The 57,671-nt window shown below is 60.9% G+C and carries 47 protein-coding genes and 1 tRNA gene (1 of these 48 running past the window's edge); 18 read left to right on the top strand and 30 right to left on the bottom strand.

The window, feature by feature from the left end; translation table 11 throughout:
• The 7 genes in view from ACZYSM_RS06915 to ACZYSM_RS06885 are tightly spaced (at most 47 nt apart) and all read right to left on the bottom strand, a layout consistent with a single transcriptional unit that may run on beyond the window.
• Positions 1 to 625 carry the 5' portion of an SDR family NAD(P)-dependent oxidoreductase gene (locus ACZYSM_RS06915; protein ID WP_489070141.1) on the bottom strand. The gene continues 116 nt to the left of window position 1, outside the view, so only the first 625 of its 741 coding nucleotides appear in the window; it begins with the start codon at positions 623 to 625; its stop codon lies off the left edge, out of view.
• A gap of 10 nt (positions 626 to 635) precedes the next feature.
• Entirely contained in the window at positions 636 to 1,112 is a 477-nt protein-coding gene (locus ACZYSM_RS06910; RefSeq protein WP_489070451.1) for an aromatic-ring-hydroxylating dioxygenase subunit beta, read from the bottom strand.
• A gap of 19 nt (positions 1,113 to 1,131) precedes the next feature.
• Positions 1,132 to 2,406, bottom strand: a complete 1,275-nt coding sequence (locus tag ACZYSM_RS06905; RefSeq protein ID WP_489070139.1) for an aromatic ring-hydroxylating oxygenase subunit alpha — start codon at positions 2,404 to 2,406, stop codon at positions 1,132 to 1,134.
• 47 nt (positions 2,407 to 2,453) lie between these two features.
• Positions 2,454 to 2,984: a nuclear transport factor 2 family protein gene (locus ACZYSM_RS06900; protein WP_489070137.1), complete on the bottom strand. Its 531-nt coding sequence runs from the start codon at positions 2,982 to 2,984 to the stop codon at positions 2,454 to 2,456.
• Positions 2,985 to 3,000: 16 nt separating this feature from the next.
• Positions 3,001 to 3,360 carry a hypothetical protein gene (locus tag ACZYSM_RS06895; protein WP_428271987.1) on the bottom strand — a complete coding sequence of 120 codons (360 nt, stop codon included), beginning with the start codon at positions 3,358 to 3,360 and terminating at the stop codon, positions 3,001 to 3,003.
• 30 nt (positions 3,361 to 3,390) lie between these two features.
• Positions 3,391 to 4,563, bottom strand: a complete 1,173-nt coding sequence (locus ACZYSM_RS06890) for an acyl-CoA dehydrogenase family protein (RefSeq protein ID WP_489070135.1) — start codon at positions 4,561 to 4,563, stop codon at positions 3,391 to 3,393.
• Positions 4,564 to 4,589: 26 nt separating this feature from the next.
• Entirely contained in the window at positions 4,590 to 5,702 is a 1,113-nt protein-coding gene (locus tag ACZYSM_RS06885) for an amidase (protein ID WP_489070133.1), read from the bottom strand.
• A gap of 789 nt (positions 5,703 to 6,491) precedes the next feature.
• Here ACZYSM_RS06885 and ACZYSM_RS06880 point away from each other — a divergent pair.
• The 7 genes from ACZYSM_RS06880 (at position 6,492) to ACZYSM_RS06850 (ending at position 14,815) form a co-directional block, all read left to right on the top strand.
• The gene (locus ACZYSM_RS06880; RefSeq protein WP_489070131.1) at positions 6,492 to 7,640 is read left to right on the top strand and encodes an ABC transporter substrate-binding protein; all 1,149 of its coding nucleotides are present in this window, start codon (positions 6,492 to 6,494) and stop codon (positions 7,638 to 7,640) included.
• Positions 7,641 to 7,744: 104 nt separating this feature from the next.
• On the top strand, positions 7,745 to 8,782 hold the full coding sequence (locus ACZYSM_RS06875; RefSeq protein WP_489070129.1) for a branched-chain amino acid ABC transporter permease: 1,038 nt from the start codon (positions 7,745 to 7,747) through the stop codon (positions 8,780 to 8,782).
• On the top strand, positions 8,779 to 10,581 hold the full coding sequence (locus tag ACZYSM_RS06870) for a branched-chain amino acid ABC transporter ATP-binding protein/permease (protein WP_489070127.1): 1,803 nt from the start codon (positions 8,779 to 8,781) through the stop codon (positions 10,579 to 10,581). Before ACZYSM_RS06875 ends, ACZYSM_RS06870 begins: the two co-directional genes overlap by 4 nt.
• A complete protein-coding gene (locus ACZYSM_RS06865) occupies positions 10,578 to 11,372 on the top strand; it encodes an ABC transporter ATP-binding protein (RefSeq protein ID WP_489070125.1) in 795 nt (264 codons plus the stop codon). Before ACZYSM_RS06870 ends, ACZYSM_RS06865 begins: the two co-directional genes overlap by 4 nt.
• Positions 11,373 to 11,453: 81 nt before the next feature.
• The gene (locus ACZYSM_RS06860) at positions 11,454 to 12,440 is read left to right on the top strand and encodes a ketopantoate reductase family protein (protein ID WP_489070123.1); all 987 of its coding nucleotides are present in this window, start codon (positions 11,454 to 11,456) and stop codon (positions 12,438 to 12,440) included.
• A gap of 23 nt (positions 12,441 to 12,463) precedes the next feature.
• On the top strand, positions 12,464 to 13,228 hold the full coding sequence (locus ACZYSM_RS06855; RefSeq protein WP_489070121.1) for a class II aldolase/adducin family protein: 765 nt from the start codon (positions 12,464 to 12,466) through the stop codon (positions 13,226 to 13,228).
• A gap of 15 nt (positions 13,229 to 13,243) precedes the next feature.
• Positions 13,244 to 14,815 carry a methyl-accepting chemotaxis protein gene (locus ACZYSM_RS06850; RefSeq protein ID WP_489070119.1) on the top strand — a complete coding sequence of 524 codons (1,572 nt, stop codon included), beginning with the start codon at positions 13,244 to 13,246 and terminating at the stop codon, positions 14,813 to 14,815.
• Positions 14,816 to 14,848: 33 nt separating this feature from the next.
• On the opposite strand, the gene ACZYSM_RS06845 is transcribed toward ACZYSM_RS06850, so the two are convergent.
• Positions 14,849 to 15,829: a cupin domain-containing protein gene (locus ACZYSM_RS06845; RefSeq protein WP_489070117.1), complete on the bottom strand. Its 981-nt coding sequence runs from the start codon at positions 15,827 to 15,829 to the stop codon at positions 14,849 to 14,851.
• A gap of 325 nt (positions 15,830 to 16,154) precedes the next feature.
• On the opposite strand from ACZYSM_RS06845, the gene ACZYSM_RS06840 reads away from it, so the two are divergent.
• The gene (locus ACZYSM_RS06840) at positions 16,155 to 17,498 is read left to right on the top strand and encodes a spinster family MFS transporter (protein WP_489070115.1); all 1,344 of its coding nucleotides are present in this window, start codon (positions 16,155 to 16,157) and stop codon (positions 17,496 to 17,498) included.
• A gap of 177 nt (positions 17,499 to 17,675) precedes the next feature.
• Entirely contained in the window at positions 17,676 to 18,152 is a 477-nt protein-coding gene (locus ACZYSM_RS06835; protein ID WP_489070113.1) for a MarR family winged helix-turn-helix transcriptional regulator, read from the top strand.
• A 164-nt stretch (positions 18,153 to 18,316) separates the two neighbouring features.
• Here ACZYSM_RS06835 and ACZYSM_RS06830 read toward each other — a convergent pair whose 3' ends face one another.
• The gene (locus ACZYSM_RS06830) at positions 18,317 to 19,204 is read right to left on the bottom strand and encodes a sterol desaturase family protein (protein ID WP_489070111.1); all 888 of its coding nucleotides are present in this window, start codon (positions 19,202 to 19,204) and stop codon (positions 18,317 to 18,319) included.
• 98 nt (positions 19,205 to 19,302) lie between these two features.
• On the opposite strand from ACZYSM_RS06830, the gene ACZYSM_RS06825 reads away from it, so the two are divergent.
• Positions 19,303 to 20,337 (top strand): AraC family transcriptional regulator, encoded by a 1,035-nt coding sequence (locus ACZYSM_RS06825; RefSeq protein ID WP_489070109.1) that lies wholly within the window; start codon positions 19,303 to 19,305, stop codon positions 20,335 to 20,337.
• Between the two features lie 216 nt (positions 20,338 to 20,553).
• Positions 20,554 to 21,915, top strand: a complete 1,362-nt coding sequence (locus tag ACZYSM_RS06820) for a purine-cytosine permease family protein (protein ID WP_489070107.1) — start codon at positions 20,554 to 20,556, stop codon at positions 21,913 to 21,915.
• A 27-nt stretch (positions 21,916 to 21,942) separates the two neighbouring features.
• On the opposite strand, the gene ACZYSM_RS06815 is transcribed toward ACZYSM_RS06820, so the two are convergent.
• The 8 genes from ACZYSM_RS06815 to csiR form a co-directional block, all read right to left on the bottom strand.
• Positions 21,943 to 22,038: transfer RNA gene (locus ACZYSM_RS06815), tRNA-Sec, on the bottom strand.
• Between the two features lie 6 nt (positions 22,039 to 22,044).
• Positions 22,045 to 23,964: a selenocysteine-specific translation elongation factor gene (gene selB, locus ACZYSM_RS06810; protein ID WP_489070105.1), complete on the bottom strand. Its 1,920-nt coding sequence runs from the start codon at positions 23,962 to 23,964 to the stop codon at positions 22,045 to 22,047.
• Positions 23,961 to 25,385, bottom strand: a complete 1,425-nt coding sequence (gene selA / locus ACZYSM_RS06805; RefSeq protein WP_489070103.1) for an L-seryl-tRNA(Sec) selenium transferase — start codon at positions 25,383 to 25,385, stop codon at positions 23,961 to 23,963. Before selA ends, selB begins: the two co-directional genes overlap by 4 nt.
• A gap of 220 nt (positions 25,386 to 25,605) precedes the next feature.
• Positions 25,606 to 26,532, bottom strand: a complete 927-nt coding sequence (gene fdhE, locus ACZYSM_RS06800) for a formate dehydrogenase accessory protein FdhE (RefSeq protein ID WP_489070101.1) — start codon at positions 26,530 to 26,532, stop codon at positions 25,606 to 25,608.
• Positions 26,533 to 26,536: 4 nt separating this feature from the next.
• Positions 26,537 to 27,190 (bottom strand): formate dehydrogenase subunit gamma, encoded by a 654-nt coding sequence (locus tag ACZYSM_RS06795; protein ID WP_489070099.1) that lies wholly within the window; start codon positions 27,188 to 27,190, stop codon positions 26,537 to 26,539.
• Positions 27,187 to 28,137, bottom strand: a complete 951-nt coding sequence (fdxH, locus tag ACZYSM_RS06790; protein ID WP_489070097.1) for a formate dehydrogenase subunit beta — start codon at positions 28,135 to 28,137, stop codon at positions 27,187 to 27,189. The genes ACZYSM_RS06795 and fdxH overlap by 4 nt, the downstream gene beginning before the upstream one ends.
• Entirely contained in the window at positions 28,137 to 31,202 is a 3,066-nt protein-coding gene (gene fdnG, locus ACZYSM_RS06785) for a formate dehydrogenase-N subunit alpha (RefSeq protein ID WP_489070095.1), read from the bottom strand. The genes fdxH and fdnG overlap by 1 nt, the downstream gene beginning before the upstream one ends.
• 308 nt (positions 31,203 to 31,510) lie before the next feature.
• Positions 31,511 to 32,209: a DNA-binding transcriptional regulator CsiR gene (gene csiR, locus ACZYSM_RS06780; RefSeq protein ID WP_489070093.1), complete on the bottom strand. Its 699-nt coding sequence runs from the start codon at positions 32,207 to 32,209 to the stop codon at positions 31,511 to 31,513.
• A 195-nt stretch (positions 32,210 to 32,404) separates the two neighbouring features.
• On the opposite strand from csiR, the gene glaH reads away from it, so the two are divergent.
• The 3 genes from glaH (at position 32,405) to gabD (ending at position 36,208) form a co-directional block, all read left to right on the top strand.
• Positions 32,405 to 33,382, top strand: coding sequence for a glutarate dioxygenase GlaH (gene glaH, locus ACZYSM_RS06775; RefSeq protein WP_489070091.1), 978 nt, complete (start codon positions 32,405 to 32,407; stop codon positions 33,380 to 33,382).
• Between the two features lie 95 nt (positions 33,383 to 33,477).
• Positions 33,478 to 34,746, top strand: coding sequence for an L-2-hydroxyglutarate oxidase (gene lhgO / locus ACZYSM_RS06770; RefSeq protein WP_489070449.1), 1,269 nt, complete (start codon positions 33,478 to 33,480; stop codon positions 34,744 to 34,746).
• Between the two features lie 13 nt (positions 34,747 to 34,759).
• The gene (gene gabD, locus ACZYSM_RS06765; RefSeq protein ID WP_489070089.1) at positions 34,760 to 36,208 is read left to right on the top strand and encodes an NADP-dependent succinate-semialdehyde dehydrogenase; all 1,449 of its coding nucleotides are present in this window, start codon (positions 34,760 to 34,762) and stop codon (positions 36,206 to 36,208) included.
• An 84-nt stretch (positions 36,209 to 36,292) separates the two neighbouring features.
• On the opposite strand, the gene ACZYSM_RS06760 is transcribed toward gabD, so the two are convergent.
• The 7 genes from ACZYSM_RS06760 to ACZYSM_RS06730 form a co-directional block, all read right to left on the bottom strand.
• Positions 36,293 to 37,615 (bottom strand): DUF1329 domain-containing protein, encoded by a 1,323-nt coding sequence (locus tag ACZYSM_RS06760; protein ID WP_489070087.1) that lies wholly within the window; start codon positions 37,613 to 37,615, stop codon positions 36,293 to 36,295.
• Between the two features lie 40 nt (positions 37,616 to 37,655).
• The gene (locus tag ACZYSM_RS06755; protein ID WP_489070085.1) at positions 37,656 to 39,668 is read right to left on the bottom strand and encodes a DUF1302 domain-containing protein; all 2,013 of its coding nucleotides are present in this window, start codon (positions 39,666 to 39,668) and stop codon (positions 37,656 to 37,658) included.
• A gap of 203 nt (positions 39,669 to 39,871) precedes the next feature.
• Entirely contained in the window at positions 39,872 to 40,753 is an 882-nt protein-coding gene (locus ACZYSM_RS06750) for a LysR family transcriptional regulator (protein ID WP_489070083.1), read from the bottom strand.
• A gap of 26 nt (positions 40,754 to 40,779) precedes the next feature.
• Positions 40,780 to 41,871: a YeiH family protein gene (locus ACZYSM_RS06745; RefSeq protein ID WP_489070081.1), complete on the bottom strand. Its 1,092-nt coding sequence runs from the start codon at positions 41,869 to 41,871 to the stop codon at positions 40,780 to 40,782.
• Between the two features lie 109 nt (positions 41,872 to 41,980).
• On the bottom strand, positions 41,981 to 42,682 hold the full coding sequence (locus ACZYSM_RS06740; protein WP_489070079.1) for a TetR/AcrR family transcriptional regulator: 702 nt from the start codon (positions 42,680 to 42,682) through the stop codon (positions 41,981 to 41,983).
• A gap of 82 nt (positions 42,683 to 42,764) precedes the next feature.
• Positions 42,765 to 43,202: an acyl-CoA thioesterase gene (locus tag ACZYSM_RS06735; protein WP_489070077.1), complete on the bottom strand. Its 438-nt coding sequence runs from the start codon at positions 43,200 to 43,202 to the stop codon at positions 42,765 to 42,767.
• Positions 43,199 to 44,350 (bottom strand): iron-containing alcohol dehydrogenase, encoded by a 1,152-nt coding sequence (locus tag ACZYSM_RS06730; RefSeq protein WP_489070075.1) that lies wholly within the window; start codon positions 44,348 to 44,350, stop codon positions 43,199 to 43,201. Before ACZYSM_RS06730 ends, ACZYSM_RS06735 begins: the two co-directional genes overlap by 4 nt.
• A gap of 368 nt (positions 44,351 to 44,718) precedes the next feature.
• On the opposite strand from ACZYSM_RS06730, the gene ACZYSM_RS06725 reads away from it, so the two are divergent.
• The 4 genes from ACZYSM_RS06725 to ACZYSM_RS06710 all read left to right on the top strand — a co-directional run bounded on the left by ACZYSM_RS06725 (position 44,719) and on the right by ACZYSM_RS06710 (position 49,878).
• Positions 44,719 to 46,158 (top strand): phenylacetate--CoA ligase family protein, encoded by a 1,440-nt coding sequence (locus ACZYSM_RS06725; protein WP_489070073.1) that lies wholly within the window; start codon positions 44,719 to 44,721, stop codon positions 46,156 to 46,158.
• A gap of 4 nt (positions 46,159 to 46,162) precedes the next feature.
• Complete coding sequence (locus tag ACZYSM_RS06720; protein WP_489070071.1) at positions 46,163 to 47,620, top strand: acyl-CoA reductase; 1,458 nt, start codon at positions 46,163 to 46,165, stop codon at positions 47,618 to 47,620.
• Positions 47,621 to 47,678: 58 nt separating this feature from the next.
• Positions 47,679 to 48,737, top strand: coding sequence for an NAD(P)-dependent alcohol dehydrogenase (locus ACZYSM_RS06715; RefSeq protein WP_489070069.1), 1,059 nt, complete (start codon positions 47,679 to 47,681; stop codon positions 48,735 to 48,737).
• Positions 48,738 to 48,870: 133 nt separating this feature from the next.
• On the top strand, positions 48,871 to 49,878 hold the full coding sequence (locus ACZYSM_RS06710; RefSeq protein WP_489070067.1) for a zinc-dependent alcohol dehydrogenase family protein: 1,008 nt from the start codon (positions 48,871 to 48,873) through the stop codon (positions 49,876 to 49,878).
• 110 nt (positions 49,879 to 49,988) lie between these two features.
• Here the strand turns inward: ACZYSM_RS06710 and ACZYSM_RS06705 are convergent, their stop codons facing one another.
• The 6 genes from ACZYSM_RS06705 to ACZYSM_RS06680 form a co-directional block, all read right to left on the bottom strand.
• The gene (locus ACZYSM_RS06705; protein WP_489070065.1) at positions 49,989 to 50,438 is read right to left on the bottom strand and encodes an acyl-CoA thioesterase; all 450 of its coding nucleotides are present in this window, start codon (positions 50,436 to 50,438) and stop codon (positions 49,989 to 49,991) included.
• Positions 50,439 to 50,574: 136 nt separating this feature from the next.
• On the bottom strand, positions 50,575 to 51,762 hold the full coding sequence (locus ACZYSM_RS06700; protein ID WP_489070063.1) for an acetyl-CoA C-acyltransferase: 1,188 nt from the start codon (positions 51,760 to 51,762) through the stop codon (positions 50,575 to 50,577).
• 56 nt (positions 51,763 to 51,818) lie between these two features.
• A complete protein-coding gene (locus ACZYSM_RS06695; RefSeq protein WP_489070061.1) occupies positions 51,819 to 53,930 on the bottom strand; it encodes a 3-hydroxyacyl-CoA dehydrogenase NAD-binding domain-containing protein in 2,112 nt (703 codons plus the stop codon).
• 55 nt (positions 53,931 to 53,985) lie between these two features.
• The gene (locus ACZYSM_RS06690; RefSeq protein ID WP_489070059.1) at positions 53,986 to 55,629 is read right to left on the bottom strand and encodes a fatty acid--CoA ligase; all 1,644 of its coding nucleotides are present in this window, start codon (positions 55,627 to 55,629) and stop codon (positions 53,986 to 53,988) included.
• 16 nt (positions 55,630 to 55,645) lie between these two features.
• Positions 55,646 to 57,424 (bottom strand): acyl-CoA dehydrogenase C-terminal domain-containing protein, encoded by a 1,779-nt coding sequence (locus ACZYSM_RS06685; RefSeq protein WP_489070057.1) that lies wholly within the window; start codon positions 57,422 to 57,424, stop codon positions 55,646 to 55,648.
• 7 nt (positions 57,425 to 57,431) lie between these two features.
• The coding region (locus ACZYSM_RS06680; RefSeq protein WP_489070055.1) for a hypothetical protein at positions 57,432 to 57,671 on the bottom strand (240 nt) is incomplete at its 5' end.

Genomic DNA, 57,671 nt, shown 5'->3' with positions numbered 1-57,671 from the left:
TGACAGGGATGGCCTCGATCAGTTTTTCCAAACGGTCTGGCGGCACTGCGGCACGTACTGCCGGCGATTCGATAGGACCGGGAGCGATGGCGTTGACCGTGACTCCGGACGCCGCCAGTTCCTTGGCGAAGATCTTGGTCAACGTGATGATCGCGCCCTTGGACGCGGCGTAATGCGCACCGGTCGCGGTACCGCCGTTCTGCCCGGCCAGGGAGGCCATATTGATGATCCGTCCGTAACCCTGAGCAGCCAGATAGCTGCCGAACACCTGGCAGCCGACGAACGTCCCGCGCTGGTTGACGCTGACAACCCGGTCGAACTCTTCCGGGCTGATCTGCATCACCGGCGTGGTCATGGTCATCGCGGCGTTATTGACCACCACGTGCAACGAGCCCCAGTGCGCCACGACTGCCGCCAGTGCTGCTTCGAATTCAGCCTTGCTCGACACGTCGAGTTTGAGCGCCAGAACCCGCTCGCCACTGGCGTCGAGTTCTACGGCGGTGGCCTGCGCCGACTCCAGCGAGCGGTCGCTGATCACCACCCGATAACCGGCGGCCAGCAGTTGTTCGGCGATGCTTTTACCCAGCCCTTGGGCCGCGCCGGTGACCAATGCAACCTGTGTCATGGCAACGTCCTCAGAGGATGTAACCGATACCGGCGAGGGTGTCGGTAGAGTTGATCAGCTGAATCAGCTTGCGCTGGATCTTGAAGCTATCGCCGTTGCGCACCAGTTGGAAGGTGACATCAGCGGTGTACTGCTTGAGCACGTCCTTGCGGAATTCGCGCAAGTTCTGCGCGCAACGCACGGTCACGATCCCGTCCTCATCCGACAACACCCGAAAACGCGACTGACTGCGCACGGTACGCGCGCGCGGGGTGGTCGAAATCGACTCGCCGCTGGTCAGCCGGGTCACGCGCAACTGACGCATGTGGTGATCGTCGTAGGCATAGTTCAAGGTGTTTTCGAAATCGGTTTCCAGCGGATCGATCGGGATGATGTAGGTCGCGGACTCGGTCCACAGATCGAGCCACTGGACGAAATCGCCGTGGTCCAGCATGTCCGCTTCCTGCCAGATGAACGCGCTGACTTGGTTGAGCAATTGCAGATTGATCATGGTGTTCTCCGTCGACTCAGGCCGACATCATCTTTTTCCACTGCTGGTAGCCAGCGCGCATGCCGGTCTCGGCGCTCACATCGCTCACCAACCCGTCTTCGCTCTCTTTTTCACCCGGCAAGCCGCGGTTGAGCATGATCCACAGATCGGTGCCGGCACTGGCGCCACGTTGTACGCGCTCCCAGGCTTCGGAGTCGTCCGGGGTGCCAAAACCCATTGGCCCCTGGAAGTGTTCATGCAGGCGCAGGCGATAACGGTTGGCCACCGCCGGGCCGCCATCCATGGTGATGACGGCGTGATGGATCTCGGTCTCGTTCACTGCAATCGGTTGCAGTACCCGGAAGAACGCCATGGAGCACGCGATGTTCGGAAACAGGTTGAGGTTGAAGCCCGAACCGCCCACGGCACGGACGATGCGCCGCACCGATTGTTCGTCCTGGCCTTCGGCACGCAGCTGCTCGGCGAGGTCTTCAAAACGCTCGGGGATCGGCAAGTCGAGGTTGGCTTCCAGGTCGATCAGGTCGGGGATCATCACCATCACGCTATGGCCGTTGCCCAGGTCTTCGACGTAACCCGGCCCTTCGACGAAATCGAACAGCGCCAGGGTTTGCTCATCCACGGACGACAGAAACGACTTGTGGACCAGCGGAAAGTGGTAGGCGTCGGTGGTGTTTTCCAGCTGAATTTTCCAGTTGCCAGGGAAGCGGAAGCGATGCTCACCACCCACCTTGACCGGGTAACCGGCACCCTGCTTCATGAACAGGTCAATCCATTTTTTGGCCGGGCCGAGGTAATCGGCGAGCGGCTCGATATCGTCCTTGAAGGTGGCGAAGATCATGCCGTTGTATTGCTCGACACGCAGGCTCACCAATGGCAGCTCGGCTTTGTCCAGGCAATCGGCATAGCTTTCCGGGTGCGGCACGCCGCGCAGGCTGCCATCCAGGGCATAGCTCCAGCCGTGGTAAGGGCAAACAAAACTGTTGGTCTTGCCCTTCTTGTGCTCGCAAACCGTCGCGCCACGATGGCGGCAGCGGTTCAGCAGCACGTGAACTTCCTTCTTGCGGTCACGCACGACAATCACCGGCTGCTTGCCGACGTAGGTGCTCTTGTAGCTGCCCGAATCGGGAATCTCGCTGGCATGGGCGACCCAGATCCAGGTGCTGTAGAAAATCTTCTCCAGCTCCTCATCGAAGATCTTCGCGTCTGTGTACAGCGAGGTGTGGACGCGGTCATGCAAGACCAGGTCGGCCGGACTGGTTTCCAGCGTTACGGTGTTTATCAGGTTATTCACGATTACTCCTCGTCGGCGTGGCCCGCCGACTTTAAGAATTCTGGGTATTACTCGCCGGATTTACCGGGTACGGGCAGATGCGCGTCGCTGTTCCAGCTGTCCACGGGACGGCTGAACAGGTTCTGTGTCTGAAAGTGCGACATGCGCCACTGCCCTTGCTCCTTGGCGAACCGCACGGTCAGGCGGGCGCTATTAAGGTGCGAGGCACCCGAGGCAAACGTCGATGTCTGCAACATCACCCAACTGGCATCCGCGACATCGCCGCTGACCCGGATCAGTTCCGAGGTCAGGAAGTGCACGTTCAGCGAAAAGTGCGCCGGCTCCACCCTGTAAGTGGCAAACATGGCTTTGATCGCCTCGCGCCCCTGGTAACCGCCAAAGCTGTTCCGGTACTTGGCACCCTTGCCTTCCCACACTGCCTCGACGGTGAACAACCCGGCCAGTTCGTCGAGCGGGGAATCCACGCCCAGCTCGTCGCACAGGAACATGTAGCGGTTCATGCAAGCGCGGATTGCGTTCTCGCTTTCCAGCTGTTCGAGCCGTTGCTCCAGTGCCCGAAAATGCTCTTGAGGTGACATGGCGACTTCTCTCGACTCAGCGCTGGATGATCAGTTCGCGACCGGTACGGGCCTCGACCTTGCAGTACTTCCAGAGTTTGTAAGGGCCATCGCCTACCGACGTGGTGCGGAACAGATTGCAGGCGGCGTGGACGGTTTCGATGTCCGGCACATCGGCCAGCAAATAGGTGGTCCAGGGCCAGCCGGCAGATGGGCCGACCATGCTCTGATCGTCGTCCATATTGCCCAGCACGGTGACGCCCGGCAGATCGGCGATGCCGTTCCACATGGCGCCGAACGCGGCCCAGACTTCCAGGGCCTCAGGGCGTGGCGCATCGAAGAAGTTCTGGTTGATGCCGATGCAGAACAGGACTCGCAGGGCTTTTTTATCGGTCATGGGGTTCACCAATCATTCAGTAGGGAAAAATTACAGGTAGCCAGGCAGCGGTTTGTTGCCGAAAAAGATCGCGCCGGCGTTCTGGTAAGTCATGTCGCCCATGAAGGCGTGCTGTGTAATGACTTGAGTGTCGTTGACGAAACGTGACAGAGGGCTGGTGCGGTAAACCCCGCTCATGCCCGAAAGCATTTGTGCGGTGCGCGCAACATCGGCTGCCACGCGGGTGGCGTGAGTCGAGGACAGGCGCAGCATGTTGGTCTGCTCGACGCTCACGGCATCGCCTGCCAATACGCTGTTCCAGGCATCGTCGATGGATTGGTAGAACCACGAACGCGCGGCGCGCAACGAGGCTTCGGCCTTGGCCATTTCGACCTGCGCCAGCGGCCGGTCGGACAACGACGGCGCACCGGTCACGGAGATCCGCCCACTGGCCATGCCGCTCAATTCATCGAGTGCCGCACGCGCAACCCCGAGGCCGACTACCGACAACACCTGAGTAGCGAAGGACAGCGACGGATAACGGAAGAACGGTTCGTCCAGATTCGACGGACCGCCACGCACAAACGTCCACTCTTCCGGCACCACAACACCTTCGACCACGACGTCATGGCTACCCGTGCCGACCAGGCCGACGACATTCCAGGTTTCCTCGATTCGCACCTTTTCCCGCGGCATCACCGCCAGGCGTGGCAAGCCAAGCATCTCGCCGTTTTTCGGGCTGATGCCGACACCGATCAGCGAGGCGCCCATGCAGCCGCTGGAGAATTTCCAGCGCCCGTTGACCTCAAGACCACCCTCGACAAACGCCGCAGGCTGCGGAGGGAAGATTCCGCCGGCGAATACCACGTCGGGCGAATCAGCGTAGATCTTCTTGATGGTTTCGAGCGGCAGCGACGACAGGTAAACCGGGCTCATGCCGAAGCTGGCGACCCAACCGGCCGAGCCGTCGGCGATGGAAATATCTTCAACCATCTGGCAGAAATCAGCGGGCGAACGCTCGTCACCGCCAAAGCGCTTAGGCACCAGCGCCCGATACACACCGAGCTTGCGGAACTGCTCGACAACGTCCTGAGAGATGAATTTTTGCTGATCGAATTCTTCGTTCCGGGCACGCACACGAATCTCGGCCAGTAACTTCTGAAACGCTTCATTCGCGGTGATCGGCACGCAGCGCTGTTGGTTCAGCTCGCTTGGCGCAGTCATGGGTTTCTCCATAGTAAGCATGACGATTAGTCTTCCAGGCGCCGGACCAGCTCGCGGGCGACTGCACACAGCAGTTCATCCGCGCCATGGGCGGCAATGAGTTGGAGGCCGACCGGTAGTCCTGAGGCGCCTTCCAGTGGAATGCTCAAGGCCGGGTGACCGGAAAGATTGAAAGCGCGCACCAGTGAAGTCATGCCCAGCGCGGCGCGTGTGTCGGCGGCATCGGCGACCAGCAGCGGATAGGCAGGCATGGTCGGCATGGCCAGAATCGGGGTGATGGCCAAGGCCGCATCCACTTCTGCGGTAAATGCGCGGCGGATAATTTCGGCCTCTTCAACGGACTCGGCAGCGGTCAAACTGGCGTCTCGCAGACGGTCGGCGACATCATTGCCGACTCGACCGGTTTGCAGAAGATGACCGCACGCTGCCCAGGTTTCGGCGTTGATGACCACCATTCCTGCGCCATAAGCCGCCAGCATGCCAGGCAGTGATTGCTCGACCAGCGTGAAGCCCGATCGACCCAGAGCCTGGTTCACCGCAGCGTGGATTTGTTCGTCGGCTTGTACCGCGATGACCCCAATAGAAAGATTTTCAGGCACCGATACAGACTTGAACGTCGGGTCGATGGCTTCCATCGCCTCGATCAAACAGTCCATATCCCGTGCCAGCGGCCCAACGCAATCGAGGGTGCTGTACGCCGGCATGACACCCTGGCGGCTGACACGGCCGAAGGTTGGCTTGAGACCGAATACACCACAGCAGGCCGCTGGAATCCGTACCGAACCTCCGGTATCGGTGCCCAGTGCGAAGTCGCAAAGCCCCGCCGCCACTGCGGCCGCCGAACCACTGGAAGAGCCACCGGGGATGTAACCCGGATAGCGCGGATTGGACGCAGTGCCGGTCCAGGCGTTGAGGCCGGTGGTGCCGAATGCCAATTCATGAAGGCTGGTTTTACCGGTGATCTGGCAGCCCGCATCCAGAACAGCCTGAACCACGTGTGCATGCTCGGCGGCAGCTGGCGCATCGGCCAGCGCATAACTCGAAGCGCGGGTCGGATAGCCAGCGATATCAATGGTGTCTTTCACCATGACCGAGCGGCCGCTCCCACCTAACGCTAAATCCTCGACGACGATCGACATGCTTATTACCTGCTTGTTATGTCTCACCAGAACGGTTGCCCTCGGCGCGAAGGCCTGGGTGAACGCTTAAATCTAAAATCGTAATATTTACGTGAAATGTCAATTGAATTTTACCAAACTTAAGAGTGTGTATTTTCGGTGCAATTTTCAGCCGAACGCACCGACTGCGTGCAATTTGGTAACACTGATGCACAAACGATAAAAACTCATAAATATTTATAAACTCCTTATTTATCAGCTATTTAATCTGTTTTTTCCAAGTAAATGCGTGGAAACATTTCGTAAAATTCATGGCTGACGATTCTGCAAAGATAAAAATTACAAAAATAAATAAACAGCAAAAAATGGCGTGAATAACACCTAAAAAAATCGCATTTTTTTGATGTTTTTTAAAGTGTTTTTTTGACCGTTTCACCCACCCTTGATCCAGATCAAGGCCTTATTCGGCGTGGCGTGGTGGGTGTTTTTCGAGCCCCTGAAATCATCCCCTCCAGGTCATCGCCAAGCCTTGGCCGGATCGTCTTGTAAAGCGTCGGCTGAAGGTCGGCAGTAACGGCGTTCTGCCATCTTTGGAAAATTTTCTGGCATGCAATCTGCTTTTGCCCAGGTTGCCTTCGATCGATTGCTCATGGTCGACCGGTACCCACACGCTCGGTAACACGCCATGGGGTACCGCAGCAGTTCGCCAAAAAAAACAGGCCGTACCTTGGGCCGTACTCGCACCACACATGGTCGAGCCGGCTGGCCAATTAGCCTTTTGCAGCGCCTTGCAACTCTTCGGAGAAAGTCATGCTTTTCAGAAAAGCCGTGTCCACATTGTTGTTGAGTGTCGCCTGCGCCGCCGCGCAGGCTGAAGTGAAAGTCGGTGTCATCACCTCCTCCACCGGTCCGATTGCGTTGATCGGGCTGCCACAGAAAAACACCATTGCGCTGCTGCCAACTCAGGCCGGCGACCAATCGGTGAAATACATTTCTCTGGATGATGCGAGCGACCCGACTGCGACGGTGAAGGCGCTGAAAAAGTTCATCGACGAAGAAAATGTCGATGCCATCATTGGCCCAAGCGGTTCGCCTAACGCCATGGGCGTGATCCAGTTTGTCGCCGAGGCCGGCGTGCCGTTGCTGGCTCCGGTTGGCACCGCCGCCGTAGTGCTGCCGATGACCGAACAGAAGAAATGGGTGTTCAAGACCACGCAGAACGATGACCTGATCGCCAAGGCGATGTTCGAGCACATGGATAAAAAAGGCGTCAAGACACTCGCGTTTATCGGCACCGCTGACCCCTACGGCGAGAACTGGGCCAAGGTCATGTCCGGCCTGGCGACAGAGCACAACATCAAGGTCGTGGCCAACGAACGCTTCCAGCGCCAGGACACCTCGGTGACCGGGCAGAGCCTGAAAATGCTTTCGGCCCGCCCCGACGCAGTATTGGTCGCAGCGCCAGGCAGCTCGGCCGTGATGCCGCAAGCCACGCTGTTCGACCAGGGCTATCGCGGCCAGGTCTACCAGACCCACGGCGCAGCACTGCAAGACTTCCTCAAGCTCGGCGGCAAGAAAGTCGAGGGCACCATCCTGGCCGCCAGCCTGATGCTGGTCCTCGATGAAATCCCGGACAGCCACCCTTCGAAGAAAATCGCCAGCGAATACACCGCCGCCTACGAAAAGCTCAACGGCAGCAAACCAGCGACCTTCGGCGGTAACACTTTCGATGCCGGCCTGCTGTTGCAGCAAGCGATCCCGATTGCTGCAAAAAAAGCCGCCCCCGGCACCCCGCAGTTCCGTGCAGCCCTGCGTGACGCGCTGGAACAAACCAACGAACTGGCCGGCACCCAAGGTGTTTACAACATGACGCCACAGGACCACAGCGGCTTCGACGAGCGCGGTCGCGAGTTGATCCAGGTAAAGAATGGCAACTGGATGCTGCTGCGCGACAACTGATCGACACCCCGGGCACGTTGCCCATTGCTTGCCCTGCCTGCCAACGAGTCGACCCTCGCCGGCAGGCACGCTTGATATTCAATCTGTAGAAAAGAGTTCCCATTATGAATTTCCAGATAGCCATGCTGCTGGGCCAGGACGGCATGACCAACGGCGCGATCTATGCGCTGCTGGCCTTGTCGATCCTCCTGGTGTTCACCGTCACGCGGATCCTGCTGATCCCTCAGGGTGAATTCGTTACCTACGGCGCCTTGACCATGGCCACGTTGCAGAGCGGTCACCCGACTGCCCTGGTCTGGCTGTTGCTCGGCCTGACGCTGATTGATTGCACACTCGATGTGTGGGGTGCGGCACGTTCGAGCCAGGCGTTTCGTTTTCCCAAACGCATCCTCGTCAAGCTCGGCTACGCCGGGTTGATAGCCGTGCTGATCAACACCTTGCCGCTGGCCGATTTGCCAATGGCGATTCAGGCACTGCTGACGCTCGCGCTGGTGGTCCCGCTGGGGCCGCAAATCTATCGCCTTGTGTTCCAGCCGATTGCCTCGGCCAGCTCACTCGTGCTGCTGATCGTGTCGATCGCGGTGCACGTCAGTATGGTCGGCATCGCCCTGCTGCTGTTCGGCCCGGAAGGCGCCCAGACCCGACCGTTCTCCGAAGTCGGTCTGGAGCTCGGCCCGGTGACCTTCAATAGCCAGACACTCTGGGTGTTGGCCGTGTCCCTGGGACTGATTGTCGGGCTGTATCTGTTTTTCGAACGCACGCTTTATGGCAAGGCCTTACGCGCCACCGCAGTCAACCGCATGGGCGCCCGGCTGATGGGCATCTCACCGACGCTGGTGGGCAAATCGACCTTCATGCTGGCGGCGCTGATCGGCACCCTTTCGGGGATCCTCATCGCGCCGATCACCACGCTGTATTTCGACTCTGGCTTCATCATCAGTCTGAAGGGCTTCGTCGGCGCGATCATTGGCGGGCTGGTCAGCTATCCAGCGGCCGCTCTCGGTGCGTTGGCGGTTGGCCTGATTGAGGCGTTCTCGATGTTTTGGGCCAGCACCTACAAAGAAATCATCGTGTTCACGCTGATTATTCCGTTCCTGCTTTGGCGTTCGGTCACCAGCCGTCATGTGGAGGAAGAGGAATGAATCCGCGCTACTTGTTGCTTGTCTTGTTGTTGGTAGTAGGTGTTGCGCCGCTGCTGTTGCCGCCGTACTACGTCACCCTGCTCAACTACATCGGCATGTACGCCCTGGTGGTACTGGGGCTGGTCCTGCTGACCGGCGTGGGCGGCATGACCAGTTTCGGCCAGGCCGCATTTGTCGGGCTGGGCGCCTACACGTCGGCCTACCTCACCACCACCGAACAATTACCGGGCTGGCTTGCCTGGGCCGGGACGTCGCCCTGGTTGACGTTGCTAGTGGGCATCGTGCTGACCGCTTCGGTGGCGCTGATTCTTGGTGCGCTGACGCTCAAGCTGTCCGGGCATTACTTGCCGCTGGGAACGATTGCCTGGGGTATTTCGTTGTACTACCTGTTTGGCACCCTGGAATCGCTGGGCGGTCACACCGGAGTCAGCGGCTTGCCGTCGATTTCGCTGTTCGGCCTCAAGCTGGATAAAGGTGAGAAGGTTTTCTACCTGATCTGGGCCGTACTGCTGGTGGCTATTGTCGTCACCCAGAACCTGCTGAATTCGCGCGAAGGCCGAGCCATTCGCGCACTCAAGGGCGGCCAGGTGATGGCCGAGTCGATGGGGGTCAATACCTTCCGTTCGAAGATGGTGATCTTCGTGATCTCGGCGGTCTTCGCAGCGATTTCCGGCTGGCTCTACGCGCACACCCAGCGCTTCGTGAACCCGACCCCATTCGGTTTGAACATGGGCATCGACTACCTGTTCATGGCCTTGATCGGCGGTGTGGGCAGCGTGTGGGGCGCCCTGCTCGGCGCCGGCATTCTGACCATGCTCAAGCAGTGGTTGCAGGACTGGTTGCCGCACTTGCTGGGCAACACCGGCAACTACGAAATCATCGTGTTCGGCATCCTGATCGTGGTGTTGATGCAGCGTGCGCCTGGTGGTCTGTGGCCGCTGCTGACCCGCCTGATACCGGTTCGTTTCAGGGTGCGCCCCAAGGTCCACAGCCTTAACGCCAGCCCCGCCCCCCTGGCTCGCCGGCAACTGCCCGAACACGGCGAGCTGATTCTGGAGGCGCGCAATGTGACCAAGCGCTTCGGCGGTCTGGTCGCGAACAACGAGATGAGTCTGGAAATCCGCTCGGGTGAAATCCTCGCACTGATCGGCCCCAACGGCGCCGGCAAGAGCACCATGTTCAACCAGCTCTCGGGGGTCGATACACCCACCTCCGGTGAAGTGCTGTTCATGGGCCAGAAAATTAATGGCATGAGCTCGCGGCAAGTGGCGCGCATGGGCATGAGCCGGACCTTCCAGCACGTGAAATTGCTGGGGAACATGAGCGTGTTGGAGAACGTTGCTATTGGTGCGCATCTGCGTGGCCATCAGGGCGTGCTGTCGGCCGCGCTGCATCTGGATCGTCGCGAAGAAGTCGAGTTGCTGGACGAAGCCCGGCGGCAGCTGGAGCGTGTCGGCCTCGGTGACTACCTCAACGAAGAAGCTGGCAGCCTGGCCCTCGGTCAACAGCGGATTCTGGAAATAGCCCGCGCCCTGTGCGCCGATCCGTGCCTGCTGCTGCTCGACGAGCCCGCAGCCGGTCTGCGCCTGAAGGAAAAAGAAGCCTTGGGCATCCTGCTCAGCCGCCTGCGTAACGAAGGCATGGCCATTCTGCTGGTCGAGCACGACATGGACTTCGTTATGGGCCTGGTGGATCGCGTGGTGGTGATGGAATTTGGCCAGCGCATCGCCCAGGGCCTGCCCGAAGACGTGCAGAAAGATCCTGCGGTACTGGAAGCCTACCTGGGCGGAGTCGAATGATGAACATGCACATAGAACCGCAATCCGAGCCGCGCAACCAGGTCCGCGACGCCGTGCTGGAGATCAAGGACCTGAGCGTCGCCTACGGCAAGGTCGAAGCCCTGAGCAACGCCAGCCTGACGGTCGGCAAGGGCCAGATCGTCACTGTGATCGGCCCCAATGGCGCCGGCAAGACCACCCTGCTCTCGGCAATCATGGGCGTGCTGGGTTCCAGGGGGCAGGTGAACTTCGACGGCAGCCTGGAAAGCCTGCCGGAAGTGGAAGTGATGGTCTCGCGCGGCTTGGGCCTGGTGCCGGAAAAACGCGAGCTGTTCACCAGTATGAGCGTGGCCGACAACCTGTTGCTCGGTGCCTTTCAACGCCATCGCCGAGGCGACCGTCGCTACAGCGAGACCTTGGGCGAAGTCTATGAACTGTTCCCTCGGCTGTGGGAGCGCCGCGAGCAACTGGCGGCGACCTTGTCTGGCGGTGAACGGCAGATGCTCGCCGTGGGCCGGGCGCTGATGGCCAAACCCAAGCTGCTGATGCTTGACGAACCGAGCCTGGGCCTGGCGCCGCTGATTACCCGGGAGATTTTCCGGATCATCAACGCCCTGCGCGACCAAGGGGTGTCGATCCTGCTGGTGGAGCAAAACGCCCGCGCCGCGTTGCGGGTCGCCGATTACGCGTATGTCCTCGAGACCGGTCAGATCGCCATGCAGGGCCCGGCCAAGCAACTGGCTGATGATCCACGCGTGATCGAAGCCTATTTGGGCCTGGCCAGCAAGCACCAGGAAATGCTCGCCACGTGATGTCCACCCTGCCTCGGCGCCGCTGCCCAAACGGCGTCGAGCCGGGCCTTCCCAGGCTCTTCTGAATAATCCGGAGTCGCGATGAACGCTTCCTCTCTGCGCATCTGCATTGCCGGTGCCGGCGCCATCGGCTGCACCCTGGCAGCGCGTCTGGCCGCCAGCGGCCAGACGGTAAAGGTCCTGGCCCGCGGTGAAACCCTGGCGACCATCCGCCGCGACGGCATTCACTTGTCCGACCTGGACGGCAACCACCATGTACGGCTAGACGCCACCGACAACGCCGCCAGCCTGGGCGAACAGGACCTGATTTTTCTCTGCACCAAGGCGCCAGCCCTGGCCAGCCTGCTGCTGCAGATCCAACCGATGATCGGGGCCGAAACCGTGGTGATCCCGGTGGTCAACGGCGTGCCGTGGTGGTACTTCCATGGCGAAGGTGGACGGTTCGACGGGCAACGAGTGAACGCGGTCGATCCTCAGTCGATCCTCAGCCAGGCCCTGGACCTGCGCCAAGTGATCGGTTGCGTGGTGTTCATCACCGCCCAGTGCCCAGCCAACGCCGTGGTCGAATCGCGCACCCCGCACCTGATGATTTTTGGCGAGCCCGACAACAGCCTCAGCCCGCGTCTGGAGCGGGTTCGCGCGCTGATCGAAAACGCCGGGATCGAAGCTCGGGCCACTGAACGCATCCGCGACAACCTGTGGACCAAGATCATCGCCAACATCACCTCCAACCCGCTCTCGGTGATTACCGGCGCCACCCTCGAGCAGCTTTACAGTCGGCCGGATCTGCGAGACCTGGTCAGCACCTGCCTGCACGAAACCCTGCTTACTGCCGCCGCGTATGGCGCTCGTGTGAGCATCGATCCACAGACCTTCCTCGAACTCGGCGCCGGCATGGGCGCGGTGCGTACCTCGATGCTCCAGGATTACGAAAAAGGCCGCCCGCTGGAGCTGGCCGCCATCGGTGATGCGGTGCTGGAGCTGGCTGATTGCATGGCGATCCCAATGCCGGTCACGCGACACCTCATTGCCCTGGCGCGCTTTCGCGGCGAACAGGCCTGCCACTGACTTTCTATGACAAGGACTCCGACATGAGCCACACGCTATTGGAAAAACCTGAACAGTACAGCGACGAAGAATGGGCCCTGCGCGTGCAGCTTGCGCATTGCTACCACCTGGTGGATTTCTTCGGCTGGACCGAGACCATCTTCAATCATATTTCTGCACGCCTGCCTGGCCCGGCGCACCATTACCTGGTCAACCCTTTCGGGCTGAACTACACCGAAGTGACGCCGCAAAACCTGCTCAAGGTCGACCTGCACGGCAAGAAGCTCGAAGACTCGCCCTATGATGGCAACCCCGCCGGTTTCGCCCTGCACAGCGCGGTTCACGGTGCGCGCCCGGACATTCAGTGCCTGATCCACACCCACACCACACCGATCTCCGCCATCGTCATGAAAAAGGCCGGTTTCAGCCACAACGATTTCTACGGGGCGCAGCTTTACGGGCGGATAGGTTACCACACGTTCGAAGGCATCACGCTGTTCGATGACGAGAAAGCCCGGATGATCGACAGCCTCGGGGACAAGCACATTCTGGTGCTGCGTAACCACGGCATAGCCGTTGGCGAAAACAGCATCGCCAAGGCGTTCTTCCTGCTGTGGACGGTGCAGCGCGCCGCCGAAATCCAATGCCAGGCCGGCGCCTTGGGCGGAGAAGACAATCCACTGCCGCAAGACATCAGCCACAAGTGCGCCGACCTTACCGCCATGCTCATCCGGGACAGCGGCTTCGCGGTGAAATTCTTCGACGCCATGGTTCGCAAAATGCGCGCCGAACGCGGCCAATGCTGGTAATCGCGGGAGCGTGTCATGGACAAGTCAGTCGTACTCGCACACCCGTCCGCCGCGCCAGGACTGGTAGAAATCCCGATCTCGCGCCTGGATGTCCAGGGCCATGTGCTCGCCTGCAATGACGCTTACCTGACGCTCTGCGGTTATGCCAGGGAAGCCTTGCTGAACCAGCCACATGAGCTAATCAACCATCCGTTGATGCCCAAGCAAATCATCGAGCGCATGTGGCAGACCCTGCGCAGTGGCGTGCCGTGGACGGCGCCCTTGATGGGACGTGACAAACAGGGCATGACCTTTTGGTGCAACCTCTACGTGGTGCCGCTGTTTGAGGCCGGTCAGCTGAACGCGTTGGGCACGGCCTATCATCCCCTCGACAGCGCGCAAAGCTTGCGCGCAGAAAAGCTCTACCGCCGCCTGAACGCCGGTCACGGTCCACTGACGTTTGCCCAGCGCATGCAAGAACACGCCAGCAGCCAGGGCATCGCCTGGCTGTTAGGGGCTGTGGTCACAAGGGCAATGATCGGCGGACAAATCGATCTGGCGCCGGGGCTGGTGGTACTCGGCGGCATATTCGCGTCGGCCTTGCAGTGGCGGACCAAGCAGCGCGCGGACGCCGGCCGGATCATGGCCCGCCATGACCAGGTTTACAGCGACGCCCTGTTGGCGTCGCTACAGGGCGACACCTCCTCCGTGGCCGGCCGTTTCGACATGGCCCTCAACAGCCAGAACACGCGGATGCGCACAGTCATGGCGCGGATCCAGATCAATGGCGAGACCGTGCGCAAACGGGCGGAAGAATCGTCGATGCTGGTTCAGGCCCAGTCGGGCCACCTGCAACGGCAACTCGAAGAAGCCGAGCAGTCGGCCGCCGCGGTCCATCAGATGAGCGCCACGATCCAGGAGTTGTCGCGCAATCTGCAACAGGCGGCCCAAGCCACCCAGGCCGTGGATCGCCTCGCCCACGAGGGGGATCGGATTTCCGATCAGAGCCAGCTGTCGATGACGGGCCTGTGTACCTCGGTCGAAGAAATCGGCCAGGCGGTCAGTCGACTGGCCGAGTCCATCGAGTCAATCAGTGGGGTCGCCCATGTGATTCGCAGCATCGCCGAACAGACCAACCTGCTGGCCCTCAATGCCGCCATAGAGGCAGCTCGCGCTGGGGAGACCGGTCGAGGTTTCGCGGTGGTAGCCGACGAGGTACGCAGCCTAGCCACCCGGACCCGCGAATCCACCGAGCAGATCCAGCGTTCCATTGAGCTGTTGCGCGATGGCAGTGCCCAGGCGTTGGCCACCGCGCAACGCGGCGAGTCGGCCGCGCGGGAGTCCCGAGAGGATGTGGCGCAGGTACAGACGGCGTTGCGGCGCATCTGTGATGAAGTCGGGCAGATCTCCGGCATGAGCTTGCAAATGGCCTCGGCCATCAAACAGCAAGGGCACGTCGCCCAAGAGATAAACGGGCAGATTTCCCAGATCGTCACCCTGGCGCAAACCAGCAGCGATCAGTCCCGGCGCAGCACCCAGATTGGTGAGGAGTTGCACCAACTGGCCAACTCCCAACTGGACCTGGCCCAACGTTTTCTTCAGGGCTGAGTGACTCCACCCTGAGGTGTCAGCCATGGCGTATCAGGCCTGGCGCCGTAGGGTCGCGGACGGCAAGCAACCGTATTGCTTGCGGTACTGCATAGCAAAATGACCGAAGCTGCTGACCCCGTGACGAAGCAGGATGTCTGTCACGCTGTCGGCCGGCCCGGCCTGCTGCAAGGCCAGGTGGACCAGAGCCAGTCGGCGGGTACGCACATAGTCACTGGGGGTTTGCTGAAGAAAGCGTGCAAAACCGTTCTGCAAGGTGCGGATGGACACGTCGCAGAACTGCGCCAGGCTCGCCAGGGCAATCGGTTCGGCCAGGTGCTGCTCGATATAGTCGCGGGCCTTCTTGACGTGGCGGGGCATCGGCTGACGCTGGTCCTCCAGCAGGTCGACAGAATAGTTGTGCGGCAACTGAGTCAGCAGCACGGACAGCAGATAGTCCGACAAACTACCGCCCATGGCCGAGGTGAGCAGCGTCTGGCTCGCGTCGCTATACAACTGGCAGATGTAGTCCAGGGTGGTGCGTACCGCCGCCATGCCCTGGCAATCGGCGTCAACCTGGATATCGAAGACCAGCGGTTGGCGCAAACGCCGGTTGAGCAACACTTGCAACTGGCGCTCGAGGGCTTCGCGATCAACCCGCAGAATCAGGTTACGGCAGTCCTTGTCGATGCGGATAAAGCTGCGCTCGGAAGGCGATGAAATGGTCAGCCCACCCTTGCGCAGAATCGCGCTCTGCTTACCCAAGCTGACCATACCGCTGCCTTCGAGGGTGACCCGGATCAAGTAGTAGTTGGTGATATCGCCAGCATCGATTTCCACCGGTGCGCCGTAGTGCAGATCAAACAAGGCCGAACTGCCGAAGAACACGCCGTAGAGCTGAGATTGCAGGGAGCCGCCCTGCTGCATTTTCATCTGATGGGGCCACAGGTAGTGGCTGACCAGATCCTTGACCTCGCCGAACCCGGCTGAACTCAGGAGGCAATGGTGATGGAGCGAAGAGCGGTTATCGAGCATGTAAAAGCCCCTAAAAAAGGTTGTCGCTACCCGCAGGCACATTGAGAATTTAGTGGAAATGGAAAGCAATTTTCACGCCATCAAAACGCTTTCTGCGTGCCCGGAACAACCCCTGCGTCTGGCGCATAGAGTCGGGGCAAACATGGGCTTACAAAGGTCATGCACCACACGCAAGCCAAGCAATTGGCAACCTGGAACCGCACAACAAAACCAATAATCGCACCAGGGCAAGGCGGTCAGGTAACGCCAGCGTCACCGATTCACCCAACTGCAAAACTCGCTGCCGCCGACCGACTGATTGCCAACCCTGAAGGGGCCAAACAGCATGACCAGCAAAACACCGACCGAGGTCACCCGTAAAAGCTATGCCTACGAATGGTATGTCGTTGCCGTTTGTATGCTGGCTTACATTTTTTCGTTTATTGATCGTCAGATCCTGGCGTTGATGATCGAACCGATCAAACACGACATGCAGTTGTCAGACACCCAGTTCAGCCTGCTGCATGGCCTGGCCTTTTCGCTGTTCTATGCCTTTATGGGCATGCCCATCGCATTGCTCGCGGATAAATTCTCCCGACCGAAAATCATCGCCCTCGGCGTTGCATTCTGGAGCCTGGCGACTGCCCTGTGCGGGCTGAGCAAGAACTTCCCGCAGATGTTCATGGCGCGCATCGGAGTCGGGATCGGCGAGGCGGCGCTGTCGCCGGCCACCTACTCGATGCTTAGCGATATGTTCCCCCGGGAAAAACTCGGGCGCGCCGTGGCGATCTACTCCATCGGCTCGTTTATCGGCGGCGGTGTGGCCTTTCTGATTGGTGGCTATGTCATCGACTTGTTGAAGAACCTCGACAGCGTGGTAGTGCCGCTGCTGGGCGAAATGCGGCCCTGGCAGGTGATGTTCTTTCTGGTGGGCCTGCCGGGCGTGTTGATTGCCCTGCTGATCGCACTGACCGTCCGCGACCCGGCCCGCAAGGGCTTGAAACTGGACGCCGCGGGCAAGGTCCACGCACCCAGCTTGAAACAGGCCTTCACTTTCCTGTCGGTGCACCGCAAGACGTTCTTCTGCCATTACCTGGGGTTTTCGTTCTACGCGATGACGCTGTTCTGCATGCTCAGCTGGACCCCGGCCTTCTACATGCGCAAGTTCGGCCTGGCCCCCAGCAACACCGGCTACATGCTCGGGATCGTGGTATTGCTGGCCAATACCAGCGGCGTCTTTTGCGGCGGCTGGCTGATAGATTGGCTGGCTAAGAAAGGCTATAGCGATGCGCCGATCCGTGCCGGGGTGATCGGGGCCATCGGGATGGCTGTGCCAGCCATCGCGTTCACTCAGGTCAGCGAACTGTGGATGTCCCTGGCGCTGTTGGCGCCGGCCATGTTCTTCGCCTCTTTCCCTATGCCGGCCTCGACTGCGGCGATGCAGATCCTGCCGCCGAACCAGATGCGGGCGCAGATTTCGGCGTTGTTCCTGCTGATTTCCAACCTGGTCGGCCTGGGCCTGGGCACCACGCTGGTCGCCCTGCTCACCGATCGGCTGTTTCAGAACCCGGCCATGGTCGGCTCGTCGATTTCCGTGCTCAATGCCTTCGCGGTCGCCCTCACCCTGTTCTTGCTGATCAAGGGTTGCCGGCACTTTCGCGAGAGCCTCAAGCAGGAAGGCCTGGCCTGACGCCCGCCCCCATGGCACGCCGTTCTCGGTGTGCCTGCTGGTTTTTTGCGGCGGGCGGCGCGACAATGACGCCCGCCGCTCCACTTGCCTGGCGAACCCTTTGGAACCGCAGTCGACAGCGCGCGCTCAAGCCTCTATAAACAAACCCAGCTCATCAGAAAGACTACGCGAACCTTTATGACCACCCCGAAAAAGCGCCTGAGCCGATACAACCCCGCCAGTGAGGACTTCAAGAAGGAAGAGTTTCCCTTCTACTGGCTGGCTCGCCTGCACGGACGCTACTCCATGGCCATGGAGAAAGCCCTGAAGAAAATCGACATGGACATCCCGCGCTGGCGGATCTTGTTCATCCTCAAGGAGAACGGTGAGTCGAGCATTTCGGAAATCTCCATCCATGCCATCGCCAAGCTCTCGACCATCACCAAGATCGTCTACCGCATGAAAGCCGACGGCCTGGTGGAAACCAACACCAGCGCCAGCGACGGACGGGTCACCCAGGTATCGCTGACCGATATCGGCCGCCAGACCATCGAAGAAATCCAGCACTGCACCAGCGATATTTTCCGCACCAGCTTCAAGGGCCTGACCGAAGCCCAGATCACCAAGCTGAATGGGACATTGGAAAAAATATTTAACAATTTGCCGGAAGACTGAACCGCACCGGCCAGGCCCGGTGCCCATCAACGTCACCAGGCATGTGGCACGGCGATACCAGCGCATCCGTGGTGCGCATATCGCCACCGGAACCCTCGCCCGGCAGCTGCCGCTGATCAATCTTGATTTCCCCGAGGTCAGCTGCTGTCAGCCATAGCCACCGCTCAAGGCCGGGGCGCACGCTCATATTCGGGCGGCGCCCACAGGTGCTTCAGGCGCTGCATCAGGCTTCCCGGCTGCGCCACGTCGCGCCACATCGCGATGAATTCGTGGAAGTTGAGGGTCAGCGGATTGTGGCTGTAGACCTGACGTTTAATGCCGTAATCCACGGCTTCCTGCTCTTGCACGTATGTGCCGAACAGGCGGTCGAAAATGATCAGCACGCCGCCGTAGTTCCTGTCGATATAGCAGTCGTTGCGGCCGTGATGAGCGCGGTGGTTGCTGGGGGTGTCGAACAGGTACTCCAGCACGGGATGCAGCTTGCCGACGCTTTCGGTGTGGATGAAGAACTGATACACCAGGTCGCAGGCGTACAGGATGAACACCACCGCCGGATGCACGCCCAGCAGCACCAGCGGCATGAAAAACAGCCACCAGCCGGTGATCGGATAGAGCATCGACTGCCGCATGGCGGTCGTCATGTTCATGTGCTCGCCGCTGTGGTGCACGACGTGGGCGGTCCAGAACCAGCGCACGCGATGGCTACTGCGATGGAACCAGTAGTAGCAGAACTCGACGCCGACGAAAATTGGCAGCAGGGTCCAGCCGTTGATTGGAATCGTAAAGAAGCGATGGTCCCAGACCCAGAATATGGCGGCACCGACGAATATTACATGCACCGCCAGCTCAAACAGCTGGTAGCTGCTGCCAAGGGTGAGGTTAGTGAGGATGTCTTTCCAATAGAACTGCTGGCACGCGCCGCGTTTGCGCATGACCTGCCATTCGATGGCAAAACCGACCAGGAATAAAGGCGTCATGCCGATCAGCACCACCTGTTTCCACTCTATATGAGGGCCGAAAGTGGCTTCCATCCAGGCAATCAGATCAATCATGGTGCACCGCTCCATACGCTTAGTCGATACGCTGGATTTTGGCGCAGGGGAAACTTAAAGGCTTGACCGCGACAGACAATAATTTAACAATTCTCGCCATGCACCAAACCATAGCGGAGCAGCCGCCCCGGGGCGTGGTCCCTAGCACCTATGTGCGGCTGTTGTATGAGTACCTTGAAAAACGGGGTGTGGCTGCCGCCGCCTTGCTGGGCGTCGCCGCGCCGCAAGCAGCCGACCGCGGCTCGCTGCGTTACCCGGTGGCTGCCTGGCGCGCCTTGCTGCAACGCGCCGCCGAACACTTGCATGACCCCTTGCTCGGCCTGCATCTGGGCCAGACCGTTACGCCGGCCCATTTCGGCGTAATGGGCTATGTGCTGCTGGCTTGTCCGAATCTAGGTGCGGCGCTGGCCCGCGCCTTGCAATACCAGCGCCTGCTGTATGACGTCAATCCAATGCGAAGCACCTTGGAGGGCAGCGACCTGCTTCTGGAATGGGGTGTCGATCAGGGCCGTCCCGGACCGCTGGTGGACGAGTGCGCCATCACCGCCCTGCTGCAGCTGACGCACAACGCTACCGGCCGGCGCATCGTAGCCACCGAAATCCGCTTCCTCAACCCGCCGCCGGCCGACATCCAGCCATATCGGGACTGGTTTGGCTGTCCAGTATTGTTCGGCCAGCCGCAAACCTCGATCCGTTTTCCGCAAGCGCTGCTGGCATTGCCGCTGCGACAGCCCGATACGGACCTGTTGAATGTCCTGGAAAGACAGGCCGATGACTTGCTGGCGCAATTACCGCCCAGCGACGATTTCGAACAGGCGGTGCGGCGCTGCATCGCCCGCTTGGTGCGCGAAGGCCAGCCGGAATTGGATCTGGTCGCCAAAGAGCTGCATGTTTCGGCGCGCACCTTGCATCGCCGACTGGCTGTCGGCGGCATCAACTTCAGGGAGCTGCGCGAGAGTATCCGCCAGCGCCTGGCCGAGGATTATCTGGCCGACCCGCGTCTGCAGCTGGCTGAAATCGCCCAATTGCTGGGGTATTCCGAGCAAAGCGCGTTTACCCGCGCATTCCGGCGCTGGAGCGGGCAGGCGCCATATGCTTACCGGCTGCGTTTGCTCAGCCCCACCGCCGAATAAGATTCATCACCCGATACGCAAAGTGCACGTCACGGACGCAATGTGGCTGTTCCCTACTGTGCGGCCCTTTCATTGAAGCGGACAGGGTGGATAGTCATCAGACGGACGCTGTGCCAATTCACTCAATGACAAAAGATAGGGCCGCCAAAAGCAATTAATAGGCGCCCGGCTTCTCTTACCATCATGACTCTTCATACAAAAACAAAGAGAAGAGCCATGGCCTCAACCCTCAAGAAACAGGGCGATAGCACCGACTACTCAGTCGTTGCCGTTCCAGACACACACCGCATGAGTAAAAACTCGCTGACGATGGCCTGGTGGGGCATCTGCAGCGCAATGTTCTGGCTGGTAGTTTCTGCCACGTTGGCGATGACGTTCGGTACTAAAAACGCAATTATCGGCCTGGTGCTGTCGGTGGTCACTTACGCCGCCATCAACGGCATCATTTCGCGCTACGCGATCAAGACCGGACTTTCGGTTGCCCTGTTCTCACGCGTGTTGTTTGGTCGCACAGGCGCGATCCTGGCTACGTTGATCTTCTTCGCTACCGCCACTTACTACAGCGTGTTCGAAGGTTCGGTCATCGCCATCGCGATTCATCAGTACGTGTCGGCGATGTCACTGAATCAGGCGTACTTGCTGGTTGTGCTGTACAGCGTGCCATTGATCTTCGGCAGCGTGCAGAACTGGATGGACAAGCTCAACGGGGTGCTGCTGCCCTTCTATCTGATCGGCCTGGTTGCGCTGGTGGTGATGACCATCGGCGAATACGGTTACAGCTCGGCCTGGTTGGAAATGGGTCCGCAGAGCGGCCCGGTGGAAAACGGCTGGTGGAATTGTTTCAGTTACTTCATGGGGGTGTGGATCCTGATGATGTACACCTGGGACTATGCACGTTTCGGGCGCAAGGAGGACGCTGAATACCATGGCCGATTCAACTTCGGGCTACCTTTCTACACCTTCACCTTTTTGATCAATGGTTTGGTGGGGATCTTTCTTGCCGGGACTATTCCGACACCGGGTGGTCTGACGGAGGTTTCGGTAGTGATGGCGATTATCGAGCTAATGGGTGTCTGGGGGTTGATTTTCGTCTGGGTCAGCCAGACGCGTATCAACTCTGCCAATTTCTTCCTGGCGGCCACTAACATGCAGGCATTCTTCGGCCGTCTGGGGTTGGCGAAGGTGCCTTACATCGTCTGGGCAATTGCCGTCGGAGCGCTGGTCTACACGCTGATGCGCCTTAACGTTTTCGAGTACATCCTGCAGGCGTTGGCGTACCAGAGCATCTTCGTCGTGGCCTGGGTCGCGATTGCCTTGGCGCACATTTTCTCGCCCAAATACACTCAGCTGTTCGAGGGCAAGATCGAATACGAACTGGAACGTGTCAGCGCATTCAACCCCTGTGGCCTCGGCGCGTGGTTCCTCGCTGCCGGGCTGGGCATCCTCTTGCTGAATGTTGGGAGTGCAACGCTGGCCACATTCTCGGCGCCAGTGACGTTCGTCAGTGCGTTTGGCGCCTACTGGCTGCTGCTCAACAGCGCCAGGCGCAGCTGGTTCGTGCGCGCCAGTTGCACCTGACACAACGTCATCGTTTGCTGTTTTAAATGGCGGAAGGCAGCGGGAGTCGAACCTGCCCGGGAACGGTTGCCGCCCCCAACCGGGTTTGAAGCCCGGCCGCGCCACCGGACGCGATTGCCTTCCTTGAAGTCAGTCCTCGATTCGCTGCGCCAGAGCATTGTCCGCACGGATGCGGCGCTGGTCGCCAAGCCGTCGGGTCAAGCCGATCCGGTCGAAGAACTCGAGTATCTGGATGCTGCGTTTGCGGCCGACCCCTACCTTGTCGCGAAACGCTGCCGCCAGAATCACCGGGTTGTCGGCGACCAGTTGCAACAGCATAGCCGCCAATTGGCGCACCGTAGCGTCGGCGTAAAACAGGTCACGGACTACTTGGTGAACAAGCCCTAATCTCGCCATCTTGCGCAGCAGCAAGCGCACATCAGCTTCGTCACCGCCCATGGCGCTGGCCAGGCTACGCACCCAGGGTGGATCGAAACCTGCCTGTTCGAACAGTGGCTGCAACCGTTGCCACAGGGCCTCGTCTGCTTCGCTCAGTCGCACCTGGTGTTCGGGTAAATGCAGCCAGGGCCCACTGACTGCAAGGGTGCCGCTGGACAGTAATTCGTCGAGCAGATTGATGAAGGTCGGTCGGTCTAGCGGCGTGGCCGCGAACCGTCGCAAGCGATCTCGGTCTGGCCCCAGTTCGTCCGGTTCAAGTTGATGAAAGCGCGCCAGTTGCTCCAGCAACGAAGCTTTAAGGGCCTCCCAACGTACAGCGCTGAACAATAACGGACCTTGGCGCGTAGCAATGACACGGACATCCGCTGGCAAATGCCAGGTGCTGCGCAGGCGATTGAACTGGCGCTCCAGGCGCAGTGGATCGAGTCCGGTGTCACTGTTGGCAAGCAGCACCGGCAGTATCTGCTCCAGGCTTTCGCTTGCGGCCAGGGCCTGTAACTGCGTCAGTCTGGTTGGACTGCGGCGCTGGCGGGCCGGTGCAAACGGGTCGAGCACCCGCCCGCCGCCGAGGGTGCGCCGCGCACTCTGATCGCGCAGGACCAGGCGGTCGCCATGCACCGCCTGCAACGGCGTATTCAGCAACAGTTGCGCGAACATCCGCTCACCTGGTGCCAGGCGTGTGCCCTCCAGCAATGCGACCCGAGCGGTGACGTCCTGAGTGCCCAAATGCACGTGCACCGGGCTGAAATGTTCGAAGGCCCGCGGTTCACTGGCCAGCAACTGTATCTCGATGTCTACGCGCTGGGTGGGTGCATACAACCACTCGGCCAGTAACCAGTCGCCACGGTGGATCTGTTCCAGGGCGAGGCGTTCGGCACTCAGGTTCAACGCCACCCGTTGCCCGGCCCAAGCCTCGACGGCGACGTGGTTCTGCGCATGCAAACCACGCACCCGCACAGGCTTGCCGGCCTGACCTAACAGCAGTGTATCGCCCACCCTCACCTGCCCGGCCAGGGCCGTGCCGGTGACCACAATACCGGCTCCGGCGACGCTGAAGGCGCGGTCAATTGCCAGACGGAATCCGCCGCAGGCGGCGCGCTGCCGGACCTCACGCTGGGCGGCCAGCAACGCCTGGCGCAGGGCCTCGATGCCTTCCCCGGTCAGGCTCGACACCGCGAACTGCGGCGCGCCGCAATAGGGTCCGGGTTCCAGTAACGCGGCGACCTGGGCGTGTACCGACTGCACCCGGGCCGGCTCGACCCGGTCGCATTTGCTGATCACTACCAACGCCTGGGGGATACCCAACAACTCGACGATCGCCAAATGCTCGCAGGTCTGGGGCATGACCCCGTCATCGGCAGCCACCACCAGCAGCACCAGGTCAATACCCTGGGCGCCAGCGAGCATGTTGTGGATGAAACGCTCGTGACCGGGCACGTCGATAAAACCCGTCATGTCCGCCCCTGGTTTCAGCGGCGCGTAAAGGAAACCCAGGTCGATGGTGATTCCGCGTTCGCGTTCTTCCCGGCGACGGTCGCCCGCCTGACCTGTCAGGGCCTTGAGCAAGGCTGTTTTGCCATGGTCGATGTGTCCAGCAGTGCCGACGATCACCTTGCCTCCCCTGCCCCTTGTAGCTGGTCCAGTTGGGCAAGCCAGGCCGGCTCGTCATCCAGTTGGCGCAGGTCCAGCCACAGGGCATCGTCGTCGATACGACCGATCACGGGGATGGGCAAGGCCCGCAAGGTTGCCTCCAGAGCATGCAGCTGCCGCCCGCGCAACCGTTTAGAAACGTGCGGACGCAGGCATAGGGCGGCGCTTGGTAAGCGGGCAATCGGTTGGCTGCCGCTGCCGATCATGCTCAGCGCCGGCAGCGCGGCCACTCCCCAGCCATCGCCCAGTACACTCGCCAGCAGCGGGCGCAGGCGTTCGGCCTGAGCGAGGATATCGGCTTGCGGGCGGGTGAGCAGGCGCAGACTGGGCAAGCGTTCGGCCAATCGGGCGGGGTCGCGGTACAGCCCCAGCACTGCTTCGAGGGCGGCCAGGGTCAGTTTGTCCACCCGCAAGGCACGCTTGAGCGGGTTTTTCTTGATCCGGGCGATCAGGTCCTTGCGACCGACGATCAATCCCGCCTGGGGACCACCGAGCAACTTGTCACCGCTGAAGGTGACAATATCGGCTCCATCGGCCAGCGCCTGGCGCACCGTAGGTTCGGCGGGCAGGCCCCAACGGGTCAAGTCCAACAGACTGCCGCTGCCCAAATCTTCAAGCAGTGGCAGTCCGTGCCGATGGGCCAGTTGCGCCAGTTCGGCAGTCGGCACCTGGGCAGTAAAGCCTTGAATGCTGTAATTGCTGGTGTGTACACGCATCAACAGGCCACTGCGCGGGCCGATGGCGGCTTCGTAGTCTCGGGCATGGGTGCGGTTGGTGGTGCCGACTTCATGCAGTCTGACCCCGGCCCGGGCCATGATGTCGGGAATGCGGAATGCACCGCCGATTTCGATCAGCTCGCCACGGGAGATGATGCCCTCTTTGCGCGCACCCAGGCTGTTGAGCGCCAGCAACACGGCGGCAGCGTTGTTGTTGACCACTGTCACCGCCTCGGCACCGGTCAGCTCGCGTATCAGGCCTTCGATCAGGTCGTCGCGGTCACCGCGCTTGCCGCTTACCAGGTCGAATTCCAGATTGAGCGGATAGCGGGCGGCCTGTTGCACCGCCTCAATGGCTTCCTCCGGCAACAGTGCCCGCCCGAGGTTGGTATGCAGCACCGTGCCGGTCAGATTAAACACTCGCCGTACCTGACTGCGGTGCTGGGTTGCCAGACGCTCGCCCGCCCTCCCCGCCAATACCTGAGCCGTGAGTTCGATGGCGTCAAGCTGTCCTAGTTGAACCGGCTCGCGCACATCATCGAGCAACTGCCGCAGGGTGGCGAGCAAGGCGTCGCGGCCATAACGTTCGGCCAGCGGCTGGCAGGCGGGACTGCGTAGCAGGCTGTCGATGGAGGGCAGATGCAATGGGGCCTTGGCAGACAACATAGAAATTTCCACCGTCTGTACAGGCCTTGAGTGTAGATGCCGTCTTGCTCCTCGTAAGGCAAGCGCTAACGTTGGGTCAAATGGTGGCCCCTGTAGCAGCTGCCGAAGGCTGCGTCCGCTCGCGAAGCGGGCGCAGGATTTATGATTGCATGAACGTCCTGCGGACTTTGACGCAGCCTGGCGGCAGCTGCTACAGGGGTTACGGTATGCGTACCGGCGATCAATCTCCCCCAGGCGTCAGCATCAGGTTCGGCGCCAGGCGCTGGTAGCCTTCCAGGTCCAGGCGCATGTCCAGCGTCAAGCTCGCGAGGTCCGCCGACAGAGCTTCGGCGTCAGCGTCATTTTCCAGGTAGAGCAGTTTCAGGTAGCTGTTGCAGCCGGGGCAGATTTCAGCCCGCAGCGGTGCCTGGTTGGCCATGTAGCGGTCATCCTCGAAACTGACGTATTTGAGCCCTTTGCTCTGCTCGCAATAGACGCATTTGACCCGCACCACATGCCATTCGCAGGCACACAGCGAACACACCAGGTAACGCAGCCCGTTGTACTTGCCCCGCTGGTGAATCACCCCGGCCATGGCTGGCGAACCGCAGGCCGGGCATTGGCCAAGGCTGGCGCAAGGCTTCAGTTCGCACGCCGGCATGCTGAGCAACCAGTGGCTCCAGGCCGCCTGTAACGCCGCGCCGAGAAACGGCACCACGGCTGCCGGCAGCCCCGCATACTGGCCGCTGAGCAAGGCAATCGCCCAGACCTTGCGTTGTCCGACGCTGGCATTGTGCAAGGTTGCCACGGCATTTTTCACTGCAGATCGCGGCGGCGCCTGGTAACGCCGCAGCAAGATGTCCAGGTACGGTAGCCAGCCGTCCTCGCGCACCAGACTGTCGGCGGCCAACGGTGGCAAGCCATGCTCCTGGCACAACAACAGGCGTTCGGGGGCTGGGGCCTGCGCCAGCAGCGGTTCGTCCAGCAGACTCTGCTGGAGGTGGCACAGACCGGCGACCAGCCGCAGGTAGTCGGCCAGTGGATGCTCGTTGGCCAAGCGTTCCAGGCGCGCGGCACGCAAGCTGAACAGGTTACGCGGCGGCAGGCGCAGGAACGGCGGCGTGCTCGCCGACGCTTCGATCTGGCCGGGCTCGAGTATCAGGCTCAAGGCATCATCCTTTTTTGCTTGTCTGGCTGTCAGGGCTCTCGTCGCGCGTCACCTCGCGGTACCAGAGTTCATGATGTTTCTTCGCCCAGGCACGGCTGACCCAGCCATGCAGCATCGCGCTGACCGAGCCCTTGATCCAGATGCCGGCGTAGATATGCACGATGATGCTCAGCACCAGCACGAAAGCCGCCAGGGCGTGCAACAGCATCGCCAGGCGAATCGAAGTGATACCGAAGTATTGGCTGAAATAGACCCGCCAGATCACCACCCCGCTCAGCAGCAGTACCAGCATGCAGGCCAGCAGGGTCCAGAACAGCAGCTTCTGCCCGGGGTTGTATTTGCCGATCGGCGGCACGCCCTCCTCCTCGTTGCGCATCACCCGATCGATCCGTTTGAGCCACAGGCGGTCGTTGGCAATAAAAAAATTGGCCCGCCAGAAGCGGATGACCAGCCCCATGAAAAACACGAACATCAGCACGCCCATGAAAGGGTGCAGGATGCGCGTCCAGGGCCCGCCGCCGAATAGCTGGCTGAGCCAGAACAGTGCTGGATGGAACAGTGCCAGCCCCGATAGGGCCGCCATAAAGAACAGAATCGCCACCAGCCAGTGGTTGGTGCGTTCGTTGGCGTTATAGCGCTGGATCGTTTTGTCTTTCATGGTCGTTTTCCCTCCTGCGATCCAGGCGTGTTCGGGTCAAAGACATGCACGGCCGGGTCAACCTCATGCACGCTGGTGTCTTTGCCGGGTGGGTGTTCGTCCTCCTCGACCCGCTGCGGGCCGATGCGCACGTAATGGAAGAATCCCGCCAGCACCGCGGCGCCCATGGCCAACAACGCCAGCGGTTTGCTCACGCCTTTCCACAGTCCTACCAATGGGCTGATGGCTGGCTGATTCGGCAAGCCGGCGTACAACGACGGCTGGTCGGCATGGTGCAGGACGTACATCACGTGAGTGCCCCCGACGCCGGCGGGATCGTACAGACCGGCGTTGTCGAAGCCCCGTGACTTGAGGTCAACGATGCGCTCGGCGGCGTGCTCTTTCATGTCCTCCTTGCTGCCGAACACGATGGCTCCGGTCGGGCAGGTCTTGACGCAGGCGGGCTCAAGCCCTACCGCCACCCGGTCCGAGCACAGCGTGCACTTGTAGGCCTTGTGGTCCTTCTGCGAAATGCGCGGAATGTTGAAGGGGCAGCCTGTAATGCAATAGCCGCAGCCGATGCAATGGTCCTGGTCGAAGTCGACAATGCCGTTGGCGTGCTTGATGATCGCCCCGGGACTTGGGCACGCCGCGAGGCAGCCAGGTTCGGCGCAGTGCATGCAGCCGTCCTTGCGGATCAGCCATTCCAGGTTGCCGGCATCGGTTTCGTGCTCGGTGAAGCGCATCAACGTCCAGGTCTCGGCGCTGAGGTCCTGAGGGTTGTCGTAGGTGCCATGGTTGTGACCCACCTCGTCGCGCAATTCATTCCATTCCGAACAGGCCACCTGGCAGGCCTTGCAACCGATGCATTTGGTGGTGTCGATCAGCTTGGCGACTTCCTCCTGTTGACGTACCGAGGGCGGCAACGTGGTGGTGGCCGAACGGGCAATGATGTCTTGGCTGGCCATCAGATTTTCTCCACGTTGACCAGGAATGACTTGGATTCCGGGGTCTGTGTATTGCCGTCACCGAGGAACGGCACCAGGGTGTTTGTCAGGTAGCCATGTCGGGTGGCGCCGGTGAAGCCCCAGTGCAGCGGGATGCCGATTTGGTGCACGGTCTGGTTGTTGACCTGCAGCGGACGGATCCTTTTGGTCACCACCGCCACCGCCTCGATATGCCCCCGCTTGGAGCTGACCCGCACCCGGTCACCAGCAGCAATGCCCTTCTCCTTGGCCAGGACCTCACCAATCTCGACGAACTGCTCGGGCTGGGTCACGGCATTGATCGGGCAATGCTTGGTCCAGAAGTGGAAGTGCTCAGTCAGCCGGTAGCTCGTGGCGGCATAAGGGAAGTCTTTGGCCGTCCCGAGGCTCTCCCAGACTGAATCGAAGATGCGCCCGGCCGGGTTGCTGGTCGCCTTTTTGTTGGTGGGGTGCAGCGGGTTGATGCCGATAGGCGTTTCAAACGGTTCGTAATGTTCCGGGAATGGCCCTTCGTTCATCTTGTCGAGGGCGAAGAAACGCGCCACCCCTTCGGGGTTCATGATGAACGGGTTCATGCCCGCTTCCGGCGCCACGTCGGCCTTGTAGTCGGGCACATCGGTGCCGCCCCAGGTCTTGCCGTTCCACCACACCAGGCGTTTTTTCGGATCCCAGGGCTGGCCCTTCGTGTCGGCCGAGGCGCGGTTGTAGAGAATGCGCCGGTTCATCGGCCAGGCCCAGGCCCATCCCAGGTTCTGCTTCATCCCGAAGGGGTCGCTGTTATCGCGGCGGGCCATCTGGTTGCCCTGTTCGGTCCAGCTGCCGCAGAAGATCCAGCAGCCAGACGCGGTGCTCCCGTCGTCCTTGAGCTGGGCGAAACCGGACAACTGTTGTCCGGCCTTGACCGTCGCTCCCGTGGCGTCGGTGACGTCGGCAATGGCGTAGCCGTTGAACTCCTTGGCAAGCTCTTCCGGTGTAGGATCGTCGGGCACCTTGTAGGGCCAACTGAGCTTGAGAATCGGCTCGGCGAAGGCACCGCCGTTGGCCTGGTAGCGCTGACGCAAACGGATGAACAGATCGCTCATGATCTTGATGTCGGTGCGTGCTTGCCCCGGGCCGTTGGCGCCCTTCCAGTGCCATTGCAGCCAGCGGCCGCTGTTGACCAGTGAACCGTCCTCTTCGGCAAAACAGGTGGTGGGCAGGCGGATGACTTCGGTCTGGATGCTGGCCGTTTCGACATCGTTGTAAGGCCCGACATTGCGCCAGAACTCCGAGGTCTCGGTGGCCAGCGGGTCCATCACCACCAGCCATTTGAGTTTGGCCAGCGCGGCCATCACACGGTTCTTGTCGGGCAAGGCGGCGATGGGATTGAAGCCCTGGCAGACGTAACCGTTGACCTGCCCGTTGGACATCATGTCGAACACTTTCAATATGTCGTAGCCGGGGATGTCGAGCTTGGGCAGCCAGTCGTAGCCCCAGTGGTTGTCCACGGTGGCGTTGGCGCCGTACCAGGCCTTCATCAGGCTGACGTGGAACTTGCCGTAGTTCTGCCAGTAGGATAACTGCCCGGGCCTTAGCGGCTTGAGTGCACGCTTGGCAATGTAGGTGTCGTAGTCCTGTTCGGCATCGCCCGGCAGGGTCAGGTAGCCGGGCAGCAGGTTTGACAGCAGCCCAAGGTCAGTCAGGCCCTGGATGTTGGAGTGTCCGCGCAGGGCATTGACGCCCCCGCCCGGCATGCCGACGTTGCCCAGCAGCAGCTGCACCATGGCCGCACTGCGGATCATCTGCGAGCCGGTCGAATGCTGGGTCCAGCCCAGGGCATAGAGAATCGTCATGGTTTTGCCCGGTTGCGAGCAAGTGCCGATCTCTTCCCAGATCTTCATCATGGCGTCTTGCGGCATGCCGCAGATCTGGCTGGCCAGCTCCAGGGTGTAGCGGCTGTAGTGCTGCTTCATCAGTTGGTAGACGCAGCGCGGGTCCTTCAGGGACGGGTCGACCTTGGCGAATCCGTCCTCGCCGATTTCATAGCCCCAGCTGGACTTGTCACTGTAGGTGCGCTTGGCCGCGTCGTAGCCGGTAAACAGCCCGTCCTCGAAGCCGAAGCCGGCCTTGACGATGAACGACACGTCCGTATAGGCATGCACGTACTCGTGCTGGATTTTGTTTTCAGTGAGCAAATAGTTGATCAGACCGCCCATGAAGGCAATGTCGGTGCCGGTGCGGATCGGTGCGTAATAGTCGGCCACCGAGGCAGTACGGGTGAAGCGTGGGTCGATCACGATCAGTCGCGCCTTGTTGTGCGCTTTGGCTTCGGTCACCCATTTGAAGCCACAAGGGTGGGCTTCGGCGGCATTACCGCCCATGACAAGGACCAGATTCGCGTTGGCGATATCGGTCCAGTGGTTGGTCATCGCACCTCGGCCATACGTTGGGGCAAGACTTGCCACCGTCGGGCCATGTCAGACACGTGCCTGGTTATCGAACCCCAGCATGCCCAGACTGCGAACGACCTTGTGGGTCATGTAACCGGCCTCGTTGGAGGACGCAGAGGCTGCGAGAAAACCCGTCGTCAGCCAGCGGTTGACCGTCTGGCCCTGGGCGTTCTTCTCGATGAAATTGGCATCACGGTCGGCCTTCATCAGGTCGGCGATGCGATCCAGCGCTTCATCCCAAGACACCTGCGTCCACTCCTTGCTGCCCGGCTTGCGCACCTGCGGATATTGCAATCGGCTGGGGCTGTGGATGAAGTCCAGCAGGCCTGCACCTTTAGGGCACAGCGTGCCGCGGTTGACCGGGTGGTCGGCGTCACCTTCGATGTGGATGATGCTCTGGGTGACGTTCTTGGCCGCATCGCCCTGGCTATACATGATCAAGCCGCAACCCACCGAACAGTAGGGGCAGGTATTGCGGGTTTCATGGGTATGGGCCAGCTTGAAGTGGCGGACTTGTTCGGCGAAGGCAGGTGCTGGGGCCATGCCCAGCGCGGCCAGGCTTGAGCCTCCAAGGCCGATGGCGGCGACCTTGAAGAACTGACGACGGTTGAGGTCCATCGTGCACTCCTGATCAGGTGAAGTTACCCGGTAGTTGGCCGGGAAATCCTGGACGATCACGGCGGCCGAGGTACGGCCACCGATAGTTGAAACTTTAGTCAAGATTGCAAGGGATGTAACGAAACCCGATCGTCGGCGGTGTACTCGGAGTCCCACGCCGCCGTGCAACAGCACACTGATTTCGGTTTCCGCTGGAATTCACTGAAACGAAAAAAGCGACCAGAAGGTTAATGCCTGCCAGTTAAGGAAATGAGGGCTCTATTGTAGGCGCGAGGCTGCGTTAGCCGTCCTGGCCCCCTCAACAGGCGTCAGGGAAGCTTCGCCCACTCGTCACGCTGCATCACCTGGACGATGATGGGCACGGGCGTCATCAGGTGGGTGCGCATCATAGTTGTCGCTCGAACTGTATCGCGGGCGAGGATAGCTTCGACCAGCGCGGCATGCTCCTTGCGCTTCAACGCCAGGGCTTCTTCGGAGAACACCGTTTGCGTCAACCACAAGTGACGATAGCGCTCGGCTTGATCGAACAGGTAGGTACGCGCCTGGAGTAAATGCTTGGAACCGCAACCTGCCGCAATGGCGCTGTGGAAGGCCTTGTGCCGCTCATCCCAAACGTCGAGTACCTTCTCGCGGGTTGTCACGTCCATGACTTTCGACAAGGTATGGGACTGGGCCAGGATCTGAGCTTCCCAGGTGTCATCACCCCGTTCGATAGCCAGACCCACGATCATGGCTTCAAGATTTGCGCGGGCGTCATAGATGTCCTGCATCTCCTGCAGCGACATGGGGGCTACGCGGTAACCTTTCTGACTGATGACCACCACCAGGTGCTCGGCCACCAGTTGCGACAGTGCTTCGCGCAGCGGGCCGACACCCAGGTCATAGCGCTCCTTGAGCCCGCTCATCAGGAGTTTTTCACCGGGCTTGAAGACGCCACGGATGATGTCCAGCTTGAGCCGCTCATACCCACTGAATGCAGAGTTATGCCTGGGGGTGAGGCTATCCAAGGTGCTGCTCCTAAACTCGCCAAAGCCCAATCATACCCAAACATCTATCAGACGAAAAATTTTCGACCAAAAGTAATTTTGTCGATCAAATATAAAAACGTAGACATTTTTAATTTATAGCGATACTTTTGCTCCACGCCTGACCCAGACCAATGCTGGAAGGCGCTAATCACTACCTTCTGCCCAGGAGCTGCCATGAACGCCTTTACTCAGATTCAGGACCTTGTGATGCCGCTGCCATCGGAGAGCAAGGGTTTCACCCTCACCCCTTCCAGGCAGTCGCCGCGCCTGCTGGAACTGAAATTCGCCAAAGAAACCGTGGACGCGTTCGTCAAGGCGGTGGCCGAATGGCCGGTCCAGGCACTGGAGTACAAGTCGTTCCTGCGCTTTCGCGTCGGTCAGATCCTTGACGAGCTATGCGAAGGCACCCTGCGCCCGGTGCTGGTCAACACCATCCTGGACCGCGCCACCGGCGGCATGCTGATCACTCCTGAAGGTTTGAACGAGGTGTCCCAGGCCGATGACATGGTCAAATTCTCCTCGGCGGTGGCGCACCTGATCGGCCGTTCCAATTTCGATGCCATGAGCGGCCAGTTCTACGCCCGCTTCGCGGTGGTCAACACCGACAACTCCGACAGTTACCTGCGCCAGCCACACCGGGTGATGGAACTGCACAATGACGGCACCTTCGTCCAGGAGCGTACCGACTACGTGCTGATGATGAAGATCGACGAGCAGAACATGGAAGGCGGCAACACCCTGCTGCTGCACCTGGACGACTGGGAAGACCTGAAGCACTACTACACTCACCCGTTGGCCCGCCGTGAAATGCGCTTCACCGCGCCACCGAGCAAGAACGTGCGTGAAGACGTGTACCACGCGGTGTTTGACAACGACGCCGAAGGTCGCCCGACCATGCGCTACATCGACCAGTTCGTGCAGCCCAAAGACTTCGAGGAAGGCATCTGGCTGAACGCCATGAGCGAATCCCTGGAAGGCAGCCCGCAGAAGCTGTCGGTACCGGTGCCAGTCGGCAGCTTCGTGCTGGTCAACAATATGTTCTGGCTGCACGGCCGTGACCGCTTCACCGCCCACCAGGGTCTGCGTCGTGAGCTGATGCGCCAGCGTGGTTACATCAGCTACCAGAAAACCCTGTACCAGCGCGGCCAATAAGGCTTGCCAAGCGCCGAACTGACCAGGGCCACCACGCGTGGCCTTCGTCATGCTTCCGACAACAACGTAATTCAGGTGGGTGCAAGCAAATGGCTGTGTACGACTTCATCATCATCGGTGGCGGCATTGTGGGCATGTCCACGGCCATGCAACTGACTCAGGTTTACCCGGACGCCAAAATCCTCCTGCTGGAGAAAGAGTCCGGCCCGGCCAGGCACCAGACCGGCCACAACAGTGGCGTGATCCATGCCGGCGTCTACTACACCCCGGGCAGCCTGAAGGCGCGTTTCTGCCTGGAAGGCAACAAGGCCACCAAGGCCTTTTGCGACAAGCACAGCATCCCTTACGACGAATGCGGCAAATTGCTGGTGGCCACCAACGAGCTGGAAATGCAGCGCATGAGCGCGCTGTGGGAGCGCACGGAAGCCAATGGCATCAAACGTGACTGGCTGTCAGCCGCCGAGCTACGCGAGCGCGAGCCGAACATCGTCGGCCTGGGCGGTATCTTCGTGCCTTCGAGCAGCATCGTGAATTACGCCCAGGTCACCGCGGCCATGAGCCGTGAGTTCGAAAACGCCGGTGGCGAGATCCGCTACAACAGCGAAGTGCTCGCCATCGACGAGCGTCCCGATGAAGTGGTGGTGCGCACCGGCAACCAGGAGTACCACGGGCGCTTCCTGATCACCTGCTCGGGCCTGATGGCCGACCGCGTGGTGCGCATGCTGGGGATCAAACCGAACTTCATCATCTGCCCGTTCCGTGGCGAGTACTACCTGCTGCCCAAGCAGCACAACCAGATCGTCAACCACCTGATCTACCCGATCCCGGATCCGTCCATGCCGTTCCTCGGCGTGCACCTGACCCGCATGATCGACGGCACCGTCACCGTCGGCCCCAATGCCGTGTTGGCGATGAAGCGCGAAGGCTATCGCAAGACCGATTTCTCACTGTCCGATATGTTCGAAACCCTGACCACCCCGGGCATTCTCAAGGTCCTGATGAAAAACCTGCGCCCCGGCCTGATCGAGATGAGGAACTCGCTGTTCAAGGGCGGTTACCTCAAGCAAGTGCAGAAGTACTGCCCAAGCATCAATAAGAGCGACCTCACCGCCTACCCGGCCGGTGTGCGCGCCCAGGCTGTCTCGCTGGACGGCAAATTGATCGACGACTTCCTGTTTGTCAACACCGCCCGCAGCGTCAGCGTCTGCAACGCCCCATCACCCGCGGCGACGTCGGCCATTCCGATCGGCGCGCACATCGTCGACAAGGTCCGCGAGCAGCTCGCCAGCACCGGCGCCAGTTTCGTCAAACCCGTCAACTCCACTCGGCCCGCCCCTCTGGCGGCATCCGTCGCAGCCCGATAACGAGGTGTTTCGCATGCAACTCAACGATCCGCAACTGTTCCGCCAGCAAGCTTATATCGACGGTGTTTGGGTAGATGCCGACAACGGCCAGACCCTCAAGGTCAACAACCCGGCCACCGGCGAAATCATTGGCAGCGTGCCGAAGATGGGCGCTACCGAAACCCGTCGCGCCATCGAAGCTGCCGACAAGGCGCTGCCGGCCTGGCGTGCCCTGACCGCCAAGGACCGCGCCAACAAGCTGCGCAAGTGGTTCGACCTGATGATGGCCAACCAGGAAGACCTGGCCCGCCTGATGACCCTCGAACAAGGCAAGCCACTGACCGAGTCTCGTGGCGAAATCGCTTACGCCGCCTCCTTCCTGGAGTGGTTCGGCGAAGAAGCCAAACGCGTCTATGGCGACATGATCCCCGGTCACCAGGTCGACAAGCGCCTGATGGTGCTCAAGCAGCCGATCGGTGTAACCGCGGCCATCACCCCGTGGAACTTCCCTTCGGCAATGATCACCCGCAAGGCCGGTCCGGCCCTGGCCGCCGGTTGCACCATGGTCCTCAAACCGGCCTCGCAAACGCCCTACTCGGCCCTGGCCCTGGCGGAACTGGCCGAGCGCGCCGGCATTCCGAAAGGCGTGTTCAGCGTGGTCACCGGCAGTGCTGGCGAAGTCGGCGGCGAGCTGACCGGCAACCCGATCGTGCGCAAGCTGACCTTCACCGGCTCCACCGAAATCGGCCGCCAACTGATGGTCGAGTGCGCCAAGGACATCAAGAAGGTCTCGCTGGAACTGGGCGGTAACGCACCTTTCATCGTTTTCGATGACGCCGACCTGGACGCCGCCGTCGATGGCGCGCTGATCTCCAAGTATCGCAACAACGGCCAGACCTGCGTCTGCGCCAACCGCCTGTATATCCAGGACGGCATCTACGACGCCTTCGTTGAGAAACTCACCGCTGCCGTGGCCAAGTTGAACATCGGCAACGGCCTGGAAAACGGCATCACCACAGGTCCCCTGATCGATGCCAAGGCCATGGCCAAGGTCCAGGAGCACATTGAAGATGCCGTGAGCAAAGGGGCTCGCGTGGTCGCTGGCGGCAAGCCGCACGCCCTGGGCGGAACCTTCTTCGAGCCGACCATCCTGGTAGATGTGCCGCGCAATGCCGCAGTCGCCAAGGAAGAAACCTTCGGCCCGCTGGCGCCGCTGTTCCGCTTCAAGGATGAAGCCGATGTGATCGCCATGGCCAACGACACCGAATTCGGTCTGGCTTCCTACTTCTATGCCCGCGACCTGAGCCGTGTGTTCCGTGTGGGCGAAGCGCTGGAGTACGGCATCGTCGGCGTCAACACCGGGATCATCTCCAACGAAGTGGCGCCGTTCGGTGGCATCAAGGCTTCGGGGCTGGGCCGCGAAGGCTCCAAGTACGGCATCGAGGACTACCTGGAAATCAAATACCTCTGCATCGGCATCTGACTCACTACACCTTGTCGCTGACGGCAAGGTCGTACCCTACTCCGCTGGCATGGGTCTCATGCCAGCGGTCTCTTGCGCGCCATATCAGCGAATGCCGGTACCCGCCATAGACTCCGGCGACCACTGAGCCGTCGACAAGGGTTCGATGTACTTGATACCGCCGTGAGGGCCTACCACACCATTGATGTTGTAGGTGCCGCGCGCCAGGTCGTAGGTCATGAAAGGGGTGGCGTCCGGCACCTGCTTGTCATAGCTCTGGCTGAGGAAGGCGAAGGAGCCACGGTAAAGCTGGCCACTGGCGCCGTACTGATCGGAGGCCAGAGCGGCCCAGCTGTCTTCATCCAGATAGAAGCGGCGCTTCTGGTAGATGTGCTGTGCGCCGGCCTTGAGGGTGCCCTCCACCACCCAGACGCGGTGTTTCTCCCAGCGCACGAAGTCGGGTGCGAGGTAGTTGGGGGTGGTCAACAACGCGGGATCCTGGACGTAGGTCAACTTGTAGGTGTTATAGGGCACGATCATTTCTTGCTTGCCCAGCAGTTTCCAGTCGTAAAGCTCCATTGCGTGGGCTGTACCGGGGTTAGGCGTGTCGTAGGCCAGGATTGATATCTGTTTGACGCGACGCTGACCAGGCATGTACTTCCAGGCCCGGCCCGGCTGCTGCACAGGGTTGGCGGCATCTTTAAGCATGATCGACTCGCCGGCGCGGCACGGAGGGCCGGTGTAGGACAACTTCATCTGATAGTAGATGTCGGCATTGTTGATGGGCTTGGACAGGTTTTCGTAAATCGGGAAGGAGATCAGTGCCTGGCCGGTGACCGTCAGGCTTGCCACGCCTGCCGAGTCAACACTCCAGGAGTCGTACTTGGAGTTGATGGTGACCCCCTGATAGCGTAGCAAGAAGTTCCACATCGCCTCGGCGCCCGATTGCGGAATCGGGAACGGCACGCCGGGCATTACGTTGTCGATGGCCAGCCCGCCTTGAAGAGACTTGGCCCCGATGGCATTTTTCTGGCTGTTGTCCAGCACCGCCTGTGGCAGTGCCGCGGTGCGGTGGGTCGGATACACGTCGATGCGGTAGCCGGGAAAACGCCTGGCCAACTCCGCGGTGGTGGCAGTGAGCATGCCCTTGTACCGGTCAATGTTCTTGCCATTGATCACCAGCAGCGGTTTTTCGCCGGCATAGGGGTCCGGGCGCATGTTATCACCCGCCTTGAAGCTGGCCGGAGCGGTGGTCAGACCCCCGTTATAGGCCGGGATGGAGCCATCGGCATTACCGGCCTTTTCGGCCCCCACCAGGGTCAGGCTGACGCCCAGCCTGGCGGCTTCTTGACTCGACACCGACGCCTGAGCATGAATGGCCAGCGCCATGATGAGCGACGCAGCCAGTGGACTTTTCACGAATTTCATTTTGTTATTCTCCTGCTTAGTGGCCTAAGCAACTCGTGAATCAGAAAGTGGTTTTCATCGTCAGGTAAACGGCTCCTCGGTCTTGTATGCTCGCGCCAGCGCCGGAGAAAGACGAATAGCTACCGCCATAACACGCATAGTTCTGGTTACCGCTGAACGCGTTGGGTGTTGAGCCGTTACCGCTGCCAGCATTGGCAGCGCCGCTATTGGTACCACTGACATCACACTTGTCGGTCTTGCCGAAGGCGTCCACGTACTTCAGGTCGACAAAGTATTTGTTGTACACGATGGCACCGACGCCGATTGAATAGTTGCCGGTGTCTTTCGCACCGCCACCAGACACCGGTGACACGCCGGCAAGCCCTATGTTGATGGACATCGGCATATTGAAATCGACACCCGGGAGCACCTGGTACCAGGTCGGCGTGAAGTTGGCTGCGATACCCCAGTTGTCCCGAGTCGGCGCATCAATGCCACGGTAGCTGCTGTTGCCCTTGTAGAGCGCCGAGTTCTGGCTATCGAGCTTGAGCAGATTGCTGTAATACAATTCGGTGAGCAGGGTTGCCGAATCGAACACAGGCGTCCTGGGAAAGGCAAACAGGCCGTTGAGCGTCCAGTGCAGCGTGTCACCGGTGGCGCTCATGCTGTCGCCGTTGCTCGGCACGTCATAGACAATACCGGTCTGGGCCGTACGCGCAGGCAACAGACCCAGGCCTTCGCCCAGGCCCAGCGGCCCGGTGGAGCTGAGAATGGCCGGGATGCTGGCAAGCGGCATGTTGTGACGCACGCTCAGGTCGGAACCGACACTGACGCCGCCAATATCCTTGGACAGGCTCAGGCCGATGATGTGGATATTGTCGGCATAGGCAAATTGATAGGTGGTGGCACCCGCCGAGTTAAGCGCATTGACGACAGCCGGCACGGCGCCCGCTGGCGGGGTCCCATTAGGGTTGGCCGAACTTATCCCTGTAGCGTTCAACCACGCCTGCGGCAAAATATCCGAGGTATTGCGGTAGTAGAAGCCGAGGGTACCGTCCAGCCAGGCCGGCGACCACTTGGCCATTACGCCCCAGTCTCCGCTTTTGCCCGGTGTCAGATCATGACCTCGACGCACACTGGTCAACGCGTTGCAAGGCGCCAGGCCACATCCCAACGGGCTTCCAGGTACCACGGCATTGGTGTTGCCCAGCAGGAACGACTGCGCGCCGACTCCCACCAGGTCGGAGCCGCCATAGTAGGTACCCGCCTCCGGCAGACGGGCAGCACTCCAATCCAGGTAGTACTGCGCACCCAGGGTCAGCTCCGGATTGACGGTGAAGGTCATCGAGAGCTGGTTACGCGGAACGAACAGCTCCTTGGCTTCGGTACCGGGCGAGGCCGCCAGCTTGGCCAGGTCCAGGCCGGACTGGCCGTAGCTGATCGAATGCACCGGGCTCAAAATGGTCTCGCCCCAGAACACGTTGTGCTGACCGGCCTTGAGGCTGATCAGGGACTCATCGCCCACTTCAGTGTTGTAGAACACAAAGGCATCAAGAATTTCGCCGGACGGACCACTGTAGTAGCGCTGGGCATAGTGGCTCAGATGGGGGCTGCCATGGCCGACATTGTCTTGGGTGACCGCGGCCAGGCGTGGATCGTTGTCGACCAGGCCCGAGGTCGAGCCATTGCCGTTGACGAAGGGATTGGAACTGGAACCGACGTTGTCATACGCCTTGTCATACCAGCTCGCAGCACTGATGCGAAAGCCCTTGTTGCCCTGGTGAACTACATCCAGCTCGGTCAGCAGGTCAACACGATCGGTAATATTGGTGCCGGCTTTTCGGAAGTTATAATCACCGTCGTTGTTGTTCGGCGTCCCCAGCATGCGCTTGTCCGCATTTTCGGTGCGCACACCGTAGTTGTACTTGACGGTGTTATCAAAACGCACAGCCCAGTCAGGGTTGCCGGTATCCAGCTCGAAGGCATGGGCTGTCGGCAAGGACGCAGCCAGGATGGCCAAGGCCAACAGACTGTGGCGCGAAAGGGGGTGGCTATGACTCTTATTGTTATGCATGACGTCATCGCTGCCTTTTTTTGTATTTTTTTGAAGCGAAGCTACCTTAGTCTGTCCACTTGAACACCCTCACCTTCTCGATGACTCGACTGGCGCAATCGCCAGACACTTCCATAGTGCTGACATTAACGAGCGCCCGGCCGGTGCGATTTACATTTGATGTCAGATTCTTCTCTTTTGATGACAGCGAAAATGCGTCCGGTCTATTCCAGGGCCATCGCGACGAATGCCTGCATGGCTTGCGTCACATAGCGCTGCTGATGCTGCAGCATCAGGAAGTCGCGCGACGGCACGGGCCAACGCAGCGCCGTCAATGTCCCGGCGCTCAGCGAAGCAGCAGCGACCAAGCGGGACATCACGGTTGCGCCCGCGCCCGCTTCGACTGCGGCGCGCACGGCTTCATTCGATGGGAGTTCGAGTCCTATCTCGAGCTCTAAGGGATCCCCCCCTAAGCTTCGCACCATTTTTTCGAAGATCCCGCGCGTGCCAGATCCCTGTTCACGCAGGACCCAGGCGCTGTCACGCAAGTCGATATCGGCGAGCATCGAATCCTGATTGGCCCACGGATGGTTGGGGGCGACCACTAGCACCAGTTCATCCTGGGCAACCGCGCGTATATCGAGACTGTTGTTGTCAACCTGATCCTCCACGAAACCGAGATCGACGGTGCCTTCGGCGACCTGCCGGACGGCTTGTCCGGTATTGGTGATCGAGAGCTTGAGCGAAACGCCGGGGTAGGCCTCGTGAAAGCGCTGCATCACCTTTGGTAGCCAATAGTTGGCCACCGTCTGACTCGCCGCCAGGCATAACGCACCGCGCCGCAGCCCTGCCAGATCGGCTAGCACGTTCTCAGCCGATGAGGCACGGGCGAGCACCGCGCTCGCTTCGCTCAGAAACTGCTGGCCGGCGTCCGTCAGCACAATATTCCGGCGAATCCTGTGGAATAGTTTGATGTCATGCTGAGCTTCGAGGGCGGCAATTGAACTGCTCACCGCCGATTGCGAAAGGGCCAGCGCGTTCGCCGCGCGCGTCACATGCTGCTGTTCCGCAACCGCAACAAAAATACGAAGTTGATCTAGCGTCATTGTCTTCAGTGGACCTCAGCTTTTTCTTATGCCATGCCCAGCACGCGAATGAGCACGAGGCTGATGAGGATGAGTGCAACGATCGAAAGCACCACCGCGAGTGTCACACGCACGCCGGCTTTGGCAACCATTCGTAGATCGACACCCAAACCGAGTGCAGCCATCGAGATGATCGTCAACATGCTTGACGCATTGCTGATGGGCTGTAGCGCTACCGCCGGAACGAGATTGTTCGAACGGAGGACGATCAATACCAGAAAGCCAATGATGAACCACGGCACGACTTTGTGCCATGCGAGGCGCGGAGCCTTCGACGCATCTGGCGATGCGGCCAGGCCAGCACCACCGCGTGAGCCGATCGACAGGGCAAGAAGCACAGGACCGAGCATCAGCACGCGGACCAGTTTGACCAGCGTTCCGATATGGGCGCTGAGCGGCGAAACGGCAACCGTAGCAGCCAGCACCTGCGGCACCGCGTAGACCGTCAGCCCGGCCAGTACACCGTACTGCAGGTGGCTAAGGTGCAGCACGGGAACCAGTAGCGGCAGCCCAAGAACAACGATTACGCCAAGCACCGCGGTAAAGGCAATCGACGCGGCTACATCATCGCTATGCGCCCGGATCACCGGAGCCACTGCGGCAATCGCCGAGTTGCCGCAGATCGAGTTGCCGCAAGCGACCAGCAAGGCCATCCGGTGGTGCAAGCCGAGCAGACGACCTATGCCGTAACTGATCACGATGGCAACCGCAACGACGGCCACGATACCGACCAACAGGCCCACTCCGGCGGCCTTGAGGGTCTGGGTACTCAGCGAGGCCCCCAGCAGGACCACGGCAACTTCAAGTAATGTCTTGGCGCTGAAATTGATCCCGGCATGCCAGTGAAGAGCTGGCTTCCAGACGCTTCGTACAGCAGTGCCTATGAGAATGGCGAGGACCAGTGCTTCTAACCAGGTACGCCCGAATAAACGTTGCTCAACCAGTTGCACCCCGAAGGCGGCCAGCGTGACGGCAATGCAGAGAGCGACGCCTGGCGCATGGGTTCGTATCCACACCAGGGTCCTGGATTCACGCGGGCGCATTCCGGTTAAAACAGAGAATTCTGGTTGACTTGCCATCGTGCCCTCAATCTCTCGGTGATCGGGAAGATGAGCAATTATTGCGAGGGCAAATTTTATATTCCAACGCAGAATACAGAATGAATTGATTGGTTATATAGAACGGTCGCTACGAGGGTCGTGGCGAATCACCCGGGTCAGTCAACAGCGCGTGCAGCATGCGTGCAATCAACTTGGGCGTGTCCTCGTCAGTGAGGTAGCCCGGTCTTTCCAGCAGTATGGCCCGAGGTAGCGCTGTCAATGTCTGGTAGACCAGAAATTCGGCCTTTTCCCGGTCCTTCACCCGGATTTCGCTGGCGAAGCGCTTCATCAAGGCCGAGCTCGCCGTGGTGGTCCAGAGCTGCTTGGCCTTGACCACATCCAGTCGCACCAGCTCGTCATAATGAGTGGAGCGCACGCTGAACACCGGATCGAACAGGGTTTTCTTGTAGTGACTGGCCAGAACGGCCCGCAAGGCCAGCAAAATCCCGTCTAACAGGGTGGCCCCAGGCGGCAGCGCCATGATGTCGGCGAACAGTTCGGTGCGGGCTTCGGACCGGTAATCATCAAAGATCGCAGCGATCAGCGCCTCCATCGTCGGGAAGTACTCGTAGATCGAACTGATCGCCACGCCTGAGTCTTCGGCCAGGCGCATGGCATTCAAGGCTTCCCGCCCCTCGCTTTCAAGAATCTGCCGACCGGTTTGCTTCACGGCCGTGACCAGCGCGATCGAGCGTGCCTGTCGCGGCTCCTTGCGCGGCTGAGCAGGAATTTCGACCTGCAGGACGCCGTCGTCCCCGGCGCCCTTCTTGTCACGGGTTGGCTTGATCATCGTGTCCTCTCCAGAGTGCTGCCCACTGCCACTGCGGCAGACCCGCCAAGCAGCAAACTGGAGTATGACCGAGCCGGCTCGCTTAGTCAGCGAGTCTCGCGAGTACAGTACGTACCGATTCCGGGATGGGCACCGGGGTGTTGCTGGCCCGCTCGACATACACATAGACGATATGGGCTGCTGCGGCCGCTTCGTGCTCATCGTTGCGAAACAGTGCCAGCTCGTACCGTGCACTGCTGTTACCCAGGTGGGATATTTTCATTGCGACACTGATCTGGTCGGGGAAGCTGATGGGCGAAAAGTAGGTGCAACTCGAATTGACGATCAACCCGATCACCGGGCTGCTGGCAATGTCGAGGGTCCCCTGTTCGACCAGGAACGCAGTGATCGCCGACTCGCAGTACGAGTAATAGACCACATTGTTCACATGCCCATAGGAGTCATGGTCACCCCAGCGCGTCGGCATCTGGGTGAAGCGACGAAACTCGTCCCGGCACGGCCGTTTGAGCTTGCCGCTCATAGGATCTCCCTATAGATCGAGCGCACGTCTTCCAGGCAGAGTTCCCGAGGGTTGTTACCCAGCAGGCGCTGCTGCTTCATCGCATCGACGGCCAGCGCCTCGATGTCCGACTCGACGATGCCCAGATCGCGCAAGCAGGTCGACAGACCCAGCTCACCGGTCAAAGCGCCGAGGTAGTCGGCCAGGGCAGACGCTTTATCCCGATCGGTGCCACTGATACCGGGCAGGACGATGTCTGCCAACTGCGCATACAGAGGCGCCACGGTATCGAGGTTGAAGCGCATCACCGGCCCCAGCACCAGGGCATTGGAGAGCCCGTGTGGCACGTGGAAACGTGCGCCGAGGGGATAAGCCAGGGCATGCACCGCCGCCACCGGGGCGTTGGCGAATGCCATGCCTGCCAGGCAAGCACCGAGCAACATGTTTTCCCGCGCTTCCAGGTTGCTGCCGTCCTGACAGGCCTGGAACAGGCTGCCGGACAACAGACGCAGCGCCTCGCGCGCCAGGCAATCGGAAATCGGGTTTTTCAGATTTTTAGTGGTATAGGCCTCGACGGCATGGACCATGGCATCGATACCGGTCGCCGCCGTGACATGGGCCGGCAGGCCAAGGGTCAGCTCTGCATCCAGCACGGCCACGTCGGGCAACAGCATGGGCGAGTAAACAACGTTCTTCTCACCGGCACCGGTGGTCACGACCGAGACCGACGTCACCTCCGAACCTGTCCCTGCTGTGGTCGGCACCAGAATCAACGGCAGGCGCGGGCCCTTCGTCTTGTTGATGCCATAGATCTCGGTCAGGGACTCGCCACTGCGCGCCAACAGCGCTGCCAGCTTGGCGGCATCCAGCGAACTACCGCCGCCCAGGCCCAGCACACAATCGGCGCCGCAGGCTTTCGCGGCATCCACCGCGGCGAGAATCACCGACTCCGGCGGGTCGGCCTGGACCTGCGAAAACACGGTAACGGCTATCCCGTCGCCCTCGAGACCGGCGAGCACCGCATCCAATAGCCGAGCCGCAATAACCCCCGGATCGGTCACCAACAGAACCGATGTGCAACCCATGGCGCGAACATGAGCGGCGAGCCGGGTCGAAGCACCGCGTTCGATGATCATTGATGGAGTGGTTTGAAATACCATTTTCAACATGGAAGCCTCACGAATTAGGTGTATTGCGCTGAGTTTTATGGCGAGTGCAAAGCACATGCGCCAACCGCAAACCCCTCACAAATAGTGGTCTGACTGGCAGCTCTCCTCCCCATTAAAATGAGTGAGGAAAACAGAGTGTATTCCAGTCCACTGCCTGCACCTGCCTGAAATCCGGGCACCCGCCTCAAATCCGGAACGCCCTGCACGGGCACCCCAATAATTCAATTTTTTTCCTTATTTTTCAGTTAGTTGAACTAAAACAGCGATCACCTTAATCCGGAACAAAATCCAAGACTGCAACCCCATACTTGAGCCACACCCTCCCCCGGCACTCGCCGGTTCCCACTAGTCGAGTAGCGAGCCAGAAAATGCCCACTGCACAACTGTCGATAGAACAAAAAACCCAGCAGCTGCTGAACAACCCGGCAGAATTGGTCAACTATTTCCAGCAGGACTGGAACAATCTGCCCCGCGCCGAAATCGACGCGCTACAAATAAACGCCCTCAAGCAGCGCTTCGAAGAACTTCGCGACCGCATACCGGTACTCAAGAAACTCGCCGACGCCCAAGGCGTGGAACAGATCGAGCAACTCGACGACGTGGTGCCGCTGCTGTTCGAACACACCGTATACAAGTCCTACCCGCCATCGTTGCTGGAGAAGCGCAGCTTCGGCCAGATCAACAAGTGGCTGGGCAAACTGGTGACGCCAGAGGTTGCCGAAGCCATTGCTGCGGTCGACGTCAGCAATTGCCAGGGCCTGGACGAGTGGTTCGAGACCATGGACGAGGCGGTGCCGCAACTACGCATCAGTCACACCTCGGGCACTTCCGGCACCCTGTCGTTCCTGCCCCAAGGCGTACGTGAGTGGGAAAAATTCGCCCAACTGCGCAAGATGATGGTGTGGAACATGGAGGGGCCGAACACTCCAGAGCCCAACTTGCACACGATTTACCCGTACTACCGCAAGGGCTACCTGAGTCATGTGCGCGTCCACGCCGCCATGATTCCAGCGCTGTTGCCGAACGAATCGCATTTCCATGCGGCCTACCCGACCACACTCAGCACCGACGTGCTCCACCTGGGGGCCAAGCTGCGCGCGGCACAGTCCAAGGGCACCCTCGATCGCCTGGTGATCAGCCCGGAACTGCTGGAAAAGAAGAAGGCTTTCGACCAGTTGCAAGCCGAAATGCCGCAGCACCTGGCGACCTTCTTCGATCATATGTCCACCAAGCTCAAGGGCCAGCGCGTGTACATCGGCGCGACCTGGAACCTGCTGCACAGCATGGCCAAGGCCGGCCTTGCGCGCGGTCTGGAAGGTGTCTTCCACCCTGACTCGTTCGTCCACACCGCCGGTGGCGGCAAGGGTGTCGTACAGCCGGAGGGCTGGCGCGAAGACGTGCTGCGCTTCACTGGCGCCAAGACCCTCAACGAATCCTACGCCATGTCCGAAATCGTCGGCGGTGCCCATGCGCGCTGCGAAGAGGGCCATTTCCACTTCGCCCCCACCGTCATCCCCTACTTGCTCGATCCGGAGACGAGCAAGCCGCTGCCACGCACAGGCCGCGTAACCGGTCGCGCAGCCTTCTTCGACCTCGGCGCAGAGATCCGTTGGGGCGGCTTTATCACCGGTGATGAAATCACCGTCGAATGGGACAAGCCCTGCGCATGCGGCCGGCCAAGTTGCTACGTAGTCGGGCCGATCCAGCGCTACAGCGAACTCAACGGCGGCGACGACAAGATCACCTGTGCCGCCACAGAAGATTCCCATCGCCAAGCGATGGATTTCCTGAACACATTAGAGGGCTAACCCCATGAGCAAACCTATTGCGCCAATGATCATCCGTGGCAAAGTCATCACCGACAACCTGATCGACGTAGGCGGCCGTGGCGGCGACCTGGTCTTCCAAACCCCGGATGCACACAAATACATTGACCAACTGCCGCTGGGTAACCCGGCGAAGCTGGCCGACCTGTACACGCTCAAGTTCAAGGACATCCTGGACTACTGCGAAGAGCTCGGTGAGCGCCTGGAGTTCGACAAGAACGTCTACCTGCAGGAAGCCTGCGAGCTGTCCTACCTGACTGCGCCGGTCACCCCGACCATGGTCAAGGGCAGCTACATGGGCCTGCGCCACATGCTCACCCGTGAGTCCGTCACCGAGCAGGTGGAGAACTCCGTAGGCATCAAGTACCTGGAAGGCTGGGTCAAGCAGCGCTTGATCGACGGCACCGAACTGGATGTACGCTGCTTCGGCGCGCGCACCCTGCATATCGTCGCTGGCAACGCGACCGGGCTGTCCTTGCTGACCATCCTGCGCAACATGGTGCTGCGCAGCGACGCGATCATCAAGGCGCCGTCCAACGACCCATTCACGGCCCTGGCCATCGCCCGCACCATGGTCGACATGGCGCCGGACCATCCGCTGACCAAACACCTCAGCGTCGCCTACTGGAAAGGCGGCGACCAGGCTTTCGAAGAGCGCCTGTACCAGCCGCAGAACCTGGAGAAGATCGTTGCCTGGGGCGGCTTTGCTTCGATGAAGCATGTCACCCGCTACATCCAGCCGGGTCTGGAGCTGATCTCCCTCGACCCGAAACGCAGCGCCAGCATCATCGGCAAGGGCACCTTCGACAGTGAAGCGACCATGCGCGAGGCCGCCGTGCGCCTGGCCTGCGACATTGGAGCGCTGAACCAGAAAGCCTGTGTGTGTGCCCGCGTGGTCTACGTGCAGAGTGGCACCGACGAGGCTGGCCTGGCGAATCTGAACACCTTCGGCAAGTACGTCTACGACGCCATGCAGACCCTGCCCAACACCCTCAGCACCCTGCCCAAACGCTACGACCAGGGCCTCAAGGCCGAAGTCGACGCGCTGCGCCTGGATGATGAGTGGTACAAGGTGATTGGTGGCCTGGACGGCGAAGGCGCAGTCATCTGCTCGCAGATTCCGGAGTCGGTGTCCTTTGCCACCCGGCTCGACGACCGCACCGCCAACCTGGTGCCGGTCGATGAACTGCACGAGATGATGGATGCAGTGGATGCCTACACCCAGACCGTCGGCGTCTATCCGGAAAGCATCAAGGACGAACTCAAGGACATCCTGCCTCTGTATGGCGCTCAGCGAATCGTCTCGCTGGGCTACGCGGCAGGGCTGAAATGGGCGGGTCCGCAGGACTCCATCGAGCCGCTGCGGCGGATGGGCAAGTGGATCGTCAACCAGATCGCCTCGCCGGAAACGACCCCGGCGCCTTGGTTACGCCCGTCGATCTAACCCCCCTGTACCCCCTGCTATTGCCGGGGGTACGCGTTGATTTTTACAGGAATTACCCATGACTACTTGCCTGGGATTTGCCGCCCACGAGGCCCACTCCGTCCTCACGCCGTTTCGTTTCGAGCGCCGGGCCTTGCGCGCCGATGACGTCGCCATCGATATCGCCTATTGCGGCGTCTGCCATTCGGATGCCCATCAGGTAAACAACGACTGGAACAACTCCGTTTATCCCATGGTGCCTGGACACGAGATCGTCGGGCATGTCACTGCCGTCGGCAGCAACGTCAGCCGCTTCAAGGTCGGTGACCGGGTCGCGGTCGGCTGCCAGATCGACAGCTGCCTGCAGTGCGCGCCCTGCGCGGACCATCAGGAACAACTGTGCGTCCATGGCCCGACACCCACCTACAACGGTAAGGATCGTCATACCGGCGAGACCACCTATGGCGGTTATTCCGAGCATATTGTAGTTCGTGAGCAGTTCGTTCTACGCATGCCCGAAAGCCTCGATCTGCGCTACGCAGCCCCTTTGCTGTGCGCCGGCATCACCGTGTGGAGCCCGATGCGTCGCTACGGCGTGGGCAAGGGCTCGAAAGTCGCGGTAGTCGGCCTTGGCGGGCTCGGGCATATGGCCGTGAAGCTGGCCGTCGCCCTGGGTGCCGACGTCACCGTGCTAACCACCTCACCGGGCAAGGCCGACGACGCCCGCACCCTCGGCGCCAATCACGTGCTGTTGTCCAATGATTCGGCGGCGATGGCGGCGGCGGCCAATGCATTCGAATTTATCATCGACACCATTCCCAGCCGGCACAACGTCAACCCTTACCTGATGCTGCTGGGTCGCGAGGGCGTAATGGTGCTGGTCGGCGCCATCGAACCGCTGGAGCCCGTCCACGGTGGCTTGCTGATCCGCAATAACCGCACCTTGGCCGGTTCGTTCATCGGTGGCATCCAGCCGATCCAGGAACTGCTGGATTTCTGCGCCGAACACCAGGTACTGCCCAACTGCGAAATGATTGATATCAAGGACATCAACACCGCCTTTGATCGCCTGCAGCGCAACGATGTGAAGTACCGCTTCGTGATCGACATGAACAGCATGCGTGACCTGGCGCTGTAATGAAGTCCCACGCTGCGGTGCGCATCACCGCAGCGTCCTCTTGTTATTGAATCTCTGTAGGAGCATGGCTTGCCAGCGATGGCGTCCTCGAGATCGCCATCGCGAGCAAGCTCTGCTCCTACAAAGGACATTCATGAAAGCCATTCAACTCCAACATCCCGCTGGCCTGGACCACCTGCGCCTTGTCGACATGGCCGACCCCGGCGCGCCCAAAGCGGGCGAGATCCAGGTGCGCATCCATGCCAGCTCGCTCAATTACCACGACCTTGGCGTAGTCGTCGGTCATGGCCGTGCGCAGGATGGGCGCATCCCCATGGCCGACGGTGCCGGAGTCGTCACCGCCGTGGGCGAAGGCGTGACGGAATTCGCCGTGGGTGATTTCGTGGTGTCGTGCTTCTTCCCCCATTGGCAATCGGGTCGGGCCGTGCCGACCACCTTCCAGACCGTCCCTGGCGACGGCGTGGACGGCTTTGCCCGTGAACAGGTCAACATGCCCACCCAGGCGTTCACCCTGGCGCCCAAGGGCTACACCTTTGAAGAGGCCGCCACGCTGACCACGGCAGGCCTTACCGCCTGGCGTGCGCTGGTGGTGGACGGGCGTATCCAGGCGGGCGACACCGTGCTGGTGCTGGGCACCGGCGGCGTCTCCATCTTTGCCCTGCAAATGGCCAAATCAATTGGCGCGCGGGTGATTGCCACGACCTCGTCCGATGCCAAGAAAGAGCACCTGCTGGCACTGGGGGCCGATCTGGTCATCAACTACAAAGACCAGCCTGAATGGGGCGACGTGGTGCTGGCCGCCACCGGCGGCCGCGGTGTCGACATCGTGGTGGAAGTGGGTGGCCCGGGCACCCTGCCCCAGTCCATCCGCGCCTGCGCTCCCGGCGGCCACATTGCGCTGATCGGCGTGCTCACGGGCTTTTCCGGCAACGTGCCCACCGTGGAGATGATGCGCAAGCAGCAAACCCTGCGTGGCCTGATTGTCGGCAGCCGCGAGCATCAGCAAGACATGGTGCGTGCGCTGGAAAACTTCAGCTGGCGCCCCGTCATCGACAGCAGCTATCCGCTGGAACAAATTGCCGAGGCCTTTGCCCACCAGATAGCCGCGAAGCACGTTGGCAAGATATGCCTGCACTATTGAACTGAAGCCCCCCCAAGACGCCGCGGGCCTTTTTGTAGGAGCCGAGCTTGGTCCGGGCGGCGTTCCGACGATGGCGATCTCAAGGACGCCATCGCAGGCAAGCCGTGCTCCTACAGAGGGAGGGCGTTGACCCGCAGCGGTACGAGCGCGGCACGCAGCGCCTCGCCGATCGCTACCGGACGACGGGATTCGCGGCCCACGTAGACATGCACGAAGTGTCCCTGCGCCGCCGCCTGGGCCTCACCCGCGCGGAACAGACCCACCTCATAACGCACACTGGAACCGCCAAGCCGGGTCACCCGCACCCCGGCTTCGATGTCGTCTGGAAAGGAGATCGGCGCAAAATAGTTGCACTGCGTTTCGACCACCAGGCCAATCGTCTCGCCGCGCTCGAAATCGAGTACGCCCTGGCTCAGCAGATAGCCGTTCACGGCCGTGTCGAAGTAGCTGTAGTAGTTGACGTTATTGACGTGGCCGTAGACGTCGTTATCCATCCAGCGGGTCTGGATCGGCCGAAAGTGTGGGTAGGCATCGCGTGAATTGGCGCCGGGTTTGGACATGGACGGATGCACCTGTCGAGGTCAGTACAAGAAAGGCAGGTCAGCATTGCGCACAAGGCTCACGCTATGCGCGCAATGCGTGCTGTCATTGAAAATCAATCTATAAAGTGCCGCACAAGCGTAGGCGCCCAGGCGCTCACTGGAACACTTCGAAGAGCCCGGCAGCGCCCATGCCGCCGCCCACGCACATGGTTACCACCACATATTTCACGCCGCGCCGCCGACCTTCCAGCAGGGCATGCCCAACCATCCGCGCACCACTCATGCCGTAAGGGTGACCGATGGCGATGGCACCGCCATTGACGTTCAAGCGGGCGTTGTCGATGCCCAAGGTATCGCGGCAGTGGAGCACCTGGCAGGCGAACGCCTCGTTGAGCTCCCACAGGCCGATGTCGTCGACCGTCAGGCCGTGTTGCTTGAGCAGCTTGGGTACCGCCAGCACCGGGCCGATGCCCATTTCTTCCGGGGCCAGGCCGGCCACGGCGATACCGCGATACAGGCCCAACGGCTTGAGGTTGCGCTGCTCGGCGAGGCGCGCATCCATCAGCACGCAGGCGCTGGCGCCGTCGGACAGTTGGCTGGCGTTGCCGGCGGTGATGCAGCCGCCTTCGATCACCGGTTTGAGGTTGGCCAGGTCTTCCAGGCGTGTCTGCGGACGGTTGCCTTCATCGATTTTGAGGGTGACCTCTTCCAGACGCGCCTCGCCAGTGGCTTTGTCGATCACCTGCCGGAGGCTGGTGACCGGGACGATTTCGCCGTCGAACAATCCGGCCTGCTGCGCCGCTGCAGTGCGTAGCTGCGATTGCAGGGAGTAGGCGTCCTGCGCCTCGCGGCTGATGCCGTAGCGCTGGGCGACCAGCTCGGCGGTTTTCAGCATTGGCATGTAGGCATGGATGGCGTTGCGCTCCACCTGCGGGTCGCGCTCGGCGAATGCCCACTCCATGTTGCGATTCTGCACCGCACTGATGTTTTCCTGGCCAGCACCGATGGCGACCGGCATCCCGTCGACCATGATCTGCTTGGCGGCGGTGGCGATGGCCATCAGGCCCGAGGCGCACTGGCGATCCAGGGTCTGCCCACTGACTGACAACGGCAGGCCCGAGGCCAGGGCGGCCATGCGCGCGAGGTTCAAGCCGGCGGTGCCGCTGGTCAGCGCAGCGCCCATCACCAGGTCTTCGATCTCCCCGGCTTCGATGCCCGCGCGCTCGACCGCAGCACGGATCGCGTGGCTGGCCATGGTCGGTGACTTGATGGTGTTGAACGCGCCACGGAAAGCCTTGGCAATGGGGGTGCGGGCGGTGGAGAGAATGACGGCTTCTTTCATGGTTGAGGTCCTTGCGTGATCGGTCGGGGCGGCCACCCTGAAGTGGCCACCAAAGGTCAGATACGTTCGATGCGGGTCTTGCCGCAGGCCACCAAGCGTTCCAGCAGCGCTGCCGGTTGGAACCACATCGCGCCATAGGCACCGAGTGCCTCGCGGTAATGGCCGATGCGCTCCAGCACATGCGCCAGCCCCAGCCCTTCGGCGTAGTGCAGCGGGCCGCCGCGCCAGGCCGGGAAACCGTAGCCGTTGATCCAGACCAGGTCGATGTCGCTGCTGCGCTGGGCGATGCCTTCGTCGAGCAACTGGATGCCTTCGTTGACCAGCATCAACACACAGCGGTCGTGGATTTCCTGATCGCTGATGTCGCGGCGCTGGATGTCCAATTCGCCAGCGATGTGCTCGGCCATGGCGACCACTTCAGGATCGTCCTTGCGCTCGCGGCCTTCGTAGAGGTAGTAGCCGCGGTTGCTCTTCTGGCCATAACGGCCAAGGGCGTAGAGCGCGTCGGCGAGCTTGCAGTAGCTTGGGTCGTGGGCGATGACATCGCGACGCGACTCGCGCACCAGGAAACTCACGTCGATGCCAGCCAGGTCATGCATGGCGATCACGCCCATGGCCAGGCCAAGTCCGGTCAGCACCTGGTCGATCTGCGCCGGCGTAGCGCCTTCCAGCAGCAGGCGATGAGCCTCGCGGGAATAGGGTTCGAGCATGCGGTTGCCGATGAAGCCGAAGCACACCCCGGAGACCACCGGGATCTTGCCGATGCGCTTGGCGATCTTCAGCGTGGTGGCCAGGACATCGGGCGCCGTGACCGTGCCGCGCACCACTTCGAGCAAGCGCATGACGTTGGCCGGGCTGAAGAAGTGCAGGCCGACCACGTCCTGTGGCCGGCGGGTGACGGCGGCAATGGCGTCGACATCGAGGGTGGAGGTATTGCTGGCGAGAATCGCACCGGCCTTGCACACCTTGTCGAGGGTGCGAAACACCTGCTGCTTGATCGACAGGCTCTCAAACACGGCTTCGATCACCAGGTCAGCGTCGACGATATCGGCGTAGTCGAGGGTGCCGTGGATTAGCCCCATGCGCTCTTCCAGCTGCTCGGCCGTGAGCTTGCCGCGCTGGACACTGGTTTCGTAGTTTTTGCGGATCAGCGCCAGGCCGCGCGCAAGGGCATCGGCCTTGAGCTCCAGCAGCGTCACCGCAATGCCCGCATTGGCAAAGTTCATGGCAATCCCACCGCCCATGGTGCCGGCTCCGATCACCGCGACCTGGGTAATCGGACGGATCGGCGTGCTCGCGTCCAGTCCCGGCAGCTTGCCGACTTCACGCTCGGCGAAGAACACATGGCGCAGGGTCTGCGACTCGCTGGACGCTTCAGCCTCTTTGAACAGCTCGACCTCCCTGGCCAGGCCTTCGGCCAACGGCAGGCTGCAGGCCGCCTCGACCGCCGTCACTACCCGCTGCGGTGCGCTCTGGCCTTTCCAGCGACGCTGGTTGGCGGCGCGGTAGTCGGCGAAAAAATTGGCCGCCAGGGCGGCTCCCGGATGCTTTTGAGGCCAGGCCGGGCGAGCTGGCGCCTGCTGGGCAATCAGTTCTTCGGCCAAGCGCCGAGCCGTATCGAGCAGGCTGCCAGCGTCTTGCGCCACACGGTCGAGCAGAACCAGCGCCAGTGCTCGAGGCGCGTTGATCGGCTGACCCGAAGCGATCATCTCTAATGCCGCGGCAGCGCCGATAAGGCGCGGCAGCCGCTGGGTGCCACCCGCGCCGGGCAGCAAGCCGAGCTTGATTTCCGGCAGGCCCAGGCGTGCCCCGGCGTCAGCCACGCGGTAGCCGCAGGCCAGGGCGAGTTCCAGCCCGCCGCCCAACGCCAGGCCACCGATGGCCGCGATCAGGGGTTTATCCAGTTCGGTCAGACGTGCCAGCAGGCTCGGCAAGTCCGGCTGGGCGAACGACGCCGCGCTGCCGAGCTCGGAGATGTCCGCGCCGGCGCTGAACGGATAGCCCTCGCCATGGAGGATAATCGCTTTCACGCGGGTGTCCGCAGCGGCGCGTTCACAGGCATCCAGCAGTTGTTCGCGCAGTGCCTGGCCGAGGGCGTTGACGGGGGCGCGGGCGAGGCCGATCAGGGCCAAATGGCCTTCGCAGCGGTAATGGATCAGGTTATTCATAATTGATATCTCGGTCGGATAAAGAGGTAGACGCCAAGGAATGTGCCTATCCCCTTCAGCTCAACTCGTTTTCCCGGATTAATTTCTTGTTGATCTTTCCGACACTGGTTTTAGGGATCTCAGCGACGAACTTGAACTGCTTGGGGATTGCCCATTTGTTAATCCGGCCACGCTCCACAAACTGCTGCAGGTGGGCTTCGAGCATCTGTTTATCGACGTACTGTCCAGGCTCGCACACCACCAGGGCCATGGGCCGTTCGCCCCATTGCTCGTCCGCAATGCCAACCACCGCGACAGACGTGACCGACGCGTGCTCGCTGATCAGGTTCTCCAAATCCAGCGAGCTGATCCACTCCCCGCCCGTCTTGATCACATCCTTGATTCGATCCTTGATTTCCACCCCGCCTTGGGGGTCGATAGACGCCAGGTCGCCCGTGTGCAGCCAACCGTCCTGCCACAGCTCGGCGCCCTTTTCAGGCTCCTTCAAATAGCCTTGCGTCAGCCAGGGAGCACGCACGACGATCTCACCCAGAGACTCACCATCGTGAGGAACGCTTTTGCCGCGGGCATCGATGATTTTCAAATCGACCATCGGTATGGGCATGCCGGTCTTGATTCGAGTGGCTAACTGCGCTTGCGTGGATTGTTCAAGCGCCTCCCCACGCAGGTAAGTCGAGCAAAGCATCGGGCAGGTCTCGGACATCCCGTATCCACTGTGCACGCGAATACCTCTGGCGCTCGCCTGGCTGGCGATACCCAATGTCAGCGCACTCCCCCCCAGGAGCATTTTCCAGCCATCGAAAGAGGTCTGGGCCGCTTCGTCGCAGCCCAGGATCATTTGCAGAATGGTGGGCACGCAATGAGAAAAGGTGACCTTCTCTTCTCGATAAAGCCTGACCAGGCTATTGGGCTCGTAACGACCGGGGTACACCTGCTTGATGCCCATCAGGGTCGCAACATAGGGCACGCCCCAGGCATGCACGTGGAACATCGGGGTGATCGGCATGTAAACGTCGTCGGAACGTAACAGCGGAAAGCTTTGGTAGACGCCCAAAGTACCCACGGCATTCAAGGTATGCAGCACCAACTGCCGATGGGTGAAATACACCCCTTTCGGGCTCCCGGTGGTCCCCGTGGTGTAAAACATCGTCGCCACCGAGTTTTCATCAAAGTCGGGAAAATCGTAATGGGCACCTGCCTGGGAGAGCAGGCTTTCATACTCCCCCAGCACCGGCAGGTCGGTGCCGGTCGCGGTGTCGTCAGAGAGCCGGATATAGCCCTTGACGGTGTTCAGGCCATCATGAATCTGCTCGATCAAGGGCAGGAAATCATCATGCACCAGCACCAGGTCATCCTCGGCGTGGTTCATGGTGTAGAGCACCTGATCCGGAGAAAGACGAATATTCACCGTATGCAGCACCGCGCCGATCATCGGCACCGCAAAGAAACACTCCAGGTAGCGATGGCTGTCCCAGTCGAGCATTGCCACCGTATCCCCGGCCTTGACGCCGGCCGCCGTCAGCGCATTGGCCAGCCTGTGGATACGCTCGATGAGCGTCTTGTAGCTGTAACGCAACTTGTCGGCATAGACGATCTCCTGTCCGGGTTCGTAGCGAACCCCCGACAGCAGCAAGCTCTTGATCAACAGTGGGTAGGTGTATGCGCCGTGTGCTGGCGGAATTATTTTTGTCTTCAGCATGGTTGTACTTCCTGATTCAGAACTGCGCCGCATCCAGTAAATAGAGGCTTTCGCTGCCTGCCTTGATCGAAGCGCTCAGTGAGTGGATACGTGGCAGCAGGCGGGCGAAGTAGAAGCGTGCAGTGCCCAGCTTGCTGGCGTAAAAGTCGTCCTCGGCCTGTTTGCCCAAGGCCGTTTTGGCCATCCGTGCCCACATGTAGGCATAGGCGGTGTAACCAAACACCTGCAGGTACTCGACCGAGGCGGCGCCGACTTCGTTCGGGTTGTTCGTGGCCCGATCCAGCAACCAGGCGGTCAGCTCGTCGAGGGTGTCCACGGCGGCGTTCAGCGGCTTGGTGAACTCGCTCAGGTCTGCGCTGGCGGTCGCGGTGAACTGGCGAATCTCGTCGGCGAACAGCCGATAGAGTGCCCCGCCGCTGCCCACGATCTTGCGTCCCGTCAGGTCCAGCGCCTGGATGCCGTTGGTGCCTTCGTAGATCTGCGTGATCCGCACATCGCGTACCAATTGCTCCTGGCCCCACTCGCGGATATAGCCATGGCCGCCGAAAATCATCTGGCCGTGCAGGGTGGTTTCCAGCCCCATGTCGGTGAGAAACGCCTTGGCGATCGGAGTCAGCAAGGACACCAGCTCTTGCGCGCGCTGGCGGGTTGGTGCGTCTTCGCTGTATTTGGCAGTGTCCAGTTGCAGGGCCACGTAGCTGGAAAATGCGCGCCCGCCCTCGTTCAGGGCTTTCATGGTCAGCAGCATGCGGCGCACGTCCGGGTGCACGATGATCGGATCGGCGGCCTTGTCCGGGTGCTGCGCGCCGGTCGGCGCACGGCACTGCAGGCGATCACGGGCATACACGACGGCGCTCTGGTAGGAGCGCTCGCCCTGCGCCAGACCCTGGATACCCACGCCCAGGCGCTCGTAGTTCATCATGGTGAACATCGCGGCCAGGCCCTTGTTCGGCGCGTCGACGATCCAGCCGGTGGCCTGGTCAAAGTTCATCACGCAGGTGGCAGACGCCTTGATGCCCATCTTGTGTTCGATGGAACCGCAGGACAGCGAGTTGGGCCCGCCCAGCGAACCGTCGGCATTGACCATGATCTTGGGCACCAGGAACAGTGAGATGCCTTTGGGACCCGCCGGTGCATCCGGCAGTCTGGCCAGTACCAGGTGGATGATGTTCTCGGTCAGGTCGTGCTCGCCGCCGGTGATGAAGATCTTGCTGCCGCTGATCCTGTAACTGCCGTCGGCCTGGGGCTCGGCCTTGGTGCGGATAAGGCCCAGGTCGGTGCCGGCATGGGCCTCGGTCAGGCACATGGAGCCGCTCCAGACGCCGGCATACATATTCGGCAGATACTTCTCTTTCAGGTCTTCGCTGGCATGCGCGCTGAGCGACAGGCAGGCACCGGCGGTCAGCATCGGGTACTGGCCGAACGACAGGTTGGCCGAGGTGACCATTTCCTCGACCTGGGCGGAGATCGCCTTGGGCATGCCCATGCCACCGTACTGCGGGTCGCCACCGACACCCACCCAGCCGCCTTCGGCAAATGCCTGGTACGCCGAGAGAAAACCATCCGGGACTTTCACCGCACCGTTTTCCCAGGAGCAACCTTGCTCGTCGCCACTGCGGCGCAGCGGGGCGATGCTGCCGGCGCTGATCTTGCCGGCCTCTTCAAGGATTGCGGCAGCCGTCTCTTCGTCGATCACCTCGGCCAGGCCCGGCAGTTGGGCCCAAAGCCTGGACACCTCAAAGACTTCATTGAGTACGAAGCGCATGTCGCGCAGGGGGGCTTTGTAATCAGACATGATTGGCTTACTCGGTCATTGTGAGGGCATGAGGCATGCCCGTTTTTGGGGAGTTGTCGGTCTCATTGACGGGTACCAGCGACTCATGCACCACCGGCTCATCCGGGGCAGTACGACGGTTCAGCGAGGGCCCGCGCAACAGGAAGTACGACAGCGCAGGAATCAGGATCAGCGCCCCCAGCATGTTCCACAGGAACATGAAGGTCAGCAGGATGCCCATGTCCGCCTGGAACTTGATCGGCGACCA

Source organism: Pseudomonas sp. F220 (genome assembly GCF_057813935.1).
Note: the sequence above shows the minus strand (reverse complement) of the source record. Positions and strands in the feature narration are given on the sequence as shown.

Bases quoted from the DNA above. Each gene is read 5' to 3' on its own strand.
- ACZYSM_RS06820 (WP_489070107.1), top strand. From the start codon at position 20,554: ATGGCCTCAACCCTCAAGAAACAGGGCGATAGCACCGACTACTCAGTC.
- ACZYSM_RS06685 (WP_489070057.1), bottom strand. From the start codon at position 57,424: ATGTCTGATTACAAAGCCCCCCTGCGCGACATGCGCTTCGTACTCAAT.
- ACZYSM_RS06760 (WP_489070087.1), bottom strand. From the start codon at position 37,615: ATGAAATTCGTGAAAAGTCCACTGGCTGCGTCGCTCATCATGGCGCTG.
- ACZYSM_RS06890 (WP_489070135.1), bottom strand. From the start codon at position 4,563: ATGACTGCGCCAAGCGAGCTGAACCAACAGCGCTGCGTGCCGATCACC.
- ACZYSM_RS06830 (WP_489070111.1), bottom strand. From the start codon at position 19,204: ATGATTGATCTGATTGCCTGGATGGAAGCCACTTTCGGCCCTCATATA.
- ACZYSM_RS06720 (WP_489070071.1), top strand. From the start codon at position 46,163: ATGAGCAAACCTATTGCGCCAATGATCATCCGTGGCAAAGTCATCACC.
- ACZYSM_RS06795 (WP_489070099.1), bottom strand. From the start codon at position 27,190: ATGAAAGACAAAACGATCCAGCGCTATAACGCCAACGAACGCACCAAC.
- ACZYSM_RS06845 (WP_489070117.1), bottom strand. From the start codon at position 15,829: ATGCTCGATAACCGCTCTTCGCTCCATCACCATTGCCTCCTGAGTTCA.
- fdxH (WP_489070097.1), bottom strand. From the start codon at position 28,137: ATGGCCAGCCAAGACATCATTGCCCGTTCGGCCACCACCACGTTGCCG.
- ACZYSM_RS06865 (WP_489070125.1), top strand. From the start codon at position 10,578: ATGATGAACATGCACATAGAACCGCAATCCGAGCCGCGCAACCAGGTC.
- ACZYSM_RS06715 (WP_489070069.1), top strand. From the start codon at position 47,679: ATGACTACTTGCCTGGGATTTGCCGCCCACGAGGCCCACTCCGTCCTC.
- ACZYSM_RS06745 (WP_489070081.1), bottom strand. From the start codon at position 41,871: ATGGCAAGTCAACCAGAATTCTCTGTTTTAACCGGAATGCGCCCGCGT.
- ACZYSM_RS06860 (WP_489070123.1), top strand. From the start codon at position 11,454: ATGAACGCTTCCTCTCTGCGCATCTGCATTGCCGGTGCCGGCGCCATC.
- ACZYSM_RS06755 (WP_489070085.1), bottom strand. From the start codon at position 39,668: ATGCATAACAATAAGAGTCATAGCCACCCCCTTTCGCGCCACAGTCTG.
- ACZYSM_RS06695 (WP_489070061.1), bottom strand. From the start codon at position 53,930: ATGAATAACCTGATCCATTACCGCTGCGAAGGCCATTTGGCCCTGATC.
- ACZYSM_RS06690 (WP_489070059.1), bottom strand. From the start codon at position 55,629: ATGCTGAAGACAAAAATAATTCCGCCAGCACACGGCGCATACACCTAC.
- ACZYSM_RS06880 (WP_489070131.1), top strand. From the start codon at position 6,492: ATGCTTTTCAGAAAAGCCGTGTCCACATTGTTGTTGAGTGTCGCCTGC.
- ACZYSM_RS06735 (WP_489070077.1), bottom strand. From the start codon at position 43,202: ATGAGCGGCAAGCTCAAACGGCCGTGCCGGGACGAGTTTCGTCGCTTC.
- ACZYSM_RS06850 (WP_489070119.1), top strand. From the start codon at position 13,244: ATGGACAAGTCAGTCGTACTCGCACACCCGTCCGCCGCGCCAGGACTG.
- ACZYSM_RS06710 (WP_489070067.1), top strand. From the start codon at position 48,871: ATGAAAGCCATTCAACTCCAACATCCCGCTGGCCTGGACCACCTGCGC.
- gabD (WP_489070089.1), top strand. From the start codon at position 34,760: ATGCAACTCAACGATCCGCAACTGTTCCGCCAGCAAGCTTATATCGAC.
- ACZYSM_RS06895 (WP_428271987.1), bottom strand. From the start codon at position 3,360: ATGACCGATAAAAAAGCCCTGCGAGTCCTGTTCTGCATCGGCATCAAC.
- ACZYSM_RS06725 (WP_489070073.1), top strand. From the start codon at position 44,719: ATGCCCACTGCACAACTGTCGATAGAACAAAAAACCCAGCAGCTGCTG.
- ACZYSM_RS06750 (WP_489070083.1), bottom strand. From the start codon at position 40,753: ATGACGCTAGATCAACTTCGTATTTTTGTTGCGGTTGCGGAACAGCAG.
- ACZYSM_RS06900 (WP_489070137.1), bottom strand. From the start codon at position 2,984: ATGTCACCTCAAGAGCATTTTCGGGCACTGGAGCAACGGCTCGAACAG.
- ACZYSM_RS06855 (WP_489070121.1), top strand. From the start codon at position 12,464: ATGAGCCACACGCTATTGGAAAAACCTGAACAGTACAGCGACGAAGAA.
- ACZYSM_RS06700 (WP_489070063.1), bottom strand. From the start codon at position 51,762: ATGAAAGAAGCCGTCATTCTCTCCACCGCCCGCACCCCCATTGCCAAG.
- selA (WP_489070103.1), bottom strand. From the start codon at position 25,385: ATGTTGTCTGCCAAGGCCCCATTGCATCTGCCCTCCATCGACAGCCTG.
- glaH (WP_489070091.1), top strand. From the start codon at position 32,405: ATGAACGCCTTTACTCAGATTCAGGACCTTGTGATGCCGCTGCCATCG.
- ACZYSM_RS06870 (WP_489070127.1), top strand. From the start codon at position 8,779: ATGAATCCGCGCTACTTGTTGCTTGTCTTGTTGTTGGTAGTAGGTGTT.
- ACZYSM_RS06705 (WP_489070065.1), bottom strand. From the start codon at position 50,438: ATGTCCAAACCCGGCGCCAATTCACGCGATGCCTACCCACACTTTCGG.
- ACZYSM_RS06840 (WP_489070115.1), top strand. From the start codon at position 16,155: ATGACCAGCAAAACACCGACCGAGGTCACCCGTAAAAGCTATGCCTAC.
- ACZYSM_RS06835 (WP_489070113.1), top strand. From the start codon at position 17,676: ATGACCACCCCGAAAAAGCGCCTGAGCCGATACAACCCCGCCAGTGAG.
- ACZYSM_RS06885 (WP_489070133.1), bottom strand. From the start codon at position 5,702: ATGTCGATCGTCGTCGAGGATTTAGCGTTAGGTGGGAGCGGCCGCTCG.
- ACZYSM_RS06875 (WP_489070129.1), top strand. From the start codon at position 7,745: ATGAATTTCCAGATAGCCATGCTGCTGGGCCAGGACGGCATGACCAAC.
- ACZYSM_RS06740 (WP_489070079.1), bottom strand. From the start codon at position 42,682: ATGATCAAGCCAACCCGTGACAAGAAGGGCGCCGGGGACGACGGCGTC.
- ACZYSM_RS06730 (WP_489070075.1), bottom strand. From the start codon at position 44,350: ATGTTGAAAATGGTATTTCAAACCACTCCATCAATGATCATCGAACGC.
- ACZYSM_RS06825 (WP_489070109.1), top strand. From the start codon at position 19,303: ATGCACCAAACCATAGCGGAGCAGCCGCCCCGGGGCGTGGTCCCTAGC.